The 57671-nt window shown below is 58.0% G+C and carries 48 protein-coding genes (2 of these 48 cut by a window edge); 34 read left to right on the forward strand and 14 right to left on the reverse strand.

The window, feature by feature from the left end; genetic code table 11:
* The 4 genes from SH410x_RS08330 to SH410x_RS08345 all read left to right on the forward strand — a co-directional run.
* Positions 1–271, forward strand: partial view of a DUF1365 domain-containing protein gene (locus SH410x_RS08330; protein WP_473676055.1) — the end only. It extends 506 nt beyond the left edge of the window; the window shows 271 of its 777 coding nt (coding positions 507–777); its start codon lies off the left edge, out of view; its stop codon occupies positions 269–271.
* Between the two features lie 122 nt (positions 272–393).
* Positions 394–1578 carry a class I SAM-dependent methyltransferase gene (locus SH410x_RS08335; RefSeq protein ID WP_473676056.1) on the forward strand — a complete coding sequence of 395 codons (1185 nt, stop codon included), beginning with the start codon at positions 394–396 and terminating at the stop codon, positions 1576–1578.
* Positions 1575–2639, forward strand: coding sequence for an SAM-dependent methyltransferase (locus SH410x_RS08340; RefSeq protein ID WP_473676057.1), 1065 nt, complete (start codon positions 1575–1577; stop codon positions 2637–2639). The genes SH410x_RS08335 and SH410x_RS08340 overlap by 4 nt, the downstream gene beginning before the upstream one ends.
* A 4-nt stretch (positions 2640–2643) precedes the next feature.
* A complete protein-coding gene (locus SH410x_RS08345) occupies positions 2644–3408 on the forward strand; it encodes a DUF1295 domain-containing protein (RefSeq protein ID WP_473676058.1) in 765 nt (254 codons plus the stop codon).
* Between the two features lie 36 nt (positions 3409–3444).
* Here SH410x_RS08345 and SH410x_RS08350 read toward each other — a convergent pair whose 3' ends face one another.
* Positions 3445–4176 carry an SDR family NAD(P)-dependent oxidoreductase gene (locus SH410x_RS08350; RefSeq protein ID WP_473676059.1) on the reverse strand — a complete coding sequence of 244 codons (732 nt, stop codon included), beginning with the start codon at positions 4174–4176 and terminating at the stop codon, positions 3445–3447.
* A gap of 82 nt (positions 4177–4258) precedes the next feature.
* Complete coding sequence (locus tag SH410x_RS08355) at positions 4259–5200, reverse strand: fasciclin domain-containing protein (RefSeq protein ID WP_473676060.1); 942 nt, start codon at positions 5198–5200, stop codon at positions 4259–4261.
* Positions 5201–5451: 251 nt separating this feature from the next.
* Between SH410x_RS08355 and def the strand changes: the two genes are divergently transcribed.
* The 5 genes from def (at position 5452) to SH410x_RS08380 (ending at position 10405) form a co-directional block, all read left to right on the forward strand.
* A complete protein-coding gene (def, locus tag SH410x_RS08360; protein ID WP_473677271.1) occupies positions 5452–6036 on the forward strand; it encodes a peptide deformylase in 585 nt (194 codons plus the stop codon).
* A complete protein-coding gene (locus SH410x_RS08365; RefSeq protein ID WP_473676061.1) occupies positions 6033–7070 on the forward strand; it encodes a methionyl-tRNA formyltransferase in 1038 nt (345 codons plus the stop codon). Before def ends, SH410x_RS08365 begins: the two co-directional genes overlap by 4 nt.
* Positions 7067–8356, forward strand: coding sequence for a glycoside hydrolase family 99 protein (locus SH410x_RS08370; protein WP_473676062.1), 1290 nt, complete (start codon positions 7067–7069; stop codon positions 8354–8356). Before SH410x_RS08365 ends, SH410x_RS08370 begins: the two co-directional genes overlap by 4 nt.
* Before the next feature lie 4 nt (positions 8357–8360).
* Complete coding sequence (locus SH410x_RS08375; protein WP_473676063.1) at positions 8361–9530, forward strand: glycosyltransferase; 1170 nt, start codon at positions 8361–8363, stop codon at positions 9528–9530.
* A gap of 176 nt (positions 9531–9706) precedes the next feature.
* Positions 9707–10405, forward strand: a complete 699-nt coding sequence (locus tag SH410x_RS08380) for a CAAX prenyl protease-related protein (RefSeq protein WP_473676064.1) — start codon at positions 9707–9709, stop codon at positions 10403–10405.
* Between the two features lie 511 nt (positions 10406–10916).
* Here the strand turns inward: SH410x_RS08380 and SH410x_RS08385 are convergent.
* Positions 10917–11252, reverse strand: a complete 336-nt coding sequence (locus SH410x_RS08385) for a hypothetical protein (RefSeq protein WP_473676065.1) — start codon at positions 11250–11252, stop codon at positions 10917–10919.
* 41 nt (positions 11253–11293) lie between these two features.
* Between SH410x_RS08385 and SH410x_RS08390 the strand changes: the two genes are divergently transcribed.
* Complete coding sequence (locus SH410x_RS08390; protein ID WP_473677272.1) at positions 11294–12412, forward strand: DUF3500 domain-containing protein; 1119 nt, start codon at positions 11294–11296, stop codon at positions 12410–12412.
* Between the two features lie 104 nt (positions 12413–12516).
* Here SH410x_RS08390 and SH410x_RS08395 read toward each other — a convergent pair whose 3' ends face one another.
* Positions 12517–13923: a hypothetical protein gene (locus SH410x_RS08395; RefSeq protein WP_473676066.1), complete on the reverse strand. Its 1407-nt coding sequence runs from the start codon at positions 13921–13923 to the stop codon at positions 12517–12519.
* A gap of 242 nt (positions 13924–14165) precedes the next feature.
* Here SH410x_RS08395 and SH410x_RS08400 point away from each other — a divergent pair, with 242 nt between their 5' ends.
* Positions 14166–14588 carry a hypothetical protein gene (locus SH410x_RS08400; protein WP_473676067.1) on the forward strand — a complete coding sequence of 141 codons (423 nt, stop codon included), beginning with the start codon at positions 14166–14168 and terminating at the stop codon, positions 14586–14588.
* Between the two features lie 67 nt (positions 14589–14655).
* A complete protein-coding gene (locus SH410x_RS08405; RefSeq protein ID WP_473676068.1) occupies positions 14656–15303 on the forward strand; it encodes a tetratricopeptide repeat protein in 648 nt (215 codons plus the stop codon).
* Here SH410x_RS08405 and SH410x_RS08410 read toward each other — a convergent pair.
* The gene (locus SH410x_RS08410) at positions 15238–16173 is read right to left on the reverse strand and encodes a hypothetical protein (RefSeq protein WP_473676069.1); all 936 of its coding nucleotides are present in this window, start codon (positions 16171–16173) and stop codon (positions 15238–15240) included. The genes SH410x_RS08405 and SH410x_RS08410 overlap by 66 nt on opposite strands.
* 200 nt (positions 16174–16373) lie before the next feature.
* Here SH410x_RS08410 and SH410x_RS08415 point away from each other — a divergent pair, with 200 nt between their 5' ends.
* The 6 genes from SH410x_RS08415 (at position 16374) to SH410x_RS08440 (ending at position 26023) form a co-directional block, all read left to right on the forward strand.
* The gene (locus SH410x_RS08415) at positions 16374–17099 is read left to right on the forward strand and encodes an RsmE family RNA methyltransferase (protein WP_473676070.1); all 726 of its coding nucleotides are present in this window, start codon (positions 16374–16376) and stop codon (positions 17097–17099) included.
* Between the two features lie 295 nt (positions 17100–17394).
* The gene (gene hemL, locus SH410x_RS08420; RefSeq protein ID WP_473676071.1) at positions 17395–18699 is read left to right on the forward strand and encodes a glutamate-1-semialdehyde 2,1-aminomutase; all 1305 of its coding nucleotides are present in this window, start codon (positions 17395–17397) and stop codon (positions 18697–18699) included.
* 2349 nt (positions 18700–21048) lie between these two features.
* A complete protein-coding gene (locus tag SH410x_RS08425; RefSeq protein ID WP_473676072.1) occupies positions 21049–22209 on the forward strand; it encodes a hypothetical protein in 1161 nt (386 codons plus the stop codon).
* A gap of 31 nt (positions 22210–22240) precedes the next feature.
* Positions 22241–23068: a DUF1573 domain-containing protein gene (locus tag SH410x_RS08430; RefSeq protein ID WP_473676073.1), complete on the forward strand. Its 828-nt coding sequence runs from the start codon at positions 22241–22243 to the stop codon at positions 23066–23068.
* Complete coding sequence (locus SH410x_RS08435) at positions 23058–25112, forward strand: glycosyltransferase family 39 protein (protein ID WP_473676074.1); 2055 nt, start codon at positions 23058–23060, stop codon at positions 25110–25112. Before SH410x_RS08430 ends, SH410x_RS08435 begins: the two co-directional genes overlap by 11 nt.
* A gap of 17 nt (positions 25113–25129) precedes the next feature.
* Positions 25130–26023 carry a DUF1559 family PulG-like putative transporter gene (locus SH410x_RS08440; RefSeq protein ID WP_473676075.1) on the forward strand — a complete coding sequence of 298 codons (894 nt, stop codon included), beginning with the start codon at positions 25130–25132 and terminating at the stop codon, positions 26021–26023.
* A gap of 28 nt (positions 26024–26051) precedes the next feature.
* On the opposite strand, the gene SH410x_RS08445 is transcribed toward SH410x_RS08440, so the two are convergent.
* From SH410x_RS08445 to SH410x_RS08460, 4 genes are all read right to left on the reverse strand, one after another.
* Complete coding sequence (locus SH410x_RS08445; RefSeq protein ID WP_473676076.1) at positions 26052–28688, reverse strand: excinuclease ABC subunit UvrA; 2637 nt, start codon at positions 28686–28688, stop codon at positions 26052–26054.
* Entirely contained in the window at positions 28685–30136 is a 1452-nt protein-coding gene (locus SH410x_RS08450; RefSeq protein WP_473676077.1) for a CPBP family intramembrane glutamic endopeptidase, read from the reverse strand. The genes SH410x_RS08445 and SH410x_RS08450 overlap by 4 nt, the downstream gene beginning before the upstream one ends.
* A 4-nt stretch (positions 30137–30140) precedes the next feature.
* A complete protein-coding gene (gene pgsA, locus SH410x_RS08455) occupies positions 30141–30725 on the reverse strand; it encodes a CDP-diacylglycerol--glycerol-3-phosphate 3-phosphatidyltransferase (RefSeq protein WP_473676078.1) in 585 nt (194 codons plus the stop codon).
* Between the two features lie 96 nt (positions 30726–30821).
* A complete protein-coding gene (locus tag SH410x_RS08460) occupies positions 30822–32972 on the reverse strand; it encodes a preprotein translocase subunit SecA (protein ID WP_473676079.1) in 2151 nt (716 codons plus the stop codon).
* A 307-nt stretch (positions 32973–33279) separates the two neighbouring features.
* Between SH410x_RS08460 and SH410x_RS08465 the strand changes: the two genes are divergently transcribed.
* The 6 genes from SH410x_RS08465 (at position 33280) to SH410x_RS08490 (ending at position 44304) form a co-directional block, all read left to right on the forward strand.
* Positions 33280–34812: a BBP7 family outer membrane beta-barrel protein gene (locus tag SH410x_RS08465; RefSeq protein ID WP_473676080.1), complete on the forward strand. Its 1533-nt coding sequence runs from the start codon at positions 33280–33282 to the stop codon at positions 34810–34812.
* A 254-nt stretch (positions 34813–35066) separates the two neighbouring features.
* Positions 35067–35498, forward strand: coding sequence for a hypothetical protein (locus tag SH410x_RS08470; protein WP_473676081.1), 432 nt, complete (start codon positions 35067–35069; stop codon positions 35496–35498).
* A 203-nt stretch (positions 35499–35701) separates the two neighbouring features.
* A complete protein-coding gene (locus tag SH410x_RS08475) occupies positions 35702–36682 on the forward strand; it encodes a collagen-binding domain-containing protein (RefSeq protein WP_473676082.1) in 981 nt (326 codons plus the stop codon).
* Positions 36683–36747: 65 nt separating this feature from the next.
* Positions 36748–36870 (forward strand): hypothetical protein, encoded by a 123-nt coding sequence (locus SH410x_RS08480; RefSeq protein ID WP_473676083.1) that lies wholly within the window; start codon positions 36748–36750, stop codon positions 36868–36870.
* Between the two features lie 11 nt (positions 36871–36881).
* Positions 36882–37664 carry a tRNA (5-methylaminomethyl-2-thiouridine)(34)-methyltransferase MnmC2 gene (gene mnmC2 / locus SH410x_RS08485; protein WP_473676084.1) on the forward strand — a complete coding sequence of 261 codons (783 nt, stop codon included), beginning with the start codon at positions 36882–36884 and terminating at the stop codon, positions 37662–37664.
* A 223-nt stretch (positions 37665–37887) separates the two neighbouring features.
* Complete coding sequence (locus tag SH410x_RS08490; protein WP_473676085.1) at positions 37888–44304, forward strand: PAS domain S-box protein; 6417 nt, start codon at positions 37888–37890, stop codon at positions 44302–44304.
* Between the two features lie 149 nt (positions 44305–44453).
* Here SH410x_RS08490 and SH410x_RS08495 read toward each other — a convergent pair whose 3' ends face one another.
* The 4 genes from SH410x_RS08495 to SH410x_RS08510 all read right to left on the reverse strand — a co-directional run bounded on the left by SH410x_RS08495 (position 44454) and on the right by SH410x_RS08510 (position 47142).
* The gene (locus tag SH410x_RS08495; RefSeq protein ID WP_473676086.1) at positions 44454–44927 is read right to left on the reverse strand and encodes a hypothetical protein; all 474 of its coding nucleotides are present in this window, start codon (positions 44925–44927) and stop codon (positions 44454–44456) included.
* Between the two features lie 80 nt (positions 44928–45007).
* Positions 45008–45502, reverse strand: a complete 495-nt coding sequence (locus SH410x_RS08500) for an MOSC domain-containing protein (RefSeq protein ID WP_473676087.1) — start codon at positions 45500–45502, stop codon at positions 45008–45010.
* Between the two features lie 188 nt (positions 45503–45690).
* Positions 45691–46350 carry a tetratricopeptide repeat protein gene (locus SH410x_RS08505; protein WP_473676088.1) on the reverse strand — a complete coding sequence of 220 codons (660 nt, stop codon included), beginning with the start codon at positions 46348–46350 and terminating at the stop codon, positions 45691–45693.
* A 60-nt stretch (positions 46351–46410) separates the two neighbouring features.
* The gene (locus SH410x_RS08510; RefSeq protein ID WP_473676089.1) at positions 46411–47142 is read right to left on the reverse strand and encodes an SDR family oxidoreductase; all 732 of its coding nucleotides are present in this window, start codon (positions 47140–47142) and stop codon (positions 46411–46413) included.
* 147 nt (positions 47143–47289) lie between these two features.
* Between SH410x_RS08510 and SH410x_RS08515 the strand changes: the two genes are divergently transcribed.
* The 10 genes from SH410x_RS08515 to SH410x_RS08560 all read left to right on the forward strand — a co-directional run bounded on the left by SH410x_RS08515 (position 47290) and on the right by SH410x_RS08560 (position 57356).
* Positions 47290–47871 carry a glutathione peroxidase gene (locus SH410x_RS08515; RefSeq protein WP_473676090.1) on the forward strand — a complete coding sequence of 194 codons (582 nt, stop codon included), beginning with the start codon at positions 47290–47292 and terminating at the stop codon, positions 47869–47871.
* A gap of 153 nt (positions 47872–48024) precedes the next feature.
* A complete protein-coding gene (locus tag SH410x_RS08520; protein ID WP_473676091.1) occupies positions 48025–48489 on the forward strand; it encodes an S-adenosylmethionine decarboxylase family protein in 465 nt (154 codons plus the stop codon).
* Positions 48486–50108, forward strand: a complete 1623-nt coding sequence (locus SH410x_RS08525) for a DUF4178 domain-containing protein (RefSeq protein ID WP_473676092.1) — start codon at positions 48486–48488, stop codon at positions 50106–50108. Before SH410x_RS08520 ends, SH410x_RS08525 begins: the two co-directional genes overlap by 4 nt.
* 1 nt (position 50109) lies before the next feature.
* Entirely contained in the window at positions 50110–50280 is a 171-nt protein-coding gene (locus SH410x_RS08530; RefSeq protein WP_473676093.1) for a hypothetical protein, read from the forward strand.
* 83 nt (positions 50281–50363) lie between these two features.
* On the forward strand, positions 50364–50657 hold the full coding sequence (locus SH410x_RS08535; protein WP_473676094.1) for a DUF350 domain-containing protein: 294 nt from the start codon (positions 50364–50366) through the stop codon (positions 50655–50657).
* Positions 50658–50662: 5 nt separating this feature from the next.
* Positions 50663–52261 carry a polyamine aminopropyltransferase gene (locus SH410x_RS08540; RefSeq protein ID WP_473676095.1) on the forward strand — a complete coding sequence of 533 codons (1599 nt, stop codon included), beginning with the start codon at positions 50663–50665 and terminating at the stop codon, positions 52259–52261.
* Positions 52262–52425: 164 nt separating this feature from the next.
* On the forward strand, positions 52426–53940 hold the full coding sequence (locus tag SH410x_RS08545; protein WP_473676096.1) for an MFS transporter: 1515 nt from the start codon (positions 52426–52428) through the stop codon (positions 53938–53940).
* Complete coding sequence (locus SH410x_RS08550; protein ID WP_473676097.1) at positions 53937–55070, forward strand: ABC transporter permease; 1134 nt, start codon at positions 53937–53939, stop codon at positions 55068–55070. The genes SH410x_RS08545 and SH410x_RS08550 overlap by 4 nt, the downstream gene beginning before the upstream one ends.
* A 176-nt stretch (positions 55071–55246) precedes the next feature.
* On the forward strand, positions 55247–56152 hold the full coding sequence (locus SH410x_RS08555) for a hypothetical protein (protein WP_473676098.1): 906 nt from the start codon (positions 55247–55249) through the stop codon (positions 56150–56152).
* Between the two features lie 124 nt (positions 56153–56276).
* Entirely contained in the window at positions 56277–57356 is a 1080-nt protein-coding gene (locus SH410x_RS08560; protein WP_473676099.1) for a mechanosensitive ion channel family protein, read from the forward strand.
* 60 nt (positions 57357–57416) lie between these two features.
* Here SH410x_RS08560 and SH410x_RS08565 read toward each other — a convergent pair whose 3' ends face one another.
* A protein-coding gene (locus SH410x_RS08565; protein ID WP_473676100.1) for an NAD(P)/FAD-dependent oxidoreductase crosses the window boundary here: on the reverse strand, positions 57417–57671 show its end. Its footprint extends 1002 nt past the window's final position; 255 of the gene's 1257 nt are visible here — the last part of the coding sequence; the start codon falls outside the window, past its right edge — the gene reads right to left on this strand; the stop codon is at positions 57417–57419.

Below are 57671 nucleotides of genomic sequence, written 5' to 3' on the forward strand. Positions count from 1 at the left end.
GTATCAATGGCGATTGAGTCAGCCGGGCTCAAGCCTCTCGATGCATCTGGAAGACCATGATCAGGACGGTTGTCTTTTTGACGCGACGCTGCTGCTCAAAAGGAAACCGCTCACTTCACCGCAACTGACCAAAACGCTGTTGCGGTTCCCACTGATGACCGGCCAAGTCGTCAGTGGTATCTACTGGCAAGCATTGCGGTTGTGGCTCAAGAAAGCCCCCTTCTACCCACACCCCAAACCACCTGAAGTCACGTTGAACTCCACTCCTTGAGAAGCGTTTCGAGAGCACACACGATGTCGAGCGGGACCCACACCCAATACGCAACAGCCAGCTGGCGACCTACCGTTTCCGAGTCCGCGGGTAACACTGCGCCGGCCAGGAACCTTACATGGATGCAGCGAGTCACCCGGCGCAAGCTGCTGGACTGGCTGGATTCACTCCAGGGCGGTCAGATTCAATTCACCGATGCTCAGTCGACCAAGGTCTTCGGCCCGTGGGATTCGCCGCTGAGCGTTTCCTGGCAGGTCAATGACCCGTCGTTCTACAGCCTGTTCGCATCCCAGGGCGCCATCGGGCTGGCGGAATCATACCTGCGTGGTCATTGGGAGGTGGACGACTTAACGACCTTCCTGCGGATTCTCTGCCGCAATCTCGATCGCACTTCTTCGATCACCACACGCTTGGCAGCGGTCGCGGGGCGTCTGGGTCACCTGGCATTTCGATTCGACGACAATTCACGTCATGGCAGCCGACGTCATATCGCCGCCCACTACGACCTCAGCAATGCGTTCTTCGAATTGTTCCTCGATCCCACGATGATGTACTCATCCGCTTGGTTTGAAGACGACGAGACGTCGCTCCATGACGCCTCGCTGGCTAAACTCGATCGCATCTGCGGCAAGCTCGATCTGCAGCCGAGCGACCGGGTGCTCGAAATCGGCACCGGATGGGGCGGGTTTTCCTTACATGCTGCCCAGCAATATGGTTGTCACGTCACGACGACAACGATCTCGCAGGCTCAATTCGAAATGACGAACGATCGCGTCGGCGAGGCTGGTCTGAGCAACCGCATCGATACACTCTCGAGTGACTACCGGGATCTCCACGGTCAGTTCGACAAACTCGTTTCGGTCGAAGTCATCGAAGCGATTGGCGAACGCCATCTGAACGATTTCTTTCGCCAGTGCAACAATCTGCTCAAGCCTGGCGGGCGATGTGTCATGCAGGCCATCGTGATGCCCGAGCAACGTTATGACGCCTATCGTCGTTCCGTGGACTTTATTCAGAAATACATTTTCCCGGGTGGATTCCTGCCCTCGATTGTCGCACTTCAAAATTCAGCCAGCAGCATGACATCGTTTCGATTGCAATCGATCGATGACATGTCGTTGCACTACGCACAAACACTCATGCACTGGCGTGATGGTTTCCTCGAACGACTCGACGAGGTTCGCACACTCGGGTTCGACGACCGCTTTATTCGAATGTGGGAGTACTACCTATGCTACTGCGAAGCCGCGTTTCGCGAAAACACCGCCAGAGTTGTCCAGATTGTATGGGACAAGCCCCCAGCATGAATGCATCGACATCTGTACTCTCTGCGTTGCCAACCTACCTGCTCACTCATCTTTCAGAGGCTGCCGAGCAAGGCCACGTTCCCGATTGGATCGTGCGCCGCGGCATCCGTAGATTGCTAAGCCGCCGGCTGCGCGACCTGGAGGAAACCGAGCCCGCCGACGCCATCGAGACGTTGCGAGCGGAGGTCGCGTCCCAGCCGATTGCGGTCTCCACCCACGAAGCGAACGATCAACATTACGAAGTCCCCGCGAGCTTCTTCGCATCCGTCTTGGGGCCGCAGCGGAAGTACAGTTGTTGCTATTGGGATCCGGATACCGCGACGCTCGGGGAGGCCGAGGAAAACGCGTTGCAGATCACTGCCTCGCATGCTGGCCTGGTCGATGGCATGGATATTCTCGAACTCGGTTGCGGATGGGGATCGCTATCGCTGTGGATGGCCGAAAAGTTCTCCGAGAGTCGTATCACGTCGATCTCAAATTCCAACTCGCAGCGCCGCTTCATCGAGTCGTGCGCTCGTGATCGGGGGATCAAAAATCTCAATGTTGTGACCGCCGATATCAATGCGTTTCAGTCGATCGAAACATTTGATCGGATTGTCTCCGTTGAGATGTTCGAACACATGCGAAACCACGACCGCTTGATGGAGAAGATTCACCATTGGCTGCGACCGCAGGGGCGGTTGTTTGCGCACCTGTTTTGTCACGCGACGACACCGTACTTGTTCGAAACCGAAGGGGCCCAGAACTGGATGGGGCGACATTTTTTTACCGGTGGCATGATGCCCAGCGAAGACTGGTTGCCACGCTGTGGTGGTTCGTTGCAGGTCGTTGAGCAATGGCAGTGGAATGGGGGCCACTATGCGAAAACGTCTCACGCATGGCTCGCGAATCTGGACGCCGCCGCTGAATCTCTCCGGCCGGTCTTGGCCAAGACCTATGGTCGCCCCGATGCAAGCCGCTGGCTGCATCGATGGCGGATCTTCTTCATGGCTTGTGAAGAACTTTTTGCCGCCCATGACGGGAATGAGTGGTACGTTTCGCACTATCTATTTGAAAAGTAATCCTATGCTGCTGAGCCTGACATACTGTGCCATCGCAATCGGCGTGCTCATGTTCACCATGTGGCTGGTCAGTCTCTTTCTCGGTGATGTCAGTATTATCGATATCGCTTGGGGACTCGGATTTGTGGTGGTTGGCTGGACGGCATATTGGTCACGGGGCGAGACCGGCGACAGCGTGCTCGTGCCGTGCCTGACGACCCTGTGGGGAGTCCGGTTGAGCGTGTACCTAGCCTGGCGGAACCATGACAAAGGCGAAGACCCTCGCTATCAGAAAATGCGTCAGCATTGGGGCAGCTCATTTCCCTGGGTCAGCCTACTGACCGTCTTTGGCGTCCAGGCCGTGGTTATGTGGATTGTCTCGCTGCCCCTGCAAACGCTCTACGACGGCAGTGACCACCACCCAGGCTGGCTGACCATCGCCGGCACGCTGGTGTTCGCCGCGGGCCTGTTCTTTGAGTCAATCGGCGATTGGCAATTAGCGAGATTCAAAGCCGATCCAGACAATCAAGGCAAAGTTCTCGACCGGGGGCTATGGCGATACACCCGCCACCCCAACTATTTCGGCGATTTCCTGGTTTGGTGGGGCCTGTTCCTGGCCGCCTACGGGACCAGTCACGTGGCGTGGATGGTGATCGGGCCGATCACGATGTCCATTTTCTTAATGCGAGTTTCAGGCGTGACTTTGCTAGAGAAATCTCTCCAAGAGAGTAAGCCCGACTACCGCGAATATGTGCGGCGCACTAACGCCTTTTTCCCCGGCCCGCGATGAGACGCCACGTTTCTCCGAGACATCCCTGCCCATCGTTCATCGTCGCGACGCAACGGATCCCAATCCGCCGTCGATGCCAATCACCTGGCCCGTGATCCATCCCGCGGTGGGCTCCAATAGCCAGCCGATGAGTTCGGCGACTTCCGTGGGCTCACCGAGTCGGCCGAGCGGATGCATCTTTTCCGACGCCCTCGCGATCGCTGGAGATTCCCACAGGCTGCGTGTCATGTCCGATTTCACCAGCCCGGGTGCGACGGCATTGACGCGAATGTTTCGGTTCGCATAGGTCGCGGCGAGTGATCGTGTCAGACCCTCGACGCCCGCTTTCGCTGCCGCGATCGCTTCGTGATTGGCTATCCCATAGCGAGCCGCGACGGAGGATACCAAGACGATCGCACCGCCTGCATCCCGCATCGCTTGGGCAGCCGCCCGGGCGAGAAAAAACGACGAGGACAGATTGGTCGTCAGTGTTTCAAGCCACTGATCATCGGTGATCAAGTGGGCCGGTTTCAAGAGGATCGATCCGATGCAGTTCGCGACGCCGTCCAGCCGCCCGTACTTCTCCACTGCCGCCCTCACGCAGCCCTCGATCGACGCGGAATTATCCGCGGTGACTCGGCAGACATCACATCCCGATCGCTCCTCCAGCGGCCTCGCTTTCTCCGGCTCACGGGCACCGATCATCACTTGATGGCCGTTACCAACGAGTCGCTCAACCAATGGAGAACCGACCGCGCCGGTACCGCCCAATACAACGTACGCACCCATCGACTTGCTCCTTGTGAAAACGAAAAAACGCCTGGACGGTGTTGTCCAGGCGTCGAATTTGAATAATTGGTGGCAACGAGATTTAGGGGAGCAACACTTGGTCGATGACATGGATCACGCCGTTGCTCGTCTTGATATCGGCGGCGGTGACGGTCGCTCCGTCGATCATCACTTTGCCATCTGCGGACTTGATCGCGAGTTCTTCGCCATTAACCGTCTTCGCGGACGACAATTTGGCTGCGTCGGCAGCGAGGACTTCACCGGGAACAACATGGTAGGTGAGGATGGCCACCAGTTGGTCCTTGTTTTCAGGCTTCAGCAGGTTGGCGATCGTGCCTTCGGGCAGTGCAGCGAACGCTTCGTTGGTGGGTGCAAAAACCGTGAACGGTCCCTCGCCTTGGAGTGTTTCAACGAGACCAGCAGCCTTCACGGCCGCCACCAATGTGGAGAAGTTTTTACTGCCCGCGGCGGTCGCAACGATGTCCTTGTCGGCCGGCAGCAGCACGCTATCGATCACATGGATCACCCCGTTGCTGGTGACGATGTCTGCTTTGATGACTTTCGATTGGTTGATCATGACGCCGCCGTCTCCAGCCTTGATCGCGATCTGTTGACCTTCCACCGTTTTCGCACTGCTCAACTTCGCGGCGTCCGCTGCCATGACTTTGCCGGCCACAACGTGGTAGGTCAGGATGCTCTGCAGCTTCTTGAGATTCTCAGGTTTGAGCAGCGATTCCACCGTCCCCGATGGCAGTTTGGCAAACGCGGCGTCGGTGGGGGCGAACACGGTGAACGGGCCGTCTCCCTTGAGCGTGTCAACCAGGCCGGCTGCCTTGACGGCGGCGACCAAGGTTTTGAATTGACCCGCGGCGACTGCGGTATCGACGATGTCACTCTGGGCTGCGGGTGCGGCGACAAGGGTGTTGGCCGCTCGATGGGCGGCGGCAGCGGCAAGCGGGCACTGATCGCCTGCTGAGAGGCTGGACGTGGAGAGCATGGCAACGAGGCAAACTAACTTTTTCATCTTAAGTTCTCTGTTGGGGAGGTTTCGAATCAACCGCGTCGACTCGGTGTCGCGGTCTCTGCATGGGTAGTAGCGATCCGGATCGAGTTGACCACTCCAATCGATACAATTTGTGCAGGTAACGGTATTTTTCCCCAAAGCGATCTCCCCAGCTTCTCACCCCACCTCTCGTCTAGGTTCTTATCAAATCCTCCTCCATGCTCCATAATCACCGTACTGATTGCCCCCCACCACTGATTACTGTCGACGCCATGGCCCTTTCGATCATCCACCACCCCCACCCCACACTGCAGCACCGCAGTCGCCCAATCGTGCGAGTCGACGCGAAACTTCGCGAAATGGCGGCTGAGATGCTCGATCTGATGTACGACAACGAAGGCGTCGGACTGGCTGCAAATCAAGTTGACTTGCCGATTCGGATGTTTGTCGCCAACCCGAGCGGCGAGCGGGGCGAAGGGGAAGAGTGGGTCGTCATCAATCCAGTGATTGATCGACCCAAGGGAAGTGAATCGGGACAAGAGGGCTGCCTCAGCGTGCCGGGCGTGTACGCGCAAGTCAAACGGCCCAAAACAGTCCGGCTGCAGGGCTACGACCTGCAGGGCAACGAGATCAACATGGAGCTGGATGGATTCTTGGCGCGTGTTGTCCAGCACGAAGTCGATCATCTCGACGGGGTGATGTTCTTTGATCGGATCGGCAACGAAGCGAAACGTGATATCGAACACGCACTCGCTGAATTTGAGACGACGTATGAGTCCCTCCGGAATACCGGCACCATCCCCGACGATGCCGAACTGGCTCGCCGATTGGCAGAACGTGAGAAAGCGTACACATGAGCATTGTCAAACGACGCATCGTCTTGATGGGCACGGGCCCGTTCGCCGTACCCGCCTTTGAAGCGATCCGGGCTGCGGGACATGAACTCCCACTCGTGATCACTCGCCCCCGGCCACCCGTCCGAAGTCGAGGGGGGCCGCCTCCTGCCCCCGTTCATGACTGGGCCGTTTCGCATGGGCTGCCTCTCGAATCACCCGGCGATATCAACGAGGACGAAGTCGTGCGGCGACTCGCTGCGCTCGAAGCCGATCTGATGGTGGTGTGCGACTATGGTCAAATACTCCGCCCCGCTGCACTCGCGACGACACGCTGGGGAGGCATCAATCTGCATGGCTCGCTGTTACCTGCCTACCGCGGCGCAGCTCCGGTGCAGCGTTCGGTACTCAGCGGCGATGCGGAAACGGGAGTGAGCGTGATCCACATGACCCCGCGACTCGATGGCGGTCCGATCCTCGCGACACGCCGGACACTGATCGGAGCGACTGAAACGTCCGGGCAGCTCGAAGTGCGTCTCTCAGAGGTCGGCGTCGAAGCCACTCTCGAGGCAATCCAATTACTCGATCACGAACTTGCCGATCATGCCCGTGGTGAGCCCATGCCACCGATGGGCGGCGTCCAGGATCCATCGCGGGTGTCCCAGGCACGACGCCTCAGCAAAGCGGAAGCCGAGATCGATTGGTCGCGCTCGGCACACCACATCGATTGTCTCATTCGCGGGATGCAACCTTGGCCAATCGCGTACACGTTTGCCGAGACCAAACCAGGCAAACCGCCCGTCCGACTGGCCATTTTGAGGGTCACCCCCCAAGCTGACGCCTCCGTTGGCGCGGGCGAGGCAGGTTGCCTGCTCGCCAGCGACACCAAAGATGAAATGGCGATCGGTTGTGGCGATGGAAAAGTGATCGTCGAGCGATTGCAGCCAGCGGGGAAAAAGGAAATGGACGCGGCGGAATTTATCCGAGGGCATCGTTTGCAGCCCGGCTTTCGCTTCGGAATGCCTTCGATCACCAACGATACCGGCAAACAATCATGAACCGACGACGAATGGCCGAGCGGTTTTCGATGGTTCCCGACGCTCCCGCAGCGAACCAAAGTGGCGTTCGCCCGGCCATTCGTGCCTGCCTGGTTCTGTTCCTGATCCTAGGCGCGATCAGCAGCATCTGTGGATCGGCACGTTGTGTACGCGCAGCCGACCGATCCCGTCCTATCGACGCGACCACCCTGCATCACAAAGTGCTCTGTGGGTACCAAGGCTGGTTCCGCTGCCCCGATGACCCGAGTGGCAGAGGATGGGTTCACTGGAGCGGCGACCGAAAACGACTCGCGCCGGAATCGCTGACGTTCGAAATGTGGCCGGACATGAGCGAGTATTCTGCGAGCGAAAAGTACCCCGCTGCGGGCTTCACCTACCCGGACGGTGGACAAGCCGAGCTGTTCAGCTCGGCAAACCGGCAAACGGTCGCTCGGCACTTCGATTGGATGCGCCAGTACGGGATCGACGGCGCTCTCGTCCAACGATTTGTATCCGAAACAAAGCATCCTGATTCGACGCGTGTGCTCCGTCATGCCGCGGCGGCAGCGGAGCAGAGTGGACGCGTCTTCGCGGTCGAGTACGACATGAGTGGCGTGGCCGAGGACCAGTTGCTCGCGCGGATCACGAGCGATTGGGAAATTCTCGTCGACGAGCTGAAGATCATCGAGAATCCTCGCTACCTGCATCACGATGGCCGTCCCGTGCTCGCGGTGTGGGGGTTTTTCCCCGAGCGATTTCGCAGCGAGACCGCCCACGCTCTGATCGATTTCTTCCAAGCCGATGGCCCCTATCAAGTCACCTTGATCGGCGGCTGCAATTGGCCGTGGCGAGATGTCACCGATCCCGAATGGGCTCGGGCACTCCGCCGCTTCGACGTCCTCAGCCCATGGAATGTGGGGCATGTGCGCCGCGACGGCGACGAAAAACACGCCGACACCGGACGCTGGGCGGGCGATCGCGCCGAAGCCGAGCGGAATGGGATGCAGTACATGCCCGTCGTTTTCCCCGGGTTCCGTTGGGATAACCTCAAACACAAACCTGCAGGTAGCACGGACATCCCGCGACTCGGCGGCGAGTTCTACTGGCGGCAGTTCGAAACTGCCGCTGACCTCAAGATCGAGATGGTGAAAGTGGCGATGTTCGATGAGGTGGATGAGGCGACGGCGATTTTTAAGGTCACCAACACGCCGCCGACGCAAGCTCATTTTCTCGGCCTCGAAGGTCTTCCCTCGGATACCTATCTTCGGTTGACGGGCAAAGGCAGCCGACTGATTCGAGGCGAGTGATCACATGAATCGTTCCTCCCAGGAAACGGCCGAACACATGGGCTCAGCATCGGGCCGAGCCACGGGGAATGAACCGTTGCCGCTCCGAATCGCGTGCGTGATCCATTCGCTCGATGGCGGAGGAGCCGAGCGAGTGATGGCAGGATTGTCGGGGCAACTCGCTGCGCGGCGGCACCGTGTTGACTTAATCACACTCGATGATGGAGCTCATCGTCGCCACCGGCTAAGCGACTCGGTGCGTTGGATTCCGCTCGACGTCATGTCAACGGCCAAGCGGAAAACGGGATCGTTGGAACGCGTTGCGAGATTGCGCCGCGAGATTCGGCAGGGCGACTACGACGTCCTGTTGTCGTTCTGCGACGCAACAAACGTACTCGTTCTATTCGCAACACGTGGCCTGCGTCGTCCTCTCCGCATCGTCGTCAGCGAACGGAGCGATCCGGCCCATCAATCACTTGGACGACTGCGTGAGTGGCTGCGTGACCGCTTGTATCCCCACGCCGATGCCGTGGTTTGTTTGAGCGACGACGTGGCCGCGACGATCAATCATCGCATGCGGGCCAACACCGTCGTCATTCCGTCGGCGGTTGAGCCTCCGCCGCCAGGGTACACGGAACTGCGCGCCGCAAGTCATGCCGCTTCGCCAGTTCGCCTGATCGCGATGGGGCGACTCGAGCCTGAGAAAGGTTTCGATCGATTGCTGGAATCACTCGCTGAGATCTCGCCTGGAGACGAGACACCAGCCTGGACACTGAAAATCTTAGGCGATGGGAGTGAATTCAATAAGCTCGAAACAATGGCACGCGATCGAGCGATCGAGCACCGTGTTGAATTTTGTGGCTGGGTCGATTCCGTGTGGCCGCATCTCGCCGAGTCCGACGTGTTTGTGCTGCCGAGTCGGTACGAGGGATTTCCGTCCGCGATGCTCGAAGCGATGGCCGGCGGACTCGCCGCCCTCGCCGTCGATGCCGGTGGCGGCGTCCGCGCAGCCATCGAGCACAACGAGAACGGCTGGCTGGTCGAGAACTCAACGACCGCCCTCACCGGCGGTCTACGCACCCTCCTCGCTGACCCCGCCTTGCGAGCACGCCTGGCGACCGCCGCCCCCAAGGTCATCAACGAGTTCGGTTGGGACGCCATGGTCGACCAATACGAACGCGTGCTGCGCCAATAGGTCGGACAGCGTTCTAGAGGACGGCAGTGGGGACAGAGCATCAACCATCGCCCGCGCAACCGCCTCATCGATCCGAGCGTCTCGGCTTGTCGATTCCGCTTGGACGGTCTAGTTTTCCCGGCATATTGGCGATCACTACCTCGCCTGAAAGCCCATCGAACCGAGAGATTCGCTCAATGTTGCCTTACATCGCCCCGATGCTCGCGTTTCTGCTGGTCGTTGAACTCAGCAACGCTGCGCCTGCGGATTTTGCCCTGTTGCTCTACGTGCTGCGCGTTGTTGTTCCGGTGGGAGTTCTGGCGTATTTTTGGTCCCGGGGTTGTTATCGTGAGCTACGACTGAAATTGGGCTGGATGAACCTGGCCGATTTGATGCTCGGAGTGGCGTTGGCCGCGATGTGGATTCTGCCGTACGTGTTGATCCCTGAGATCAAACCCAAGGGCGAGGGGATCGAATTCGATCCGGCGATGGCTGGGGTCGCCTGGGTCTCGTGGGTTCTGGCGTTGCGAATGGTCGGCTACGCGCTGGTCACCCCGGTGATGGAAGAGCTGTTCATGCGCAGCTTTTTAATGCGTTATGTGGATGTTTATGACGGGGACCAGGACTTTCGCGAGCTGCCGTTGGGACGGTTCTCGTGGCGCAGCTTCATCGTCGTGGTCGTCGTCTTCCTGAGCACGCACATGATGTGGGAGTGGTGGGTCATGCTACCGTGGGCCGTTCTGACTAACCTGTGGTTCTATTATCGAAAAGATCTGTTGGCGATCATCATCGTTCACGCCGCGACCAATGCATCCATTCTGCTGGCGGCGATTTTTGCCAGCGATCTGTTTTCGGACGGCGCCGATGGCAAGCTGTCGCTATGGTTCTTCGTTTAACGGCCGGTTGATCCGTGTGGATGACGGCCGCCGTGATGTTGTATGGACGGGCGCTGGGCCGTGGAACCGGGGGCCGTGGAACCGGGGGCCGTGGAACCGACGGGCCGTGGAATCGACGGGCGGTGGAACCGACGGGCGGTGGAATCGATTCGGAGCCCGTTTTCTCCGGAGCCCGTTTTCTCCGGAGCCGCATCGCCCCCGCCCACGGTTTGGGGATGGTCGATGTTGACGCCCTGGAATCGCTGGCGAGTCGTTGACCGTTGGCAATTGGAGATTTTTGGGATCATCCGACGGAAGCGTGCGCCGGAGGTTTGGGAAGCATGACTCAAGTGTCCCATGATTTATTGGTGGGATTGGATTGACAGCGTTATGCTGCTTGCCGGGAAATTCGACTGGGCCTGCCGGGAAAAACGGAGCGAAGCTCTGCAGAGGTGCGGGCTGGGCAAGGGATCTCCCGGTCGATGGTACGCCAATGGTGTCTTTGAAAACAGATTGGATGCTGGAGCGATACCTAAAAGAAACTTCCACTGTACTCCCACGCACCCTTCCGTCGGATGAGCCAGTTTTTTGCGGGATGCAACAGAAAGACGGTTGCGTTTGCCTCTATAATCTGACTGAGGTGCACGATCTCGCTAGCAAATTTCCCGAGCGTGCCGAGCAGATGCGTGAGCAACTGGTCGAACTGGATGTAAGGAACGAGCGGAAAATAAGTGGCCCAACGCTCCGCGGTCGGAATGGTCGACCGGGGAGTGTTCGACCACCATTTCAGACCGTAATTTCCCGCTCGTTCGTAAGCCGCCAACGAAGCCGCGATGGCGCGGATGATCACTACTAGAAAGAGATTCAATGCATAAGAAATTGGGATGGATCGCGGTTCCCGTGATCGCGATGTTCGGTGCCTGTGCCGTCGTTTACTCACAACGCCCAGGCGTGCGACCCGGGCGAACGCCTGGGATCGAAGAACCATTCGTTGGGATCACCACGTCCGAAGGTGTCCAACCGGAGCTCTTTTCGATCGAGTCGACGGGCGTGTCGACCGAACCTGTTCGCGATGCTGCGAAAGCGTTCTTGGCCGGACTGAGCGAAGATCAACGCAAGCGGACCGTTTTCGCGGTTGACGACTCGGAATGGCGGCAGTGGGACAACCGTCACAGAATGAAACGGCAGGGCGTTGGCTTTGATGAAATGTCCGATGAACAGCGAAAGCTAGCTTTCGACATGCTCGGTGAGAGCCTGAGTGCCAAGGGGCTCAAGAAAACCCAGGACATGATGAAGCTCAATGGTACGCTCGCTGAACTTGCCAACAATTTCGACGAATATGGCGAGTGGCTGTACTGGCTCACGATCATGGGCGAACCCTCCGAAACCAAACCTTGGGGCTGGCAGCTCGATGGGCACCACGTCGTCGTGAACTACTTCGTGTTGGGAGACCAAGTCGTCATGAGCCCGGTTTTCATGGGCGCGGAGCCGGTTGAAGCCAAGGCGGGGAAATTCAAAGGCACCGTTGTCATGCAAGACGAGCAAGACGAGGGGCTCGCGTTCATGCAGAGCTTGACCGACGAACAGCGGTCCCAAGCGATCCTGATGCAGGACAAGAACGGCAACAACAACTTGACCGAGGCCTACAAGGACAACGTTGTCCTTGATTACGCCGGTCTCGTTGGGTCAGAACTCAGCGACAGCCAGAAAAAGGGGCTGCTTCGTTTGATCGAAGAATACGTCGGCAATATGCGGCCGGAACACGCGACCATCCGGATGTCCGAGGTCAAAGAGCACCTCGACGAAACCTACTTTGCATGGATTGGCGGGACGACCGACAGCAGCGTCTACTACTATCGGATTCACAGCCCGGTTGTTTTGATCGAGTTCGACCATCAACGCCGGGTGGCGCCGTTTCGCACCGCCGAGCCAACACGCGACCACATCCACACTGTGATACGAACGCCCAACGGGAACGACTACGGGAAAGACCTGCTGCGACAGCACTACCATTCTCACCCCCATTGATCGAACCAATCACACCTCTTGCTGAGCAGGGCGGCAGGCCGCGAAAGATGTTTTCTCGGTAGGGAGTCACGCGAGGTAGGGCCGCCCCGCCCCAGGCACGCAGTTCACCGCCCAGATTCGTCGGGCGTGTGAAGGGCTTCAGCCAATGCTTGTTCAACGAGTGGTTCGCAGTCGGGACCAACCCACCGCCAGCCATGGTCAAATCCATCGGCCATGGCGCGCGCCGTGGGAATGTATCCGGTCCAACATTCGCCATAACCACTGACCATCACAAACGACTTCGGTTTCAAACGCTGTGCCATCAGTTGGTATCCAATAAAGGCTTCACCGGGTAGCACAACGAACTGCGCCGCTCCGAAATCGACACACGGTACATCGATTGGTTCGCCACGTTGGACGCGTTCCAAGGAACTCAGGCCCATTGCCGCTAAGATTCGCTGTTCAGTCTTCACCTGGGGATTCTGCAAAACGGCGGTCATCGCGGCCTGCGTGAATTCCGCGTCATCCTGGAACGGCAACGTCAGTTCTGCGTTGCGAAACGTCCACCCGGGCAGCTCGCTACGTTGGGTTTGTGTCGCTGCGGCGGATAGGCCACGATACAGTCGATCGGCTAAGATTCCCCGTGCCGCCAATGAACCGTCGTTGTATTTGCCGGCCGTGACATCACCACTGCAGCCCGTCAGATAGACCTGCAGCGTACCAGGGGTGTCGACTTGTCGGCGCCGCCGAGCCAAGCCAATGAAGTCGGCACTGACGGCACCCATCCCGTAAGAGCTCATGGGATGGGTGGCGTAGCAGGACAAGACGGCAATTTCCTGTTCACCATTCCAAAAGCTGATTGACTTCAGCCAGGGGTCGATTTCACCGGGGGCGCTGGTCGCTTGGTACGAATCTGGCTCCGTCCGGCTATAGCGATCGAAATGCACCGAGCCGTCAGGATGCTCGACGCGCCGATTGCTAGCGATTTTTTCGACTTGGGCTTGCCCCACTCCAATGTGTGTCACGGGCCGCGCCTGCTCGATCGCGACACGGATCGCGCGGGCCGTATCGGAGATGCAGGCTGCTTGAAATGAGACATCGAACAACTCGCCCTGCAGCCCAACTTCATCCAGCAGCTCTTGTGCTCGATTGTCGGTAACGGGCGCGTCATGCTGGTGCAGCGAACAGACCAAGACGCGCTCACGCGTGGTGGACGCTGCTTCGGCGAGCTGGTCTCGCCACAAATCGTACGCCGAATTTCGTACCTCGCACCAATCCAACGCCACCACGACGACCGGAGCCTCCTCGCCGAGCAACACCACCCCGACCGCCTGCAAGGGATCATCAATCTGTTGTGCCTTGATCGGCAATATCCCCATGCAGCGGTGCCCGGGCGGGATCGTAATGTCGACAGAAAAAGTGCTGATGCGAACCTGCGCATTCGCCATTTGCGTCCATGCCGAAGTGAGAACGAACCCCACTACCAGCAACTTCCATACATAAAAACTCGAATGGATACGGCGCAAACTCATGAGCGAAGACAACAGGGGGAGCGTTGATGGATACCGGTGGCGCGAACGCTGTCAATTCTACACGCTTGCCGATGTCCGGTGCGCTGCGAACGACGCCGTCTCAATCGCGGTGTTCGCGAATTTGGATATCAATTTCAACAGAGATGGCCTTGCCAGATCTGGAGCGGGATCGATAATACTAAGAAGTCGGTGCTGCGTTGGAACATTGGTTTAAAACGCGGCATCGCATTCTACGAGACACCATGACACGCAACCAATCCAACCGGCGATCTGCTTGTTTTGGGGGTTCCCCCAAGCATTGGGGTTTCGTCGCGCGACGACTGCTGACCAGCTTGGTTTTCATGGCCGCCCTGGTGCAGGTCGCGCCGCTTGGATTGACGGTCTCGCGATGTGTCGTGGACTCGATTCCTGACGTGTCGGCGAGTGAATCGCTGAGCGTCGACACGCATGCGGTCGCATACTGGGCAACCCAGCCGACCGCCGTGGCGAGAGTCACCGGCGAGAAATCAAACGAGTCCGATCCGCTCGGCGGAAGCTTGGCCACGTTCGTCAGTACCGTGGCAAATCCGAGTTTTCTGCCCCGTTGCAAAACGCACCGCGACCCCAGTGCCTCTCGTTGCGAGTCCGCGACGCTGGTGAATTTGAACGTGCGATTGCAGGTTTAGGAGCGTTCAACGCTGCCTCCTGTTTTCTACCAATGCATGTTTTCACCCAGTCATGAAAGTCCAGACGATGTCTGCGCGTACCCACACCGATCAACAAAAACAACCGTCCGAAAGTCGCCCTGCCGAGGGTCGGCGAGCAAGCCATTGCGTGACACCACTCAACCCCGCGATCCGGCGAGCGTGGGGGCTGATCAAGAAAGAGGATTACATCGGAGCGGCGAATTCACTCGCTTCGGCAGGCCGCAATCCGCAGGTTCGCAATGCTCAGGGGGTTTGCTTGATGCGAGCCGGCCGCATCGACAGTGCGGTCGATTTGTATCGTGCATTTGTGCTGACCCCCGGCACCCTGCTCGAACGCTCTGATGTCAGCAACGCTTACAAACGCAATTTTGCTACCGCATTGTTGATGAAAGGATTCCCTAGCGGCGCGTTGTCGGTGCTGAGAGGGACGCGTGAGCCAGACCACCCGATGGCAGTTCGAATCTACGCGGCGATCAAGCAGTGGGAAAAGTCGCTGTCTTGGTTTCAGCGGCTCGACTGGAAATTCAACGCCATCGAACCACGCAACTGTCATGTTCCACTTGATTTCGCGCCGGGGGAATTCGATTTCGAAATGGACGTGGTGGAGGCTGTTCCGGTCACCCGGGAATCATGCGACTCGACTACGGGCGGTGGTCGACGCGTCACCGAGTCGGCTGGACAGATCCTTCCGTGAGACCTGTCGGAGGCCCATGATGTAACCATGCAGCAGGGCGGTGTGGACGAGTCTGCCGAGCCGGCTGACGGAACCTGCCGCCGCCTCTGCGAGCCGTGTGGTTGCTGCCACGGTGAGGGCGGGACGCGTTCCGCCGGCATGATAAAGTGCGGCACTGACGCAGCGCACCAACTCGTGATCGCTCCATCTCGAAAGATGATGCGACGGAACCGCGTGGGTTGCGTTGGACACCAGTCGCACGTGATCGACGTCTTTGCGAATCACCATCACCACCGTCAGGTTCGACAGGCGATGAGCATGCGTTTGACACCAATTCGTCAGCGCGGCCGCCCGCTGATAGCGGACGCAAACTCGGCTGGCCGGTGCCACGTCAACCAGCCAAACAGTGCGAACGCTGCTGGACGAGTCGATCTTGGCGGCCGCGTCGCTGAGTCCATCGGTGAACTGCGCCAGCGATTGATCCCCCCACTGCGCCGTGGCGGTCTCAATCGCAGTGGTCCCCAAACCCGAGGTGGTCGTTATTTGACGCAGCAGGGTGGTTGTGCCGACACCTGGCGATGCCGTCAGCATGCCGAGGCAGGTGGGACGGCGAACGAGGTTTTGCATCCAATGCCATGCGGCGACATGGTGGTCGCCGCGGAAATAAAAATCGTTGGGATGCGGCCGTTGACCAAGCGGTTCCGAGACGGCGAAGGGCGAGGCAAGCAAACCCCAGTAGTGCAGGACTGCCGGGGCGAGCGATGCGGTGCATTCAGGCGGATAATTGCTGAATTCATCGTTGAGCAATTCACCTGACGTCGATGAGTTGCGATGCGCTGGTGCGGCGGATCGATGGCGGCGGGGATCACTTGAACTCTGCTTGGTTCTCAATGCCGGGGGCCTCAATTATGCGTCAGGTGATGAGATCTCAGCAACTTTGACCCAATGGGTGCCGCACGGTTAAACTCGTGCCTGTGGGACTCAAATCGGCCTCTGCCGCAGCCCCACTGCGACCCAAACCCTGCCGACGTTACAGTCTTCCCGATTGGAGCGACCGGCTCCCACTTTGCTCTCGAAACGACAAGCCACCGATGACGCGACGATATTACGTCCCCGATCTAGTCATGCAGTCCCCCCTCGTCCGGATGCCCGACGACGAGGCTGCACACGCGGTGAAGGTGATGCGGCTGCGTGTCGGTGACGCGGTGGAACTGTTTGATGGCCGTGGAAATCAATCGACCGCCGTGGTGACGGCCGTTGATCGCCGGGTTTGCGAATGTCTCAGCGAACCACCCCAAATAGTCGATCAGGAAGCGACTCGACAGCTCGAACTCGCGATTGCCCTGCCCAAACCCGAGCGTTGCAAGGAAATGATCGAGCGTTTGACGGAACTCGGTGTCACGCGAATAACGCCCCTGACGTTTGCACGAACGCAGCGACCACCGTCGCCCTCCTTGATCGGGAAACTGGATCGAATCGTGATCGAAGCGTGCAAGCAATCAGGCCGAAATCAATTCATGACGATCTCACCGGTTGTGTCATTTGAAGCGTGGATCGGTCAAGCCCGGTTATCGCACGCGGCGACGCACGACGAACCCATTGGGCTGGTGGCGATGCCGGGAGGCGGACCGCTGAGCGAGATGCCAGTGGGGGCGTCCGAGAGCGTGAGCTGCGTGATCGGTCCCGAAGGGGGGCTAACCGACGATGAGCTCAACGTCGGTGTGGCTGCGGGGTTGCGGGCCGTCGATTTAGGCAAGCGAATCCTGCGCATCGAAACCGCCGCGTGCGTGATCGCGGCCCGATTGCTCGACGACTGAGCACCTGTTGATCAGCTTTTCGACTCAAGATTCCGTTTGGGCGTTCGCGGACTGTTGTGTTCATGAGCTGAGTCGCGTCAGCGGCCGGGTGCCGTGCGTTACTCGATACCTGGCGGTATTCGGCTCACCATTGCCGGCGAAAATTCGATTCAATCAACAGGCCGTAAATTGTGGGGAATCGAAAACGGATCAAGGGACGCTTAAATCGTGCGGCGTCTGGAAGCCAACGCGGTAGAGGTCTAAACTTCAGCCACAGGAATGCACTCTTTCGACAACTCCAACAGCTAGATTTGACATGTCCGCGTCGTCGACGTCCCCCACCGCGCCCGCCCGCAGCCAAGCCGCCTTTGCACGAGCCCTACGTTTGATGCCCGGCGGCGTGAATTCACCGGCTCGCGCGTTTGGTGCTGTGGGCGGCACGCCGCTGTTCATCGAACGTGCCGAAGGTCCATACCTGTTCGATATCGACGGCAATCGTTACGTCGACTACATCGGTTCTTGGGGGCCGATGATTCTCGGTCACGCTCAAGCCGAAGTGATCGAGGCGATTACTCGCGCGGCCCAGCGTGGCACGAGCTACGGGGCCCCCTCCGAGGCTGAATCACAACTGGCGGAGCAGATTATCGAGGCGGTTCCAAGCATTGAGAAAGTCCGCCTCGTTAATAGCGGCACCGAGGCCACGATGAGCGCGCTGCGTGTCGCCCGTGGTGCGACGGGACGAAACAAGGTGATCAAGTTTGCGGGAAACTATCACGGGCACGTCGACGCATTGTTGGTTGCCGCTGGTAGTGCCGCGGCAACCCTCGGTGCCCCCGACTCGCCGGGCGTCACCCCCGGCGCCGTGGGCGATACCCTCGTGCTGTCCTACAATGATGTCACTCAGCTAGAAAATGCCTTTTCGGCTGAGGGTGATCAAATCGCGGCCGTGATTCTCGAGCCCGTCGTGGGCAACATGGGCTGCGTGGTTCCGACGATGGAATTCCTCCAAGCACTGCGTGACTTAACGACGCGTCATGGATCGATTTTGATTTTTGACGAGGTGATGACCGGGTTCCGTGTCGCACCGGGCGGCGCCCAAGAACTCTTTGGGATCACGCCGGACATGACGACACTCGGTAAAATTGTCGGCGGTGGCATGCCGTTGGGCGCCTACGGTGGCCGCACCGACATCATGGACAATGTGTTACCAGCGGGGAAGGTTTATCAAGCCGGTACGCTTAGCGGCAACCCCGTCGCCGTCGCCGCGGGCTCCGCGACGCTGAAGATTCTCAAGGAGAATCCTCCCTACGGGCAACTCGAGCGAATGGGTGCCAAGCTCGCCGAGGGGCTCGACGCAGCCGCCACGGCCGCTGGCATTCCGCACACCGTAACCCGCGTGGGCAGCATGATGACGCTGTTTTTCAATCCCGACACCGTGACCTGCTGGGACGACGCGGATCGCTGCGACCGCGAAGCGTTTGGTCGCTACTTCTGGGGCATGATCCAAAAAGGTATCTACATGCCCTGCAGCCAATTCGAAGCCTTGTTCTTCAGTCGTCTGCATGACGAAGCGATCATCGACGAAACCATCGACGCGGCGAAAGAGGTGCTGGCGGGTTAGGAACGAGCGGTAAATAGGTGGCCGAACGCTCCGCAGTGGGAATGGTCGACCGCGGAGCGTTCGACCGCCATTTCAGGCCGTAATTTTCCGCTCGTTCACTAACGCCCACCGAGCCCGAAATCAAGTCCATCGCTGGGTGTCCGATCACACGCGCGGAAATCCGCCACCGCCCGAGTCGTTTCAATTGGTTAATTTGCCGAGTCAAAGCCCGGGTGCCAATCGTCACTGGCCAGCCCCGATGGCACGGAACGGATCCCGAACCACGATATCGTTCATGTGAGCGAGTGTCGGCGAACCTGACAATGTGCTCTGTCCCTATCGAACTCCAGCGTAGGGCCGGTTCCACCGGCCACATGCGTTGGTTTTCCGACTCCTGGGCCGGACCATGTCGCCGAGGTGCATGATCGCTCTTCGGTGGGATGCTCGTAGGGCCGGTTCCACCGGCCACATGCGTTGGTTTTCCGACTCCTTGGCCGGACCATGTCGCCGAGATGCGAGATCGTTCTTCGGCGGGATGCCCGTAGGGCCGGTTCCACCGGCCACATGCGTTGGTTTTCCGATGCCTTGGTCGGACCATGTCGTCGAGGTGCGAGATCGCTCTTCGGTGGAATGCTCGTAGGGCCGGTTCCACCGGCCACATGCGTTGGTTTTCCCATTCCTTGGCCGGACGATGTCGTCGAGGTGCGTGATCGCTCTTCGGTGGAATGCCCGTAGGGCCGGTTCCACCGGCCACATGCGTTGGTTTTCCCATTCCTTGGCCGGACGATGTCGTCGAGGTGCGTGATCGCTCTTCGGTGGAATGCTCGTAGGGCCGGTTCCACCGGCCACATGCGTTGGTTTTCCCATTCCTGGGTCGGACGATGTCGCCGAGGTGCAAGATCGTTCTTCGGTGGAATGCCCGTAGGGCCGGTTCCACCGGCCACATGCGTTGGTTTTCCGACTCCTTGGCCGGACCATGTCGTCGAGGTGCGTGATCGCTCTTCGGTGGGATGCCCGTAGGGCCGGTTCCACCGGCCACATGCGTTGGTTTTCCCATTCCTTGGCCGGACGATGTCGTCGAGGTGCGTGATCGCTCTTCGGTGGAATGCCCGTAGGGCCGGTTCCACCGGCCACATGCGTTGGTTTTCCGATTCCTTGGCCGGACCATGTCGTCGAGGTGCGAGATCGCTCTTCGGTGGGATGCCCGTAGGGCCGGTTCCACCGGCCACATGCATTGGTTTTCCGACTCCTTGGCCGGAGACCATGTCGCCGAGACGCGAGATCGTTCTTCGGTGGGATGCCCGTAGGGCCGGTTCCACCGGCCACATGCGTTGGTTTTCCGATTCCTTGGCCGGACCATGTCGTCGAGGTGCGAGATCGTTCTTCGGTGGGATGCCCGTAGGGCCGGTTCCACCGGCCACATGCGTTGGTTTTCCGGTTCCTTGGCCGGACCATGTCGTCGAGGTGCGTGATCGTTCTTCGGTGGGATGCCCGTAGGGCCGGTTCCACCGGCCACATGCGTTGGTTTTCCGACTCCTTGGCCGGAGACCATGTCGCCGAGATGCGAGATCGTTCTTCGGTGGGATGCCCGTAGGGCCGGTTCCACCGGCCACATGCGTTGGTTTTCCGGTTCCTTGGCCGGACCATGTCGTCGAGGTGCGTGATCGCTCTTCGGTGGGATGCCCCAGCGGACGGCCGGTAGAACCGGCCCTACGTGATTTGGCGGAACACTCTCGATCTCCGTCGCTGTCGATGACATTGAGAATGACTGCGAACTCGAAATATTACCCCCGTCACATTTTCCGGACGCGGCGTAGGGCCGGTTCCACCGGCCACATGCGTTGGTTTTCCGATTCCTTGGCCGGACCATGTCGTCGAGGTGCGTGATCGCTCTTCGGTGGGATGCCCCAGCGGACGGCCGGTAGAACCGGCCCTACGTGATTTGGCGGAACACTCTCGATCTCCGTCGCTGTCGATGACATTGAGAATGACTGCGAACTCGAAATATTACCCCCGTCACATTTTCCGGACCCCACATTTTCCGGACCCAGCCGAGGTCGGGAACTAAGACTTTCAAAAAAACAAAATCATAAAAACGCTTGACATCAAACCAGGGGGGGGGCTACTGTGACTCCCTTGCGGGTGGCGCAGCCGCTCCGAAGATCAATCACGCTTACGACATTGTTACCGTGGCAGATCATGTGACATATTGCTTGCTGCGGGAAGTTAGAGCCGTCAATCAGCTAAAAGTGCTGACGACCTCGCCGCTGCATTCGGTTTTGGTAGCGGAGTTGAAAGGATGGGCTTAAGTAGGTGATGTCACGTAGTTTTGAATAAAGCTAATTGAATTCTTCTGGAGTAGTGCATCAAATGGGTTTACGAAAAACGTTTATTTACTATATAGCAGCCATCACCATACTTGCATTGTACGGGCCTGCGTCGATTGTTGCGATCGCAGCGCAGGAAATCAGCTTTGAGGATACTAGTTTTGAGGATGGGAGGAAGCTGTCGATCGAGGAGAAAGAGGAACGATATGCGGCGATGACAAGCCTGGATTGGTTTGTTGGAAAACGCTATCGGTACCGGATTCACTGCACTCCTCATGCCGGCAGTGGGCCGCCTCCTAATCTATTTGGCCCCCGCCCTCAACTGCTCATTGACGCGGAGCGGGAATTGATCATCGGAGACGCCTATTCGCCCAGTCAAGTCCTGCCGACCAGGTTAACACTGTTCATCGAGAACCCCGGGATTCCGATCTATGATTCAGAAACAATCACATTAAACTGGTATGCGTACAACGGCCGCGAATATAGGACCTGGGAAAATAATCTATTTGACGAGTTCAGTGCAACCAGCTCACATTCAGGGCAGATCGCCTCCAATACTGGTGGCTATCTACTGGCGATTGATCCATTTCGAAGGAACTTGACTGGCGCAAGCAGTCAGAAGACCGGGCCTCAAGCTGCCCGCAAGGCGTCACCGGCCTGGCCACTTGAGCAAGTCGATTCTCGTGAAATTGAGCTTTCACCTTTTGGCCGCTGTATTGAAAGTCGCGTAGTCTACACAGATTTGAATGGGGAAGAAATCCACAGTCGGAACATTACCACAAATGGCCCTGAGTATTTAATTCTCTATGGCGATGGGAACGGCGAGGAGCAAGGCTCTACCACTGAGATTGCAACCATTGATGGCGTTCGGTATCCCAAAAAGGGCAGGCAGAAAGATGTTTATTCGTGGTGGGAATTTGAGCTGATTTCGGTCGAAGATTTCGAGTCGCCGCGTCGCGCGGCGGATTGGTTCCCATCCTGGCCGCGGGGCACCGTTGTCTCAGACGTTCCTCGTGACCGGCTTACTCGCATCCCCTTTTCTCCCGAAGAACGGAATTCACTTAATGCCTACCTCTTCACAAGTCAAAAGCTAGGCTTGCCAGCGATTGGGTGGTCGCCTTGGATGTGGCTGAATTCATTTCTATTGGTGTCGCTTGCCGGTTTAATTGGGTACAAAGTTCACAAAAGCATGCGAGCGACATGATGGTGCGTTACGTTCATTGGCGAGCCTGATTATGCTTCTCGTCTCCGTTGGAACTGCTAAACCAGAAGACGCATCGGCAACGCAGGATGCATTTTGCGGTCCCATCGCCGCCCGGGCGTGTGTTGAGCATTTGGGGTTCCGATGGCGGGAGTCACCCGAGGTTTTATACTTACAGGGACAGCCGATTTGCAGGTTCAGGGATATACAAGATGCGATTGAATCACTTGAATTACATGTGGAGGTTTCACTAGGATCGATCATCATCGGTTCAGGCGAAAAGCATCGGATTCGGTTGATGAATCAAAGCACGCAGATGCTCAGAATTGACGACGTTATTGCCCGTTGTGGATGTGTTCTTATCGAGCCTCGTCAACTTGTTTTGCAACCAAACGAAACCAAGTTTATCGGGGTCCAAATCACCGCCGCCAATCTAGGCAGAAACACGCATGAGTTGACCGTCATGTCTAACAAACGAATGCTTGATACAGCAACGTTGGCGTTCGATGGCGTGAACGGTCCGAGGTTGCTACCTCGCACCTCCGTCGTTGGTGTGCTTTCGGTCAATAAGAAGAATCAATTGGAACACCAACTGACGCTGGGAAATGTGGATGCAGACCAGTTGGTTGTCACGGGTGCGGACCTGCTGGAGACGGACGCGCCAATTCAGATCTTGTTGAGCCCATCGACGAAGGCAGAGAGCGATAGCCAATTGACCATTCGCATCGTTTTAAAAGAAGATGCAGCATATCGCGGACTGTTTTTTTCAAATATTCGTTTAAACATCAATAATGAGAGCAGGGGACGTTCGGTTCCATTGACTCCGATGCTAGCGCAGATTGGAGTCGAGATTGTCGATTGAAAAGGGGACGGAAACTGCAATCGAACTCAGCGACCGAGATCAGCACTTTCGCGACCTCAGCTCATCCTTCAGAGGCGCGGATACGTCAACAGCAACAGCTATCGACGCACGTCTGGCGAGTGATCACGGTAGTGGTGAGCGGCGACATTGGCCGTTGGCGCTGTTGCTACTGTTGTTGGCGGGGCAATGGAGTTGTTTAGTTTGGCATGCCTACCGCTCGGCGCCCGTGCATGACGAATACGGTCATTTTTACGCTGGACTCGCCTATTGGAAATACGGGGATGTTCGACAGTTCAACGTCAACCCGCCTCTGATACGTGCGTTAGGGACACTCCCGGCCGCTCAATCGGCGCTGATAAGGATACCAGGAACAATAAGTGACGGGTTTACCGTAGTGGATCTTGTTAAAGATCCTGTTCTGGATGGATCTTTAACAAGATCCACTACGCCAGTTATTGATCGCGCGTTACTAAACGAAGTGAAACAAGGGGATTTTGAACCTCCAGCACGCCCCGAGTTCTTGGACGGACGTCGGTTATTTCTCGCGCGTCCCAGCGAGTTTCAGTCGACCCTGTTCAGAGGACGATTGATCGTTAGCGTCTTTGCACTGTTAGGGACGGTGGTTTGTTTCTTATGGGGACGAGAGCTTAGTAATGATTTGGGCGGTCTGTGCAGCGCGATATTGTGGGGTTTCCAGCCTCAGGTTCTCGGCCATGGTTCATTGATTACAAACGATGTCCCCGTCGCAGTGATGATGCTGACCTCGGCGTACTTATTTAAGAGATGGATGGAGCGTCGGACAGTGCCCCGTGCGATCGTTTTCGGTCTCGCCTTCGGAATCGCGTTGCTTTGCAAGTTCACGTCTTTACTGCTGGTTCCGCTGTTCGTGATGTTTATCCTCCTGGCGACTGGCAAGCTGCAATGGAAGGCGACCCTCATCCAGGCCGGGCTGTGCGTGATCGTTTGCTGGTTGATCATCTGCATCCCATATCGGTTCGCGGGTGTCACGCAATCACTCGGAGACTTTGAGTTCATTTCGACCACTCTCAGCCAGGGCAGCGAGCCGACAAGGTCGTTGACCGGAAATCGATTTCGTGGAACTGTCCTGGGGAAAATCCCAGGAATGGTTCCGGCCGAATACCTGCAGGGCCTCGATCGCCAAGAGTATGACTTCAATCGGCGGCTGACCTCTTATGCGCGGGGCATGAACCAGACGGGAAGTTGGTGGTGGTTTTATCTTTATTCGATGGTGGTCAAGTTACCGATGGGGACTTGGCTTGCCCTTGCCGTTGGGCTTGGCGCCACAGTCCTGCGGTTTGGCGACTGCAGTCTTTCGACTGGCATCGTCGCAATGTCGGCCATTTTGATCCTGTTTGTCATTTCCGTAAAAGAGGGGATTGGCCAACAGGTTCGCTACGTCATCCCCGCCTATCCGTTCCTGTTCGTATTGGTGGCGACCGTTTTCAGTGCTGCAAGCCGAGAGCCGCACCGCTGGTTTGGTTGGCCAAATGCTTTGCGTGGATTGGTCGTTGTTGGCTGCATGAGTTCATTTGCCGCAACGCTGCTCGCAGCTCCCGACTGGCTACCGTTTTTCAATCAGGCGGCGGGAGGATCGCTAGCGGGCTACCGCCACTTGTATAACGATGCGACGGACTGGGGACAGTCACGCTATGATCTCGCAGATTGGTTGAGGTCTCATCCGGATAAAAGACCCGCGTTCCTCGTTTCGGATACCATTGCGGGGGACCACACGGCGAGAAGAGAGAAGGATGAAAATTCGACGGTGACTTTGGGCTCGTCGACGATACCAGCAGGCGATTGTTGGCTAATTGTCAGCCAAACATCGCTAAGTAGACGGAGTGATGAGAAATGGCTGTGGGATCAAACGCCAGTTGATTCGATCCACGCGGCCTATTTGGTGTATAAGGTCGAAGGTCGCCAGTGGCGAGAGCAACTCAACGCGGTACCCGAGTTTTGGCGAGTTCCAGACGAGAGCGCCCAACGTGATGGCTTTCACGATTTGGAAAGAATTGGACAACTCTAATGCAAGGTTATGCAAACATGTGTTCGCGTCATCAGGGAGTAACGCTGATCGAACTATTGATTTCCTTGTCGATAGTAGGTCTGTTGTTATCGCTGACATTGTCCTCTGTTCAAAGTAGTCGGGAGGTCGCTCGGCGGATGGAGTGCCTGAATCGCGTGCGACAGCATTCGCTGGCAGTTCAAAACTTTCACACTTCATTTGATGTGATTCCGCCCAATGGAGGAGCGAGTGCTGGCAACGATTTGTCCCGACTCGGTGGGCCTGCGGTGAAGCCATCGACATTCGAGACGGGTTCAATGGCTCCGCTTTTGTGGGGCGTTGGTGATCCCAAACGAGTCGGTCGTATGCAGCCTGGCCCCTGGACCTACAGCATCCTTCCCCAACTCGAGTTGGGGAGCCTGTTCGACGGAAGCCGGCCGGTGCCCAATATTCCCATCTATAATTGCCCATCCCGAACAGGACGGACGCCAACATCCACGGCGAGCGACGCCCATGGCGAGTATGAGTCAGGAGGGCTGATCATTGCCAAAACCGATTACGCAGGGAACGAGCGTTTAATGACGAACCTTCCCCAATGGAAACGATTTCGAGACATTGAAGACGGTCTGAGCAATACGATTTTAGTTGGAGAAAAGGCATACGATCCTTACGTGCAGACGCCATCGTCATGGCTTTGGGATGAGCCGGTATGGATTGGTGGGAGTAATGGGACGGTGCGTCACGGGTTGCTTATTGTGCCGGACAATGCCGGCATTCCGTATCGGAATAACTGGGGCTCGGCACATGTGTCGGGCGCCAACTTCACGATGGCTGATGGCAGTGCCAGATTCATTTCAACATCGATCGATGTCCTTGTGCTCCAAACGATGTTGACACCCGCCGGACGTGACACAGTCAACGATGGGAACTAGGCTGTTATGTCCCTCTGAGCTGCTTCTTTCATCTACTGGCAGACTGTTTCTTTCGCAAAAACTGCCCTGTGAGTGAATCCGTGCAGGCGGAAACGTCCGTGGGGGTGCCTTCGGCAATGATACGGCCGCCGCCCTCACCGCCGCGCGGGCCCAGATCGACGAGCCAATCGCAGGCGGCGAGGAGATCGGTGTGGTGCTCGATCACGAGTACCGTGTTGCCCGCGTCAACGAGTCGATTCAGGACCACGAGCAGTCGCTGCACATCACTGAAGTGCAATCCGGTCGTTGGCTCGTCGAGCAAATACAAGGTGCTGCCGGTGCCCGGCCGCGCCAATTCTGTAGCGAGTTTGATCCGCTGCGCTTCGCCGCCACTGAGCGTCGTACTCGATTGCCCCAGCGTGACGTATCCCAAGCCGACGTCCGATAGTGATGAGAGCAACGTATGGACCTTCGGCACGTTTTCAAAAAACTCCCCTGCCGCTTCGATGGTCATGTTCAACACATCAGCGATGGTGGCGCCCTTGAATCGCACCTGTAAGGTTTGTCGATTGAATCGCTTGCCACCACAACGCGAGCACTCGATCAACAGATCGCTGAGGAAATTCATCTCGATTCGCTCAAACCCGTTGCCCTTGCAGACATCGCAACGACCGGCAGGGGAGTTGAAGCTGAACCGGGACGCTGAAAATCCCAGCGTTTTGGCTGACCGTGTGGCGGCGAACACGTTGCGAATCGGATCGAGCACGCCCGCGTAGGTGGCCGGGCATGATCGCGATGTGCGGCCAATCGGTGATTGATCAATCGGGATGAGTTTATCGATCTTGTCCGCACCGACCAAACGCGAATGTTTGCCAGGCGGTTTGGCAACCAGTCCAAGCTTGGCTGCCAGGGCGGGATACAGCGTGTCAACGATCAGTGAACTTTTGCCGCTACCGGACACTCCGCTGATCCCGATGAGCCTGCCCAAGGGGAGCTTCAGTGTCACGTTTTGAAGATTGTGCAGACTTGCTCCATGCAGCGTCAACCATTGCTTCGCAGCCGGTCTGCTCCGCACTGTAGCCAGACCACTTGGCAGGTCCGAGCAGACGGCGCCCTCTTCGGACGAAGGGGGGTGTCCGTCGACAATGGATGCATTGCCTGATAGGTACCTGCCGGTGGGGCTTGATGGATCGTTGGCGACTTCCTGAGGGGTTCCCTGGCTGACCAGGTAGCCGCCATGCACGCCCGCGCCCGGCCCAATATCGATGAGGTGATCGGCGGCCCACATCGTGTCTTCATCATGCTCGACAATCACGACCGTATTGCCCTGGTCCTTGAGCTCACCGATCGCGCCGAGTAGACGGTGGTGATCGGCTGGATGAAGCCCGATGGAGGGCTCGTCGAGCACGTAGCAGACACTGACCAGACCGCTGCCGATACACGTTGCCAAGCGAATTCGTTGCAGCTCGCCACCACTGAGGGTTGCCGCGGACCGATCCAACGTGAGGTAGTCCACGCCGACGCGGCGTAAGAATTCAATTCGTCGGATGACTTCGGCTTGGATCGGTGCGGCCACGCGGCGCTGCAGTTCCGAAAGCGTGTTGGTGATCGACTGGATCCAACCCTGAGTCTGTGGCAATGGCATCGCCACGACGTTGGGCAGGGACGCATCAGCGATCGTGACCGCGAGTGCTTCGGCGCGTAATCGCCCGCCGTGGCATGTCGGGCATACGCTCGTCGATTCAGGATCGGTCTTTTTTCCCGTCTTTCTCTTGGTGGGTTTGCGATTGCTCGACGCTTGATTGCTTGGTCTGGAATCGGAAACCACGCCCAAACCGTCGCAGGTCGGGCAGGCTCCGTAGGGACTGTTGAAACTAAACGTGCGTGGTTCGAGTTCTTCAAAACTCGCACCACATTCCACGCACGCCATGGTGGTGCTGAACAGTTTCGTTTCCGGTACTCCGTCGGGCGGTTCAGCCAGGATGGCACACATCCCTGCGGACAACCGGATCGCCAGGCGAGTCGATTCGTCGAGCCGCGCCTCGATGCCCTCCTTCATCACAATCCGGTCGACGACTGCTTCGATCGTGTGGTTTTTACGAACGGCCAGCGGCGGCACGTCCTCGAGCAGATAGACTTCACCGTCGACGCGTGCTCGAACCAAACCGTGAGCGGCAATCTTTTCGAGCACGTCGGCGTGAGCACCTTTGCGCCCGCGAACCATGGGACTCATCAATGTCAGCTTGGTTCGGGGCGGGTAAGCGGCCAGTGACTCGATGATTGCATCGGGCGTCTGAGTGCTGATAGAGCTGCCGCAGTGCGTGCAGTGCGGCATCCCAATTCGTGCGTAGAGCAGTCGCAAGTAGTCGTAGATTTCGGTAACGGTCGCGACCGTACTGCGTGCGGACTGCGTGCCGCTCTTTTGGTCGATTGACAGCGTCGGGGCGAGTCCCTCGATCAGGTCGACATCGGGGCGTGGGATCGCATCGAGATACTGCCTGGCATAGGTCGATAGCGTATCGATGTACTGCCGTTGTCCTTCGGCGAAAAGCGTGTCGAAGGCGAGCGAACTCTTGCCGCTGCCAGAGACCCCGGTAATCACCGTGAGCTGATTACGGGGGATGTCTACGTTCAGGTTTTTGAGATTGTGAACGCGGGCGCCGCGAATCCGAATGGGTGGGCTCAACGGAGAAACTGCAGCAGGGTGACGCACATGGTAAATCCATTGAGAGTGAAGTGCACCACAATCGGCGGCACCAGCGAGCCGGTTTGACGATAGAGATATCCCAGCCCCAGCGAGAGGAAGAACAACGGGATCGGCGCGAGTCCTTGTCCCCAGTGCATGACCGCGAACACGAGACTTGTCACGACGATGGGCCACACCGCCGTCGGCGTCCAGTTGCTGGAGGTGTCGATGTCTTGGTCGATCTGCCGGGATGAAAGGTTGTTTCGAGGCACGACAGGATCCTTCTCGACCTCACGCGGCGACGCGTAAGGATCCTCGAGCACTGCCTCGGCGTGTTGAGGGTTGGATGTTTCGATCGAATCCACTGGGACGTTCGCCGCGAAGATCGCCGGTCTCTCGGCACTTCGATCCCAATAGCGACGCGCATCGACGGCCATGTCGGCGAGTCGTTGCAGACCACCCTGTAACAGCCCGCGGAACCAAAACTCCTCGACCACCGGAGTGATGATCGCGGTGGTGAAAAACAGGGCGGCGAAGACTCCGAAATCCGGGGCAGAATCCGGGCCATCTGGTTTGAGGGCATCGAGCACCGGGTGCGAGTATTTCTGCAGGACCGACACCAAACCCATCAACAACATCGTCGGCGGCAGAATCAACCACGCCGCTCGGAAACCCAGCGTGATGTCCCCGCGTTGCGGCAAACACCCGATACGGGGACGCTCGCGGGGCACCGATGCGGACATCTCGCTATCTGAAAACGGCAATTGTGGACGAAAAAGTTGGGCAAAGAGCAGCGTCATGATTGTCGCCGTCAGCATGGCGGCCGAGCTGAGCAAGAGCTGGGGGACCGAAATGGCGGGCGTGGATGCCGGCGTACCAGCCACTCCCGCTTTCCCCGCCTGCTCAGCAACAGCGTCCGGAGCGACCGTGTTCTCGGAAACTGTATCCCCAGCAACCGTGTTCTCGGTACCCGTATCCCCAGCAACCGTATCCTCGGCGAGCAGGTCCTCGGCGAGCAGGTCTGCCGTGATCGTGTCGGTGACCATGGGATCCATCACGACGACATCTTCCGTCGCAACACTCTTGTCACCGATGTTCTCGTCACCAACGTTCTGCGTGGATGCGGCAGGTTTGGTAATCCAGCCCGCGCCGATCGCCCATCCGTTGAACAGCAGGCTGGCGACAATCAGGACACCCATGAAGAAGATAAATAAGGCAGGGTTCCAGTACGGGCGAGCCCGCTGTCGGGCGGGTACCAGGGCATCACTGCCGAGCAGTCGAGTCCCGCGGCGCAGCAACGCGATCCACTTGATCAACGACGTGACGAACGCAGCCAATACGAGCAACGTGACGAAAAACAGTAACAATTCGATCGTGCTGAGCTGGACGGCGTCGGTCGCGCCAGCGGCATCGACGCTGGGCGTGGGCACGGCAGTTTGAGCTTGCATCAACTTATTCTCGATCAACCGGCGGTTGCGGATCGGACTGCATCAACCGTGCGGCGATCAGGGTGTATTCTGCACCTGAATAAAGGGTGATGAAGATCGCCCCCCACAGCAGCACGAGTGTGGTGATGGACAACCAGCTCGGTAGGGGGTCGACAACAAAGGTCAGCATGACCGCGACGGCGGCGGCCGACTGCACAACCATCTTCCATTTGCCCAACCAACGGGCGGAGAAGTCGCCACCGGCGCCCTCGATGATTCCACGCAGGCTCGTCACCAGCAATTCGCGGCCGACAACAATCGTGGCCATCCAAGACTTCACGGGGCTATCGGGGACCTCGACCAAGGCGATGAAAGTGCCGCAGATGATGATTTTGTCTACAAACGGATCAAAAATGCGTCCCAGTTTAGTGACTTGTCCGTATTTCCGAGCCCAATAGCCATCCATCCAATCGGTCGAAACAGCGATCAGGAACACGCAGAGTGAGGCCCAGAATTCTCCGAGGGGAATTAAGACCATGACGGCGATCGCCAACGCGAATCGCACCGTCGTCAGTGCATTGGGCACATTGTAGATCGAAGGACTCGCCATGGAGGAGATCGCTCAGCGGGGGGGATTGCAAAGTGAGTGCTTAACTTATCCCACAAAGCAGCTCCCGCCAAGCGATGCACGATCCGCCGTCGCTGATTAGTCTGGCGTATCGAGGTACGGATCCTGGCCGATCTCACGCTGCATTTTCTTGCGATCCTTTTCGTGATGCATCATCACCATGCGGTCGCGAAAATGTCTTCGCTCGACTTTACGTTGGGCGCGGGTGAAGGTCGCTGCCATCCCGTCGGCGCTGCCGGTATTGGCGATGCCCCGAGATTTCAGTTTTTCCGATTTCGCGACGCCCAAGCCGCCCTTGAGGATATCGTCGTCGAGCGAGAGGTATTGACGGTAGGAACCCCGGTCGCCCTGGCGACCGCACCGTCCGATCAACTGACGGTCGATCCGAGCGGCGTCGTGCAGTTCGGTACAGATCACGTGCATGCCGCCCCGCTCTTCGACCTCGTCGGCGAGTTTGATATCCGTTCCCCGCCCCGCCATGTTCGTCGCCACCGTCACACGGCCGAGTCCACCGGCAGCGGCAACAATATCGGCTTCCCGCTCGACGTTATTCGCGTTGAGGATCTCGTGCTCGATCTTCAACTCGGTGAGCAGTTTCGAGAGCAGCACACTCTTGTCAATCGACCGAGTTCCGATCAAAACCGGTCTCCCCGTCGCGTGCACATCGGCGACCTCTTTGGCGATCGCTTCGAACTTGGAATCGAGCGTACCGAATACTCGCGGCGGCAGTTGTTTGCGTTGGGGGGGACGGTTGGTGGGCACACGTATGACCGGCGTGCGGTAAATACGCCGCATCTCACTCGCGCTCGTTGCCGCCGTCCCCGTCATGCCCGCGAGGTGCGGGTATCGCAGGAACAGGTCCTGGACCGTGATCCGAGCGGCTTGCCCGGTCGGCACACTGATATCGATGCCCTCTTTGGATTCGATGGCTTGGTGGATGCCGTCCCGCCATTTACGTCCCTCGGCGAGTCGTCCGGTGAACTCATCAACAATCACGATCTCATCAATGTTCGGATCCTTCTCGCTCGGCCGGATCACGTATTGCCGGTTCAGCAAGAACTCACGGTGCACCTTGACCGAGCGCTCGATGTATTCATAGAGATCGACCAGCCCCATCGTGCGCACCAAATCGTTCTTGGGCAAGGCGCGCACGCGGCTGCGACCGCGCGCGGTTAATTCATATTTCTTGGTCTCGTTGTCGATCTCAAAATGCTCGTCTTGCTCGAAACTCGCCGCATGCTCGGATGCCCAGCGGTAGGTTTCGACAATTTGATCGCGAACGCTGTCTTCGATGCTACCGATGATCAGTGGCGTACGAGCCTCGTCGATCAGAATACTGTCCGCTTCATCGACCAAGCAGAAGTGCATCCCCCGCATCACGACTTGGTCTCCCGAATCCGAAAACCCACCGTCACCACCGCCGAGCATTTCGGTTTGGATGCGGTTCTGCGCACGCAGCAGCAATCGGTCACGGAGAAAGTCAAAGCCAAACTCTTTCGCCGTTCCATAGGTGATCGCGGCGCCGTAGCTCTTGCGCCGATCGCCTTGGTCGTCGGCCGTTTGGATGATCCCCACGCTCACGCCGAGTAACTCGAACAACGGCATCATCCACTCCGCATCTCGTTTGGCGAGGTAATCGTTCACCGTGGCAAGGTGGGCGCCTTTGCCGAGGAGAGAATGCAGGTAGAGGGGTAACGTCGCGGTGAGCGTTTTGCCTTCGCCGGTCTGCATCTCAGCGACATGGCCTTCGAACAATCCGATCCCGCCGACGATCTGCACGTCGTAGTGTCGCATGGAGAGCGCCCGTCGCCCCGCCTCGCGACACAACGCGTAGCCTTCGGGCAATAGCGTGCTGAGCTTCTCACCGGCCATTGCACGATACCTCAACGCGAGGGAGCGTTTGCGGATACTGGCGTCGGATTCTTCCAATAGGATCGGTTCGAAAGCATTCACTCGAGCCAGTTGCCGCCGCCAACGCACCATTCGCGGGCGCAGATTGCGGGCGGAGAAATAGGATGTCGCCCGGGCGCTCGGGTCACCCGACCGGCGTTCATTGGCGACGTCCGGGGCGGTTGCTGCCAACACCGCGTCATCGGGACTCGGCGGATTGGGCGCCAACGGGTCCGGGATCGCGTCCCCTGCGGACGGTACAGCGTTGGCCTCGCCCGGTGGCGCTACCGGAGCTTGATTCTCGGAGGATTCGGAGCGGGAAACAGTGGAATCGGACATGGAATCGGGGACAGTGGAAAAACAGCGTCGAAATTTGGCAGAATTCGCGGCAATCGAGCGAGCAGTGTGTCCGTTTTACGCACAAACCGCCCGCTTCGGCGAGGCACAATCGCCCTGAAAGGTCATTTTACCCGGATTCTTGGCGGGATAGGCAAGATGATCTGCCCGGCAGGTTCAAACCAGGTAATTTGCGGTTTTTTTTCCTGCCGTTCCGTTCACTCTGAATAGTCCGGTGGAAATGGTCGATTCCATTATGCAGATCAATCCCGTGTTCCCGGACTACACGAGAATCCTAATGAAGAAAAATATGAAAACTAACTGGAAGATGTTGACGTTGGCAGCGCTGCTGTCCGCTGGTACGACCGCCGCGACTGCGGCTGACAATGGCCCCGCCGCTTATGCGGCTGGCAATGATTCCAACGGCGAGTTGGGCGATGATGCCTACTTCGCTGATACTTCCGAATACTTCGGTGGCCTGTACGAAGACGCAGCGGGTGGGGACACCTCCGCCACTGTCGACCAAAGCGACTATCTCGCCGATGCCGAAGCCGAGCCGATGGCCGTTGAGCCAGTGGCATACGTCGGTGACTCGCAGGCGGCCTATGAGCAAGAGGCCTACCCGCAAGGCGAATATCAACACGATTTCGGAACCGGCGTCGTGATGGACTCCGACTCCTACGCTTACCCCTCGGGTAACTACGGTTGCAGCGATGGCTCGTGCGACCCTTCCTTCGCGACAAGCTGTCGGCCGACGCGAAGCATCGCCTGTGAAACAGGGAACTGGCTATCGGTCGAAGCCCTGCTGTGGTTTCCGCAAGTTCGCTCCTCAGTCCCCTTGGTCAGCACGTCGGACACAGGCACACTGCCTGAACTCGACCAAGGTGCCCAGGTCGTCTTTGGCGGCAATAACGCGTTCGGCGGGACTCTCCAAGCGGGTTTTCGAGTCGATGGCGGGGTCATGCTCAACGACGATTTTGGCGTCGGCGGCCGATTCTGGATGCTTGGTCAAACCAGCGACAGCTATGGTCGCAATGGTGATGGCACGAACGGATCGATCGGCATCCCCTTCTATGACACCGATTTGAGCACCGATGCGGAAAATGCTATTCGGATCGCCTATGCCGACGGCATCAACGCTGGCGATGCCGACTTCTCAGGTAGCGTCTCAGCACGCTCTTCGTTTTCGGTCTACGCGGCAGAAGCCTATGGACGTTTGCGTCTGCTCGGTGGCAAAGGCTATCGCAGTGATTTGATTGGCGGTTACTCACACTTCAACATCGAAGACGATTTGTCACTCAATGCGACCACCACGCAGCTCGAAGTTGGGCCTGGCCAAGGCGATCGCTACAGCTTTAGCGACAGCTACACCGCCACCAACGAATTCAATGGCGGTCAGATCGGATTCTTGACCTCGGTCGGTCGTGGTTGCTGGACGCTTTCAGCCCTCACGAAGGTGCACTTGGGCAACATGAACCAAACGTTTACGAACGTGGGATCACGCACCTTGCCGAGCCCAGCGGGCGTGCAGCAAGGCGGCATCTTCAGCCCCACCAACCAAACGACCATCACACGCAATAGCTTTGCGTTTGCTCCCGAAGCCAACGTGAAACTCGGTTACCAACTTCGCAAGAACATTCGGTTCACGGTTGGCTACTCGTTCCTGATGTGGAATGACGTTCTGATGGCTGGCGACAACCTCAACCGGGACATCAACTCCGGCTACTTGGTCGGCAACGCAAACGGCGTGGTTCAGTCGCCTCAGCGTCCTGCCTTCCAAGGGCTGAAGACCGATTCCTTGTTCGTCCACGGCATCGATCTGGGCTGCATCGTCCAGTTCTAAAGCGAGCCGAATCTCAACCCGAGTGATCAGGTTTTGCCGGGTGAAATCCGGCTCAAAAAAGTCCGGAACACCGAGACGGTTTTCGCTCGGCTCTCGACGATAGAATGCAATAACAATCGTTACTTACAAAAGCGTGGTGGGCCGGATGGCCGACCACGCTTTTTTTCATTGGCAGTTGCTGTGGCCGCCGCAAATTTGTTAGCAACGCAGCGATGGCCCTTCCCAATCTACCGAGTACTCGCAGGAGGTCGACGATGAACGTCCCGACACGCCAACGCAGGAATCCGCCGACGTCCACGATCCCCTCGCTCAGAGGTGTGGTGCTCGCCTGGAGCGTCGTGCTCACGGCGGCCTTCTTCACCCCCAACGCAAGCGCTCAGATCACGGTGTCCCGTAGCCTGTCGGGCGGCGGATCACCCGTCGCGACGCTCGAAGAACAACTCATCAATCGTCTGCACGCCACCACCGATGTGCAAGCGGACTATCTTCGTCACATCGTGAAACTCGTCGACCAAGACAAACTCGAACCCCGCTTGGTCGTCGCGATCGAGCGATATGCGCTACGCCGCAACCCACGATACCCGTTTCCCTATTTCGAACGGGCTCTCCGCTATGAGGCCGCCAAGCGTGGCGTCGCGTTAACAGCCCTTCGTCACTATCAGTCGACCGCCGACGGGCGGTTTTAAGCACGCCAGATCGCAACGGAATCGGCAACAGAAATTCAACCCGAACGTGGCCTCGCCCGAACGGGGCCGTCCCGTGGGTGGATGCCGTCCGTTTCTCGCAAACCGGTGCGGTGCGAATGCGGAGCGGATCAATGCTAGACATCGAATACGGCACGAATTAATCTATAGTTTTGGCCGTTTCTTTTCCATCATGATGTCTGACGATGATGATCAAATTCGTTCAACTCTCCGCCCTCACCGCCATGTTCGTGCTCTGCTCGGGCCCGCTGCACGCCGCGATCATCAATGAATTTACTGCGGTCTCGCTAGGTGACTACACGGCTGCGTCAGAAGTGGAAGGTTCGGTCTTTGTCGGCGGGAATGTCAACGGACTGATTACCGTAGGTACGAATTCCCCGTTCATCATGGCTGGCGACGTGGCTCTTGCTGTTGTCGGGGACATCAATAATGGTGCGAATAACAACAGTCTTGGTGACATTGTGGTTAACAGTTCCAGCACGGTCACCGGCGGCATTAATCAAAGCGGCCCCATTCGTCCGGTGGTTGTGGACCCCAGTCTCGGAGCCCAACTCATTGCTGCGACGGGCGAATTGATGTCGACTTCGTCCTACCTCCAAGGCCTGACGGCGAACAGTGCCGCCTGGTTTAGCAACGGCGACGGAGGTGCCCAGCCTGGGCCAGTGCTCTTCGACGTTTTTTCCATTTCAACCGCTGCGAATGGCGTCGCGGTGTTTGACCTGCCTTCAGGCGCGTCGACGACTAACGTTCAAAGCATTTCGTTCGGTAGCACGAATGGCGTTAATTTGGACGACCTGAGTATGATTGTCATTAATGTCCCAGGGGCAAACATTGATTTCGACGTGAATGTTACTGGCAGCGCGATTACCTCAGAGGCGTTTAAAGAAAAGGCGATTTGGAACTACTATGAGGCCACAGAAGTCAACCTCAGCAGATCGGCGCCCGGTGCGACACTCGCCCCCCTCGCCACGGTCACCATTGGCGCGTCGACTGAGGGTGCCGTCTTTGCAGGCAGCATCAATCAGACAAATGGCGAGATTCACGGCCCAAACTTTGCCCCCATTATCGACCCAACCGCGGTGCCCGAGCCTTCGTCCACTTTCCTCTTGGGAGTGGCGGTCTCCGTCGCCTGCGCGGCGAGATTCCGTCGCCGACTCGCGGGCTAGGAGGCTCAGGAACGAGGAATGTCGTAGGACGCTCCGCGGCCCATCGTTTTGATGCTGAATCGGTTGTGGATCATCCCGTCGTCATTGAGCCCGCGGTCGAGAACCTGATGTCGAGTGTGGGCGTAACGTTTCACGTGTGTTTTCTGTTGTTCAATGGTCCCTGGGATATCCAACAGCGTGCGGATTGATGGTTAAGCCGATGCGTCCCCGCGTTCGAACGGTTGCGGACGCGTACCTGATTGAAATCACCGATGACGGCAGCCGCACGTTGGTTCGCCGAGACGGTGACCTGGCGTTCCACAGCGGCTGCGGGGCGGCTACCGAATGCGATCACGTCTACCTGCACAACGGCGGCTTTCACGGGCCCACCGTCGATTGGCCGCAGTCCGTGCTCGAAGTTGGGCTCGGTACGGGACTGGCGATGCTGCGAACGATCGACGCCGTCATCGCGGCGGACCGTCCGCTACATTACGTTGCCCTGGAGAACACCGCCGTCCCGGTGGAGGTTTTGCGGCAACTCGACTTAGGCCGCGGTCTCGCGGAACCGTCCTTGGCGGACCGGTTTTTGCGTCACATGGAATCGACCGGGCCCGATCTAGAAGAATATTCAGCCTCGTCCGGACCGCAGAGCACCACATGGCGCGTCGACACCGATCGTCACGTCCAGGTCATCTTGACGGACGCCAAGGCTTGGCTGGCTGCGGCGAAGGACACGTTTGACACCGTTTATTTTGACCCCTTCGACCCGCAGTCCAATTCTGAATTGTGGACAGATGACGTGTTCGGCGACGTTGCTCGCTGTCTGCGACCGGGTGGCCGGCTCGTGTCGTACTGCGTCAAAGGCGAGATTCGCCGACGCTTGGCGGTCGCTGGGTTCGCGGTCACACGGGTTCCGGGGCCGATCGGTGGCAAACACGTCGTGTTGATCGCAGTGAAGCAAGGGCCGCGGGAAGCAGCGGCAGGATATTCGGCGGTGTGTTGAGTCGCTAGAATTGCTGAGGCCACAGGCCACTCAAAGACGCGAGGCTGATTCCGATTGTCAGGGCCAAAATCAGCCGCATGCTGTGTGAGAGAGGTGGGGGAGGTGTTGGCCCCGAACTCGCATTGCCTCAAACTCGCATTGCAGAGGGGTTCTGGCTCCGTTGAATACGCCACTTATTGAGTTGTCGTTTCTCAGCAACTAATCAGTCTTACTTGAGCGATCCATGACGCAGGGCCGACCTAATTCGCTTACCCAAAACGGGGGAGCGTTCATCACTGTTGGCGCGGGCGATTCAGCTGGCGGGTTGGATGCATTGACGGAACTGCTCGCTCAGCTGGGTAGACGCGAACACATGGCGTGTGTTGTCCTGCGACATCCTGATTCCTCGGGTCCGGTATTGTTGACGCAGCGATTGGTTGCCGCGACTGAGATGCAGGTGGTCGAGGTCACCGGTCGCAGTGAGCTGAAGGCGGGGTGCCTCTACATCGCCCCCCCAACACAGTTTCTGGAAATCGAGAACGGTGCGGTTCGTCCGATCATCCCCGACGTCGGTGAGTCTCCACGGTCGGCGGTCGATCATTTTCTGCTGTCGCTGGCCAATGATTCGGGCGAGCACGACGGCTTGCTGATCGTCGTTGTTCACGATTTCGGTGAACCCTTGGAGCGTCAGGGCGCGGCCTCGATGCCAGATGCCCGCGATGCCCGCGATGCCCGCGATGCCCGCGACGGAGGCACCGACTCGATCATCGCTCACCTGGAACGCGAACTCGCAACCACGCGTCGCGATTTGGAGCGTACGCGGCACGGCATGGAGGCGGCCAACGAGGAGCTTCAATCTGCCAATGCAGCCTTGGAGAGATCGAAAAAAGAAATTGACATCGCGCACGCTCGAATCGCTCAAGCCGAGTCCGATCAACAGAACCTCTTGCACAGTACCAAGGTTGCCACACTGTTCCTTGATCAGGACTTGCGGATCCGAACATTCACGCCCGGTGTGAGGGCACTCTACAACCTGCAGACAACCGATATCGGACGCCCGCTGAAACACTTCACGGACGCGTCGGAGGAGATGCCACCGTTTCCCGATGATCGGTTACGTATCGGTGACGGGCCCGTCGAAGACGAAGTCGAAGCCCACGATGGTCGCTGGTACCAGCGTCGCATCCAGCCGTATCTGAACGATCGAGAACGCAGCGACGGTTGGGTGGTCACGTTCTACGAGATTACCGAACAGAAGAAACTTCGCATGCGTTTGGAAGCGGCGCACGCGGTGACCAAACTGTTGGCGGACGCAGATTCTTTTGAAGCGGTGATTCCGCAGGTCCTCAAGGCACTTCGTGTCTCGCTCGCAGCAGAAGTTTGTTTACTTTGGCGAATCGACGATGGTGGGGAGTTTTTGACCTGTGTCGAGACCGACGCGGTCGATCTTTCGCATCAACGGTTCATCGATCAAAGCCGTCAAACACGGCTCCCGATCGGTGAGGGATTGCCGGGCCGTGTTTGGAAGCATCGGGAACCGGTCTGGTTTGGTGATATTCAAGACACCGGCGTTCTCGTCCGGGCCACTGCCGCTGCCCAATCCGGATTGATCAGTGGAGTGGGGACGCCCATTGTCGTCGGCAATAAATTCAAGGGCGTGATCGAAATCTTCACGTCGCGTCGACTGACGCATGAGCCTGAGTTGATTCACTTGCTCGGATCCGTTGGCAGCGAGATTGGTCAATTCATCCGGCAGCGTCGATTGGACGCGAGATTTCGTGATGAAGAAGCCCGCAAGACTGCGATCCTGCAATCCGCACTCGACTGCATTATCACGATGGATACCGTTGGCCGGATTGTCGATTTCAATCCTGCTGCGGAACAAACCTTCGGTTACACGGCAGCCGATGTGATCGGCAAGTCACTGCCCGATTTGATCATTCCGGACCAGGACCGTGACACCCATCGCAATGGACTGGCTCGATTTCTGAGCACCGGAACATCCGACATGCTCGGCCAACGCACCGAATTGACCGCCCAACGCTCCGATGGCAGTTTGTTTCCAGTCGAGTTAGCGATTAGCGTCTCTCACGGTCGTGACAGCACGCCGTTCTTGACGGGCTATCTGCGTGACATCACCGAGCGGAAGCAGACGGAAGCCAATCTGTTGCAGCGTGCTGAATTGACGGCGCTGCACGCTTCGTTGGCGGTGAGGTTGGCGGGCGTCGCGCCATTGGACGAGATCTTGGATACCTGCTGTCAGTGTATCGTCAGTGGTCTGGACGCCGCGTCCGCACGGATTTGGCTGCTCAATGAACAGGACCAAGTGTTACAGGTCGCCGCCCACGCTGGCATTCCCATGCCCTTCGATGGTCAGCACGATCGCATCCCACTGGGCGAGTCGAAGATCGGTCAGATTGCAGCCACACGGCAACCATTTCTAACCAACGATGTGTCGCTCGATTCAATCATCGGTGATCCATCGTGGGCCACCCAAGCAAGCGTCGTAGGATTCGCCGGCTATCCATTCGTTGTGGAAAATCGGGTGGTGGGAGTGGTTGCACTGTTTGCCAAGCATTCGATCACAGCGGAGGTTTTTGAGCAATTGCTGCCGATGGCTGACGCGATGGCCCAGTGCATCGCCCGCAAGGAATCGGAGCAAAGACTGCTCGATCGCGAGCAACGATTAAATCTGGCCCTCGACGCGGGTCGCCTGGGAACGTGGCACTGGAACGTGAACGCCGACAGCGTGGCATGGTCGAACCAACTCTATGAGATCTTTGGCTATGCGAAGGATCAGTTCCCCAATACGCGGGCTGGCTTTCTAGAAATCATCCACCCCGATGATCGGCAACGCGTCGCAGCGAGACTGGAGGCAACGTTTACGGGAAACTGTCAGTTCTACGAAATGGATTTCAGGATCATCCGTGGGGATGACCAAAGAACGCTTTGGACATCGGGACGTGGGGTCATTCGGCGCGATGAACTCAAACGACCGCTGAGCATCACGGCCGTGGCAAGCGATATCACCGAACGCAAACAATGGGAGTTGGAGCTTGCTGACCGGGAATCGCATCTGCGCAGTGTGATCGACAACACTCTCTTTATGATCGGCGTGCTGGACGTTGACGGCACGCTGCTCGAAGCGAATTCCGCGGCGATCAACTCGGCTGCGCTCGATCGTGGTGAAGTCATCGGCCAAAAGTTCTGGGACTGTTTTTGGTGGAACTTCGATCAGGAATCGGTCACGAGATTGCAGACCGCAGTACAACGCGCCGCCTTAGGTGAATTTGTTCGCTACGACGTGGTTGCGCGCATGGCAGGTGATTCGCGAATCACCATTGATTTCATGATCAGCCCCGTGCGATCAAGCGACGGTACGATTACCCATCTGATCCCATCGGCAGTCGATATCAGTGAGCGCAAAGCGGCCGAGGCGTTAGTCATCGAACGAGAACAGTTCCTGACACTGGCGCTCGATGCGGGCAAGATGGGGACGTTCAAATGGAATGTCACCTCGGGATGTGTTGTCTGGTCTGAGATGGTATACGCGATGGTCGGCGTTCGCCAAGACGAGTTCGATGGTAACGTCTCCACTTTCAGACAGCTGGTTCATCCGGACGACCGCGAGGCGGTCAGACGGCATACCGAAGAACGCTTGGCCAGTGATGCTGACGACCATTTTGTCGAGTTTCGTTTGATCCGGCCGAGCGACGGTCGCACGATCTGGGTGGAGGAACGCGGCGTGATTGACCGGGCACCGAACCTCCGCCCATTGCATGTGACGGGGTTGGTGCAAGATATCACCGAACGTAAAGTGAAAGCGTTGAATTTTGCGTTCCTTTCCGATCTGCAAACTCAGCTTGTGCCACTGGCATCGGTTGACGATTTGATGAATACGTCGACGCGTTTGACGGCAACCTATCTCAAGTTGGATCGATGTCTGATCGTGGAGTTCGATGCCAACGGTGAAGTCGCTGACATCCTATGCGACTATCATGCAGGCGTTGGGCCGAGCATGGTGGGAGAACACTCGGTAGGCGATTTCCATAACGAGGCCGAGCGTGCGGCGCTGATCGCGGGGCACCAGGTATTTACGAACGATACGCAGGCTCGGGAGCGAGCAGATCGGCTCGTCGCGAGTTATCGGGATTTCAACATTGGTGCGTTTTGTAATTCCGCCTACCTGACCGATCGCGGCACCAAATTCGTCGTTTCTGCGCTGCATGCTCAGTCGCACGAATGGGACGCCGAAGAACGCAGGCTGTTGCAAGAGGTTGCCGATCGCGTCGGCATTCGGATCGAACGGGCGAGGTCGGAAGAGGAATTGGCAAATCGCGAGGCGCACCTGCGCCGAGTGATCAACAACCAATTGGGGTTGGTCGGCGTGATCGACCGCAACGGCATCCTCTTGGAAGTCGATGACCGATCGCTGATGATCGCTCACACACGGCGTGAAGTTGTCATCGGAGAGCACTTTGCTGACGCACCGTGGTGGAGTTACGACCCCGCCGTTGTCGCGAAGATTCACGCGGCAATGCAGCAAGCAATGTCCGGCGAAGTCGTTCGTTTCGACGTGTCACTATTCGCTCACGGTGACGAGGGGGTGATGATCGACTTCATGATCGCACCGGCCTTCGATCTGGACGGAAATGTGGAGTATTTGATTCCTTCGGGGGTGGACATCACCGAGCGATATGCCGCAGCGTCCGAGTTAGCGCAAGCAAAGCGATTGCTTGAATTGAGCATGACGGTTAGTCGCGTCGGGTCATGGAGTTTTGAATTGAAATCGGATGTGTTTACAGCAGATGAGAGCCTGACGCGGATGTTTGGTTTGACTGTTGACGCACCGAATACGTACGAGGACTTTCTGTCGCGGATTGCCGAGAGGGATCGCGATCGAGTCGGCAACGCGGTCGCAAAGTTACTGGCCGAGGGTGGTTCGTTTAACGAGGACTACACGGTCGAATTGCCCGGTGGCTCGACGCGATTCTTCCAAAGCCGAGGCTCGGTCGTGATTCTCAACGATGGGACGAAGACATGCTCGGGTATCGTTGTCGACATCACCCAATTGCGCGAGATGCAAATGGCGTTGGCTCAAAGCGAAGAACGCTTTCGCAATATGGCCAACACGGCGCCAGCGATGATCTGGGTTACCGACGAGAAGCACCACTGTAATTTCCTCTCGCAGAGATGGTACGAATTCACGGGCCAGACCGAAGGCGAGGGATTGGGGTTTGGATGGACGGAGTCGATTCACCCCGACGACCGGGAAGCGGCCAGGCAATCATTTCTGGCAGCGGTGGAACAAAGGGATCCTTACGAACTTGATTTTCGCCTCCGCACTGCCGATGGCCAATATCGGTGGGTCATCGACGGCGGACGGCCCCGATTTGATGCCGCTGGAAAGTTCCTGGGCTATGTGGGGTCGGTAATCGATGTGCACGACCGGCATGAGTCGCAGGCAGAACTCAAGGACGCGCGAGCGATCGCTGAAGCCGCGAACGAATCCAAAAGTGCGTTTCTGGCGAACATGTCGCACGAAATTCGGACGCCGATGACTGCCATTCTGGGCTACGCCGAACTATTGAGAGACCTGGTCGACCACGACGAAGCCAACCAGCATCTCCAAACGATCCGCCGAAACGGTGACTACCTGCTCGAAATCATCAACGACATTCTGGATCTCTCCAAAATCGAAGCGGGCAAATTGGACGTGGACTGCGAACGCTTCGAACCGCTGCGCTTGGTCGAGGACGTGCGTAGCATTATGGAGGTCCGCGCGACTGAGGGCGGCCTGTCGCTCGAAGTCGAGTACGACGGCAAGCTACCCAAGGTGATCCAGTCTGACGAAAAACGGCTCAAACAGATTCTGATCAACCTGATTGGCAACGCGATCAAATTCACTCGCAAAGGCTGGGTGAAGATTCACGTTCGGTTTGATCTCCCGACACAGCAGTTGCAATTCGATGTCATCGACACGGGCATCGGTATTTCCGACGAACAAATGGTGCGATTGTTTCAGCCGTTTTCGCAGGGTGATGCCAGCGTCTCGCGTAACTTTGGAGGCACCGGTTTGGGACTCGTGATCAGCCAACGACTCGCCGAAACGTTAGGTGGCAGTGTATCGGCCAGCAGCACCGCGGGAGTTGGCAGCACGTTCACCGTCAGCATCGCGACGGGCAATACAGTGGAGTCGGATTTAGTCCTCTACGACGTCCCGAGTTCGGATGTCCCCTCTGAAAAAGAGACCATGGGGTCAGCCCCATCGACTCTTTCCTGTCACGTGCTGATCGTGGATGATCGTCGCGAAATTCGTTTCTTGAGTAAACGAATCCTCACAGGAGCCGGTGCCACCGTGGCCGAATGCGATGATGGAATGCTTGCCGTGGAATATATCACTGCAGGCCTCGCCGACGGAGAGCTCCCCGAGCTGATTCTACTCGACATGCAAATGCCGATTCTCGACGGTTACGCGACTGCCAAGCGGTTGCGGACGCTCGGCTATACCGGACCCATCATCGCGCTGACGGCCGACGCGATGCAAGGCGATATGAACAAATGCCTCGAGGCGGGCTGCAACGACTACCTGTCCAAGCCGATCGATGCGCGACGGATGCTTGGCCTCGTGCGTGAGATGACGCAATCGCAAGAACGGTAGGTCGATCAGGGGATCCGCTGCGTGAGGGTACCGTTGGGCAGGCACTCGACCCGCCGGCACACGACCCGCCGGCACGCAACCCGCCGGCACTCGACACGCAGGCACGCAACCCGCAGGCCCGGTGATCGATAGGAATTCGTTCGGAGGACCTAACTTCGCCAGCGACGAGGTAGGACCGATTCCATCGCGGTGGGTTGCCGGCGGGACTTGAAGTACGCGGTCGTCACCAAGGCCCCTAAAGCTAAACCCGCCATGAAAATCACCCCACCTGCGGTGCCGCGGTGCTCGTCGACCTCGTACCGAACCCGCTCGATTGCCGATTGCACGGGCGGCCCCACCTGTCCACCTACCTGTTCGCCGAGATGACTTGCCTTTTGCAAAATCGAAGGCGACGGTGCGTACTCGCGGACCACGGATTGAATCTCATCGGTGGACGCTTTGGTGTACTCGGCCAAAAAGTCCTCGATCTCGAACACGTCGCAGGGAATCGACTCGATGTCACGCTCGTCCACGTGTGGCCATCGCTGTACGATGGCAGACTTCACCTGGACCCAAGGTTGCTCGTCCCACAGCGACTGACTTGGTTGATTTTCGGCCACTGTGGTATTGGTGTTCGGGCTCATGGCTGTGTTCCTGGGGTAAAACTCTGATGAAACGCATCCGCCAAATCGGGCAGAAGAACTCGCTTCATCAAGCCAACGGATTAAGCAATTGTTGTACCAAATTGGCGAGGTTGACTGGCGACTTTGAGCGTCCCCGTGGTAACGACCGTGGCCCGCAAGCCACCGCGGAAGTTCTCGGCCATGAAATCTTTCACGCCGGGAGCGATGGCTCGATTCATCCACTCGCAGGGCTGGCACTCTTGGCTTCCCTCGAACTGGACGCCTTGCAACTGGAAACGCTTCCCAAGTAGTGAGGCCAAATCCGCTCCGGCGACAATGAGGTTGCGACGAAACAACGATGCCGCCAGCGTCGGGAGATTGAATTCGTAGCGAATTGCGTCAACAACGGCTTGGTCCATGAAACTCACTTGATTCTTGCGATCGAGCTTGCCCTGGTGGTAGCGATCACCCACGAGTCCCTTCCTCGCCTCGCAAACGACCTCCGCTGGACTGAGGGTGCCGTGCTGCCGATTCGGTTCTCCCTTAGCGACCCAGTAATCGTGACCGGGTGAGATAATGATTTCAATGAGTTGCATGTTCAATCGTATTCCCTTTTCCGGCGGCGATTCAGCAGACCTTCATTCCAAAGAGGCGAGCGGTGGTCGCCTCCGCCTTGTTCCCGAGCATCGCCCGTGGCCGAGCATCGCCCGTGGCCGAGCATCGCCCGTGGCCGAGCATCGCCCGTGGCCGAGCATCGCCCGTGGCCGAGCGCTGGGTGAGGTTCTCAGGCGGCGGCTTCCTGATCGTGAGTTTGCTCAGGCTCGGATGGCTCAGGCTCGGATGGCGTGGGTTCGTCGACGTTGGCCTCTGATTCGTCACGGGGAGACTCGTCGTCCTCGTCACGGGCTTCGATGTCACGCTGCAGTCTAGCTTGCTCGGCGGCGAATTCGAGTCCCCAGTCATCAGCGACTTCCAGCTTGCGAACTTCGGCGAGCAGGAGCCCCGACGCATGCAAGCGTTCGGTGTGGCGGTAGATCGCCGAAAGCAGCAGCAGGGCGGGGGGGTCGCGTGGCTCAATCGCCAGCGTTTCGTTAAGCAGTTTCTCGGCCTCAGTATAATCCGCCCGCAAAAAAGCGATCTGGGCTTCGGGAAATGGATCGGGCTGGTCGCTGGCTTGCCGCGGCGTCAGCAACAGTGGCAGTTCACGGATCGAGCGGATCGTCAGCACCAACCATGCTGCAGCGACCACCCAACAGGCGAGCATCACCAGACCGCCCGAAAGCCAATCGGAATAGATGAATTTCGCCACCAGCAGAGCATTCACGATCACCGCGAAAGCGATCGCCGCGGGCAACGCCGAGATACGACCCCGCCACCATAGCTCCGCCATGCCCGGCCACAGGCAGGTGAGATAGTGTTTCGGCTGGATCGAGATCTCTTCCATCGTGCAAGAGATAACGTCTCACGCCACTGCGAAGCAAGAGAAACTGGGCGACTTCGGCGGCTACACCCACTCCTGGGTGGTGGGTTTGATGACAATTTCGGGCACGCAGGCGCGTGGGGGCAAGCGGCAGATCGACAGCACGACTTCGGCGATATCTTCAGGTTGAAGAATCGACTCGCGGTGCTCATCGGAAACGGGCACGGGACGTTTGTCCAAAATCGGCGTGTTCACTTCGCCGGGATACACGTTGGTGATCCGCACGCCCTCGTGGCGGACTTCGTTGGCGACGGCGGTGCCCATCGCCGTCATCGCGAATTTACTCGCACAATAAACGACTCCGCCCAGCGAAATGGCTCGCTTTCCGGCGATCGAAGAGATGTTGATGATCAATCCGTCGCGGCGATCCCGCATCGCAGGCAGGACTTCATACATGCAGCGATAGGCGCCCGTGGCATTGATCCTCAGCACGCGGTCCCACTCATCCGGATCCATTTCGGCCATCGTCCGTTTCGCGATATTGATGCCCGCGCTATTGATGAGGATATCGACGGGGCCAACGTTGTCGCGGATCTCAGCAAAAAACGCCTCGATACTGGCGTTTTCAGCCACGTCGATGACATGCGTGCGAATCGGCAGTGGTGAATCGATTGAGCTTGCGACTTCCTGCAGCGGTTCACTGCGGCGTCCGCCCACGGTCACGTTGGCGCCTGCGGACGCCAATCCGCGTGCGAGCCCCGCTCCAATCCCAGTTCCACCACCGGTAATGGCGACAATTTTCCCATTCAAAGTCATCTGGTTACTTTCTCTTATGGCAGCGACCTACATCGCGGCAGTCGCACGCTGCGGGCAAAAATAAAGGCTGTTCTTTCGATATCGGCTAGCTTACTATCATATCGTGAATTCTCGTTCTCTCCCTCCCAACTCGCTGGAAATCGAACCATGACTCGACTTTTTTTACTCTCTCTGGCCCTCGGATGCTTCATGACCGCTCCTGTTTCCGCTGCTGACGCGACCCCGGACGGGCACCACTGCTCGCTGGATTTCGAGGCCAAGACGATCGATGGCAAAACGGTTGATTTAGAGGATTACGAAGGCCAGGTCGTGCTGATCGTCAACGTAGCGAGCGAGTGTGGCTACACGAAACAGTACGCCGGACTGGAGGACTTGTACAAGAAGTACAAGGATCAAGGCCTCGTGATCTTGGGATTCCCCTGCAATGAGTTCGGAGGCCAAGAACCAGGCACGGACGCGGACATCAAACAGTTCTGCACTGCCAAATTCGGGGTCACGTTCCCAATGATGAGCAAGATCGAGGTCAACACGCCCCAAGCCAGCGACCTGTACAAGCACCTGACCAGCCAGACGGCACCACCGGCCGGCACGGGACCAATCAAGTGGAATTTTGAAAAGTTCCTGATCGGCCGAGACGGACAACTCGTCAATCGCTATCGCTCGGCGACCAAGCCATCGGACAAGGAATTGACGAGCGAGATCGAAAAGCAACTCGCTGCGAAAAACTGATCTGAGGGGCAAATGCTGATCCGAGGGCCGGGCCCCAACCGTTCTGGCCGTTGCTCCCAATGGCCGCGCACTGGCACGTGACTTTTTTTGCGGCCTCGCATGGGGTACAACGGATAGGTCCGTCCGCGATTTTGAGCGCGCGAAACTTCTTCGGTGAATTCAACCTTGAGCATGAACCATCCCACGCCGAGCGCAGACGAGCGTCCCGTCATCGGCGTGGGGACTCAGTGGGTGATCGACGCGAGCGGCTGTGAACCTGAAAAGTTGCAGTCGTTAGAAGTCATCGCAACATTCTGCCAGCGAGTGATCGACTCGCTCGACTTGCACGTGATTGGCACCCCGGCGTCGCATCGATTTGCGGCGCCGCATGGAGTGACGATGCTGTTTCTACTCAGTGAATCGCACCTGGCGGTCCACACGTATCCTGAGCATGGTTTAGCCACGTTCAATTTCGTGTGTTGTCGCGAGCATGCCGAGTGGCCATGGAAATCCGAACTGCGGACCGCGTTGGGCGCGGCCGAGGTGTTTATCCGCGTGCTCCGCCGCGGGGCCTGGTCGCCGCCCGACCAGCCACAAGGCTCCCGAATCGGGGCAGAGAACGCCGAGGTGGTGAGATGATCGGCGCCAGAACGCTCAAGAAAAAAGGGACGAACTGCCCCAATTGTGGCGGGCCGGTCGAGTTTCGCTCCGGCGGCACCATGGTTGCCGTTTGCGAGTTCTGTCACAGTGCGATCGCGCGCGGTGATCGTGATGTCGAACTGATCGGCAAGGTCTCCGATCTCGTCGAAACGGACAGCGTTGTCCGTCTCGGATCGACGGGCAAGTACCGTGGCAAACCGTTCGAGTGCATCGGGCGAGTCCAGTACCAACACGCCGCCGGTGGTTACTGGGACGAGTGGTATCTGCGACTACCCGGCGACCGAATCGCATGGCTGGCAGACGCGCAGGGGCAATTGCAACTGACGTTTCCCCGTCGGATTGATCGACGAATCCACATCCCCGATTTTGAATCGATCAGCCTTGGCGATGCCATCGGTCTGGGCGATACCGATCTGGTCGTCATGGAGAAGGGGACGGCGAAGGCGTTGACGGCCCAGGGCGAGATCCCTTGGGAGTTCCGTCCCGGCGACGACCACGTGTATGTCGATCTGCGGGGGCAGGAAAACTGGTTTGCCACCATTGAGTATGACGACGCGAAGGATCCAGCGGGCAAGCGAAGTTTGGCCGTCGGCAAGACGGTCTCGCTAGCGGATCTGCATCTCGATGCGCCCGCCGTCGAACCGCTCGGGGCGGAATCCGTGCAGCGAGTCAAGTCGCTGCAATTGAACTGCCCGCAGTGTGGCGGCCCGCTCGACCTGCGGACTCCAGATGAAACGATGCGAGTTGGCTGTCCGAACTGTGGGGCGCTCCTGGACGTCAACGAGGGCAAACTGCGGATTCTGAAAACGCTCGATGATCGGCTCGTCAAGCCATCGATCCCGCTGGGCAGTGTCGGCCGTTTCCGATGCCCCGAGAAAGTGAGCGATCACGAGTTCACGCTGATCGGGTGCATGGATCGTTATGCGATGTATCAGGGAACCGCGTATCCGTGGCGTGAGTACTTGCTTCATAACCCCGAAATCGGGTTTCGCTGGCTCGTTGAGAATGATCGTCACTGGTCGTACGTGGAACCGGTGACGGACGGCAATTTCAATCGCAACAACGATTCACTTCGCTACGAGGAACGCACGTACCGCATCTTCGATCGGGGACGCGCGTATGTTCGTTCGTGCATGGGCGAGTTCTATTGGAAAGTGAACCAGGGCGATGTGGTCGCGACGAGTGACTACATCAGCCCGCCGTACATGCTTTCGTTGGAAGCGTCCAAATCGGGCAGCACCGAAGAACTCAATATTTCGCACGGCGTGTATTTGACGGTGGACGAGGTCAAAGCTGCCTTTGGCCTGGAAAACTTGATCCGGCCATGGGGCGTTGGTCCCATCCAACCCTCGCCCCCGATCCACATGGGCGTGTGGTTGTCGTGGGTTGCCTTCATGGTCTTCATTACCTTGACGCACGTGCTCGGCGGCGCATTGTTTTCGAAACCGGGGCAGGCTAGCCCTGATCCATGGATGTGGTTTTACGCCATGATTTTTGTGTCGGCCTTGCCGGTGGGGATCATGGCGTACAAATATCACTTCGAAACCAAACGCTGGAAAGACAGCGACTACAGCCCCTATCCCACCGTGGAGTCGTGAAATGAAACTGCTTCAGTTCTACCTGGTCATTGGGATCGCGGTCTGTTTGTGGTTCGGAGTCGCGACGGCGTACGGATGGCGTGCACCCAACACTGGATTTCTCAGCGGCGGCTCGGGCGGTGGCGTCTACGGAGGTCGTGGCTTCGGTGGCTCCTGGGGCGGCGGCAAATGAACGTGGCAGATTAAAGAACCGTCACGAACCCCAAGCCGATGCCACTTTCGATCATCAACACCCTTTTCATTAAATAGAATGACATGACATTTTTCGCACAAGCCGCTCCGGAGGCCTCAGAGGGCGTCCAGCACGTCGTCGTTTCGCCTGCTAACGACATCGGTCTGAATCTGTTGCTCGAACATCTTATCGCTGCCAGTGTGTTTTCGCTGATGGGCGTCATCGTGTTCATCGGATGTTTGATTCTCACCGAAAAGCTAACGCCATTTTCGATCATTCATGAGATTGGTGAAGAGCACAACCTAGCGGTCTCGATTGTCGTCGCGGCCATTGTGCTGGGCATGTCGATGATCATCTCCGCCGCCATCCAGGGTTAAACAACTTGATCGATCGCGCCCCGCTCGGCTTGCTCTATGTCAACGTACTGATCATTGCCACGTGCGGTCTGGTTTACGAACTCGTAGCCGGAACGCTGGCGAGCTACCTGCTGGGCGATTCGGTAACACAGTTCTCACTGATCATTGGTGTCTATCTTTCGGCACTCGGGGTGGGGGCGTGGCTATCGCAGTACCTCGAAGAACGGTTGGCACGAACCTTTATTGAGATTGAACTGGCCCTTGCTCTGATCGGCGGTTTTTCGACACCGTTGCTGTACTTGGCATTTCCCTTGGTCGATGGGTTTCGCGCATTGCTTTTCGGCAGTGTGATGTTGATCGGGATCCTGGTCGGACTTGAGTTGCCGCTGCTGATGCGGATTTTGAAGGAGCATCTTGATTTCAGTGAACTCATTTCGCGTGTGCTCGCCTTTGACTATCTCGGTGCGTTGTTTGCGTCGGTGTTGTTCCCCGTTTTCCTCGTTCCACGCTTAGGGCTGACGCGCACGGCGATCTTGTTTGGTTTGCTCAATGCCGCCGTCGGTTTATGGGGCACTTATCTACTGCGTCCCCTACTGCCCTCTCGTGGGCTGGACGGACTACGCGGCCGCGCGGTATTGGTGATTGGTCTGTTGATCATTGGATTCGTCAAAGCGGATTCGCTGACGACCCTCGCCGAGGAAAACACGCTGGGCGGCCGGATTGTCTATGCGGATACGTCGCCGTACCAACGCATCGCGGTGACCCAAGATGCACGTGGATTCCAGCTGTATCTCAACGGGCACCTGCAGTTCAATAGTGTCGATGAGTACCGTTACCACGAGGCTCTCGTGCATCCATTGATGAGCGTCTGCGGTGACGCTCGGCGGATCTTGGTGCTCGGTGGGGGCGATGGACTGGCAGTACGCGAACTGCTGCGTTATCCGCACATTGAGTCCATCACACTGGTGGATCTCGATCCGGCAATGACGCAGTTGGCAACACAATTTGAGCCTTTGGCAACGCTGAATGAGCACTCGTTATCGAATCCCAAGGTAACCGTGATCAATCAAGATGCGTTCATGTGGGCGAAGGGGCTCCCCGCGACGAGTGAAATCGGTGAGGGAGACGACGATCCCCGATTCGACGCCGTCGTGATCGACTTCCCGGACCCGAGTAACTATTCGGTCGGCAAACTCTACACCACCTTTTTTTATCGCGAACTCAGGCGACATTTGACGCCCGACGCTGGCGTGGCGATCCAGTGTACGTCACCGTTGGTGGCGCCGAAATCATATGGATGCATCCTGCATACGCTACGGCAGTCGGGATTCGATGTCGCACCGTACCATGCCAGCGTACCAACATTCGGCGTGTGGGGGTTTGCACTGGCGCGACCGGTGATGGCGAGCTCCGACGGTGCCGAGCAGATCTCCGAGGAGCGCGAATGGGCGTTGCCCCCCACCTTGAACGCGAATCTCACGGGGCTGCGATTTCTCAATGATGCGGCGCTGCGAGGACTTTTTGATTTGCCCGTCGATCAGCAGCTCGTAGAGGTTGCCACGAACACGCTCAACGATCAAATTCTCGTCCGCCTCTACGACCAGGAATGGGGCGATCGGGGTTGAGTCGCGGTGTCTCGTCGAGACGCGGTGACTCAGCCTGCTATTTCACGACCCCAAGAGCGGCTATACTTCCGCAAACCCATGTTTAGGCACTCTTTCGCTGCCACAGGCTTGCGACCCACATTCTCCCGCCTACCCCTGCTCACCTTCCCGACCTGCTGGACGTTATGGAAAATCGAAAAAAACTACTTTTGGCCGGAATTCTTTGCCTCATTGCCGCCGGTATCGGCTTCGGCGTTCGGGGTGGACTCCTCGAAGTTTGGTCGGGCCAGTACGGTTTTACGATGACTGAGCTGGGCCAAATCACCGGTGGTGGCTTGGTCGGATTTGGATGTGTGATTCTGTTTGCAGGTTTTTTGATCGACACGATCGGCTACAAACGATTGATGCAGATCGCATTGATGTGTCACCTCATTTCCGCGGTGATGTTGTTCTTCGCCACACCGGTGTTCAACGCCAGCGGCAAGGAAGCGGTGTACGCGTTGTTGTACTGGTCGATGTTCATTTTTGCGATTGGCAACGGGATCTGCGAGGGCGTCATCAATCCGCTCACGGCGACTCTGTTTCCCGAGCAGAAGACGCACTACCTCAATATCCTGCACTCGGGTTGGCCAGCCGGCTTGGTGATCGGCGGGCTGATCGTATTCGCCAAGCCCTATGTGGCCTGGGAAATCCTGATGGCAGCGTTCTTGGTCCCTGTGGTGATCTACGGTTTGATCATCACCTTTGAACCGTTTCCGAAAACCGCGGCCGAGCAGGGTGCAGTGTCTTATGGGAGCATGATCAAACGTTTGATCACGCCCTTCTTCCTGATCTTGTTGTTTACACATGCCTGCGTTGGTTACGTGGAGCTCGGTACCGACAGCTGGATTAACAAGATCACCGCCAGTATTCTCAGCAGTGCCAAGCTCGGTACGGCGTTGTTTATCTACACCTCGCTGTTGATGACAGTGCTGCGATTTTTTGCGGGACCGATCGTTCACCGCATTTCGTCGCTGGGACTGCTGCTGTGCAGTTCCCTGATCGGTGCAACGGGTCTCTATTTGATCAGTATCGGTACGAACGTTTACTTCATGTTCTTCGCCGCGACGGTATACGCAGTGGGCAAAACCTTTCTGTGGCCAACGATGCTGGGTGTGCTCGGTGAGCGTTATCCACAGAGTGCCACGATTGGGATGGCACTGATGGGCGGTATCGGCATGCTTTCGGCCGGTGCCCTCGGTGGTCCTGGGATTGGGTACAAGCAGGATTATTATGCGTCGCAACAATTGCAGGAAGTTGCACCGGAGTCCTACGCTCGTGTGAAGGCGCCCAACGAAAACCAGTTCCTGTTCTTCCCCTCGATTACCGGCATTGACGGGTCTGCCTCGGCGATGCTGTCGGATCAGGGCGAGACGATTGAGAACGAGCGCGAAATTGCGGGTGAGGCCTGGACGACAGACAAGTTCGAGGAACCACGCAAGCAGTATGAATGGTGGCAAACGAATAAGTCCTTCGCCGAGGTGGATGCCGGACCCGTTGCTGCGGCGAACCTCTACGGCAGTCGGATGGCGCTTCGTGTGACCACCCTGGTGCCGTTGACGATGGCTGGGTGCTACCTGATTCTGATCGTGTTCTTCAAGAAGCCCGAACATGTTGAGGAAGAAGTTGTCGAAGAAAACGAAGCCATTGGTGCAGTGTGACGTTCTTCGGTTTCGTCTTCAAAGGATTACTGCGACGTCCCTTTCGCGCATTTCTGACGCTGATGGCGTTGGCCACGGCGATCGGTTCGGTGATGGCGTTCGTCGGCGTCGCGGATGGGTTTACTGAATCCTTCCGTAACGTTTATGCGTCCCATCACGTGGATCTGGTGGTCTCACGGCAGGGATCGGCCGATCGGCTGAGCAGTTCCTTGTCGGACGACTTCCCTGATCGCATCGCCCGCGTGCAGGGCGTCGACCAGGCCGCCGGCGTGCTGTTGGAAACGCTCTCGATCGAAGATCAGCAGATTTACGGCATCCCCGCGATGGGGATTCGCACCGATAGTTGGCTGTTCAATGACTATGGTTTGACGGCGCCAGCAAGAACAGCCGACGGCGGCGATACTGACACGCTCTATCTCGGCGAAAATCTCGCCCAGCGGATGAACGCCGAGGTGGGTAGCGAAGTGATGTTGTTTGACGAACCCTTTCGCGTAGGCGGCACGTTTCAGAGTGGCAGCATCTGGGAAAACGGCTCGCTAATCCTGCCGCTGACAGCGCTGCAGCGTCTGACGGGGCGCGAGGGGCAACTGACGTACATTAACGTCATGCTCGACGCGAGCGTGGACCGTGGCGACACGAAGCCTGTGATTGCGGGCATCGAGGCGATCGACCCCAAATTGTTGGCGCTGGCTACGGATGAATTTGTCGAGACCGATCAGCGGATGCGGTTGGCTGGATCGATGGCGTGGATGACGTCAGCGATTGCCTTGCTCGTCGGCGCGATCGGCACACTCAACACCATGATGACGAGTGTGCTCGAACGGACCGGCGAGATCGGTATCCTGCGGGCGATCGGTTGGCCAACGCGCCGCGTGGCACTGATGATATTTCTGGAGTCTGTGATTTTAGCGTTGGTCGCGACGGTCCTGGGCGGCATCGGGGCGGCGGCGCTGTTATCGCTCCTGGCGGCTTCGGAGGCCGCCGGTGGGTTGCTGCAGCCCTCGATTGCATGGTCGGTGTGGATACGTGGTGCGATGATCGGACTGGGGATTGGCGTCGTCGGGGCATTGTTGCCAGCCTACCGGGCGACCCGACTGCATCCCACCGAGGCGCTGCGACATCAAGGTTGAGCCGCGCGGCATCGGCTAACCTACCGCGGCCGGCTGCGTAGGAATGATTGGGGATTCCATTGAACGTGCGGTCGTTGATCGAGTGGGGCTACGACAAAGTTTCGTATCCCCACACTGAGCTTTATTGTTAAACTGGACTCGTCACCGATCCAACTCAGAACCGCAAAAGCCCCGTCATGTCGACATCCCCTGATCCTGCTCCACGGCAATCCGGAAATCATCATCCGCCACACGACGTGGTGGACATGCGCCCGTCCCGATTCGATTTGACGTCCGGTTTTTTCCTGACGCTCATCCTATTTTTAGGCGTGATTGTCTCGATGATGTTTTTGCTGTGGACGCTCAATCGTTGGGCATCGCAGACAGAGATCCGTCATTCGCCGCCGGTGCGGACGACCTTTGTCGATGCTGGGGGGCGGGGCAGTGACAGCGATTTTGACGTTCCGACGGGGAGGGAGGTGCAGGAATTGACGGATCCTTTGATTCAGGAATCATTGATTTCGGTCGCCAATGCCGCTGGCCAGACCGCCGAGGCACTGCAACAGCTCAAGGATCTACCGCGGCGAGAATCGGGTGCCGGCGATTTCGGCCCCCTCGTCTCCGGAGGCATTCCAGATGGGGAGGAAGATCTGATTCCGCGGTCGGAGCGATGGCAGTTAAATTTTGCGGCAGACGATCGAGCGGGCTATGCGTTCCAGCTCGATCATTTTGGAATTGAGTTGGGCGTGGTTGGCGGTGGGATTCAAGGTATCGACATCGTCGATCAGCTGTCCACGCATCCGCGCAGCGACCGGCGTCTCGATTCGAAAGCGGAGAAACGGCTGTATTTCATGTGGACCACCGCGAGTCGGTTGCGTGATTTCGAGCATGAGATGCTCAATCAAGTCGGGATTGAACTGGATGATCGAATTGTGATCCGATTCATCCCCCCTGAACTTGAAAACACATTGGCGTACGCCGAATTGGAATTTGCGAGGGCCGCAGGGCATGAATCGGTGACGGAGATTGCCAAAACCGTGTTTCAGAGCGTGCCGGTCGAGGGCGGAGTTGAGTTTCAGGTGATCGATCAGCGTTATCGCTGAGGGGCGAATCATCCGGGTCGGCTCGTCTTGATTCCAACACCGGGCACTTGGTAAACGGAGGAAGTTTCACAGCACACCCGCATCATGCTGTGACGGACGTTCTCCCTGCTTGCATTGCCCCCGCATGAATCCAACTCAGTCTTTCGCTTCAGACACCGCCTCCACGGTCATGGAATCCGGCTCCACCCTCGCCGCCAGCGAACTTAACAGCACGGCCGGAGAGGCTCCGTCGAAGACGGGAATCGCCGAAGCCACCTCCGAATTGATCTCGCACATGGCGGGCGGCGATTTCACGGGGGTGGGACAGTACGCAACCACGCACTTAGCGCCATCGCTGTTGTCGGCGGCTATCGGATTGTTCGTCATCTTCATCGGCTACATGGTTGCAAAATACCTGATGCGGGTGGTCAGCCAGCCGGTATGTCGCCGGGTCGATGAGACGTTGGGCAAGTTTGTTGGCAAGATGGTCTTCTACCTCATCATGCTGGGCGTGGTCGGTGCGGTACTGAGCGTTCTCGGTGCGCCCTTGGGCGGACTCGCCGCCATGCTCGCGGCCGCTGGTTTTGCGATCGGCTTGGCATTCCAAGGGACGCTGAGCAACTTCGCATCCGGCGTGCTGATGCTGGTCTTTCGGCCCTTCAAAGTCGGTGATTTTGTCACGGCGGCATCGGTTTCGGGCAAGGTGAACGAAATCGACTTGTTCACGACCACGTTGGATACGCCGGACAATCGCCGTATTATCGTTCCCAACAGCTCCATTGCTGGCGGCACGATTGAGAACATGACGCATCACAAGCATCGCCGTGTCGAGGTTTTGGTCGGCGTTGATTACGGCGCTGACCTACAGATCACGCGGGCGGCGCTGCAGCGTGCGATCGATAATCTGGCCGAGCACACGATTCAGGGCGAGGGTCGCGGCGGTTCCGTGGTACTGGCGGGGCTCGGTGATAGCGCCGTGCAGTGGAAGGTGCGGCTGTGGGTGGCCGCCAAGGAATACTGGCCCCTGAACGAATCGCTGATCGCGGAAGTCAAAACGCAGCTCGATGCGGCAGGCGTCTCCATTCCATTCCCTCAGATGGACGTGCACGTCAAGTCCGGCAATGAGTCTTCCCTGACCGGGTCGGGGGACCCTCTGAGTATTGGCGCATCCGCAGCGACGAGAATTCGTCCAACACGCCGGGCGGCCGATCGCATGGCTGGCTAACGATTCGCGACCCCGCCCGACTTAGCACCCGCACGCTCTACGAACGCGATAGATGACTCGCTAACGACTCGGGGAGCTGTGCGATAAAGAGACGGAGAATGGCGAGAGGTCCATGAAGCTCGGTTGATGTTCGATCATGTCGGCCATGGCCACGGCCGTGGCTGGCGAAAAGTGGATCCCGCTGCGATAGTGTCCCGCTGCGACGTAGACATTCCTGCGACGGGGGACGTGCCCGAGCATCGGAAATCCGTCAAAGGTCATCGGCCGCAGGCCGGCCCAACGCTGCACCTCGGGTGCGTCGGCGAGTTCGGGGCA

This window comes from Rhodopirellula sp. SH410, assembly GCF_055811895.1.

What these genes read in the sequence shown, in the direction of transcription:
- SH410x_RS08335 (WP_473676056.1), top strand. Translation starts at nt 394, where the DNA reads ATGCAGCGAGTCACCCGGCGCAAGCTGCTGGACTGGCTGGATTCACTC.
- SH410x_RS08340 (WP_473676057.1), top strand. Translation starts at nt 1,575, where the DNA reads ATGAATGCATCGACATCTGTACTCTCTGCGTTGCCAACCTACCTGCTC.
- SH410x_RS08345 (WP_473676058.1), top strand. Translation starts at nt 2,644, where the DNA reads ATGCTGCTGAGCCTGACATACTGTGCCATCGCAATCGGCGTGCTCATG.
- SH410x_RS08350 (WP_473676059.1), bottom strand. Translation starts at nt 4,176, where the DNA reads ATGGGTGCGTACGTTGTATTGGGCGGTACCGGCGCGGTCGGTTCTCCA.
- SH410x_RS08355 (WP_473676060.1), bottom strand. Translation starts at nt 5,200, where the DNA reads ATGAAAAAGTTAGTTTGCCTCGTTGCCATGCTCTCCACGTCCAGCCTC.
- def (WP_473677271.1), top strand. Translation starts at nt 5,452, where the DNA reads ATGGCCCTTTCGATCATCCACCACCCCCACCCCACACTGCAGCACCGC.
- SH410x_RS08365 (WP_473676061.1), top strand. Translation starts at nt 6,033, where the DNA reads ATGAGCATTGTCAAACGACGCATCGTCTTGATGGGCACGGGCCCGTTC.
- SH410x_RS08370 (WP_473676062.1), top strand. Translation starts at nt 7,067, where the DNA reads ATGAACCGACGACGAATGGCCGAGCGGTTTTCGATGGTTCCCGACGCT.
- SH410x_RS08375 (WP_473676063.1), top strand. Translation starts at nt 8,361, where the DNA reads ATGAATCGTTCCTCCCAGGAAACGGCCGAACACATGGGCTCAGCATCG.
- SH410x_RS08380 (WP_473676064.1), top strand. Translation starts at nt 9,707, where the DNA reads ATGTTGCCTTACATCGCCCCGATGCTCGCGTTTCTGCTGGTCGTTGAA.
- SH410x_RS08390 (WP_473677272.1), top strand. Translation starts at nt 11,294, where the DNA reads ATGTTCGGTGCCTGTGCCGTCGTTTACTCACAACGCCCAGGCGTGCGA.
- SH410x_RS08395 (WP_473676066.1), bottom strand. Translation starts at nt 13,923, where the DNA reads ATGAGTTTGCGCCGTATCCATTCGAGTTTTTATGTATGGAAGTTGCTG.
- SH410x_RS08400 (WP_473676067.1), top strand. Translation starts at nt 14,166, where the DNA reads ATGACACGCAACCAATCCAACCGGCGATCTGCTTGTTTTGGGGGTTCC.
- SH410x_RS08405 (WP_473676068.1), top strand. Translation starts at nt 14,656, where the DNA reads ATGTCTGCGCGTACCCACACCGATCAACAAAAACAACCGTCCGAAAGT.
- SH410x_RS08415 (WP_473676070.1), top strand. Translation starts at nt 16,374, where the DNA reads ATGACGCGACGATATTACGTCCCCGATCTAGTCATGCAGTCCCCCCTC.
- hemL (WP_473676071.1), top strand. Translation starts at nt 17,395, where the DNA reads ATGTCCGCGTCGTCGACGTCCCCCACCGCGCCCGCCCGCAGCCAAGCC.
- SH410x_RS08425 (WP_473676072.1), top strand. Translation starts at nt 21,049, where the DNA reads ATGGGTTTACGAAAAACGTTTATTTACTATATAGCAGCCATCACCATA.
- SH410x_RS08430 (WP_473676073.1), top strand. Translation starts at nt 22,241, where the DNA reads ATGCTTCTCGTCTCCGTTGGAACTGCTAAACCAGAAGACGCATCGGCA.
- SH410x_RS08440 (WP_473676075.1), top strand. Translation starts at nt 25,130, where the DNA reads ATGTGTTCGCGTCATCAGGGAGTAACGCTGATCGAACTATTGATTTCC.
- SH410x_RS08450 (WP_473676077.1), bottom strand. Translation starts at nt 30,136, where the DNA reads ATGCAAGCTCAAACTGCCGTGCCCACGCCCAGCGTCGATGCCGCTGGC.
- pgsA (WP_473676078.1), bottom strand. Translation starts at nt 30,725, where the DNA reads ATGGCGAGTCCTTCGATCTACAATGTGCCCAATGCACTGACGACGGTG.
- SH410x_RS08460 (WP_473676079.1), bottom strand. Translation starts at nt 32,972, where the DNA reads ATGTCCGATTCCACTGTTTCCCGCTCCGAATCCTCCGAGAATCAAGCT.
- SH410x_RS08465 (WP_473676080.1), top strand. Translation starts at nt 33,280, where the DNA reads ATGAAAACTAACTGGAAGATGTTGACGTTGGCAGCGCTGCTGTCCGCT.
- SH410x_RS08470 (WP_473676081.1), top strand. Translation starts at nt 35,067, where the DNA reads ATGAACGTCCCGACACGCCAACGCAGGAATCCGCCGACGTCCACGATC.
- SH410x_RS08475 (WP_473676082.1), top strand. Translation starts at nt 35,702, where the DNA reads ATGATGATCAAATTCGTTCAACTCTCCGCCCTCACCGCCATGTTCGTG.
- mnmC2 (WP_473676084.1), top strand. Translation starts at nt 36,882, where the DNA reads ATGCGTCCCCGCGTTCGAACGGTTGCGGACGCGTACCTGATTGAAATC.
- SH410x_RS08490 (WP_473676085.1), top strand. Translation starts at nt 37,888, where the DNA reads ATGACGCAGGGCCGACCTAATTCGCTTACCCAAAACGGGGGAGCGTTC.
- SH410x_RS08495 (WP_473676086.1), bottom strand. Translation starts at nt 44,927, where the DNA reads ATGAGCCCGAACACCAATACCACAGTGGCCGAAAATCAACCAAGTCAG.
- SH410x_RS08500 (WP_473676087.1), bottom strand. Translation starts at nt 45,502, where the DNA reads ATGCAACTCATTGAAATCATTATCTCACCCGGTCACGATTACTGGGTC.
- SH410x_RS08505 (WP_473676088.1), bottom strand. Translation starts at nt 46,350, where the DNA reads ATGGAAGAGATCTCGATCCAGCCGAAACACTATCTCACCTGCCTGTGG.
- SH410x_RS08510 (WP_473676089.1), bottom strand. Translation starts at nt 47,142, where the DNA reads ATGACTTTGAATGGGAAAATTGTCGCCATTACCGGTGGTGGAACTGGG.
- SH410x_RS08515 (WP_473676090.1), top strand. Translation starts at nt 47,290, where the DNA reads ATGACTCGACTTTTTTTACTCTCTCTGGCCCTCGGATGCTTCATGACC.
- SH410x_RS08525 (WP_473676092.1), top strand. Translation starts at nt 48,486, where the DNA reads ATGATCGGCGCCAGAACGCTCAAGAAAAAAGGGACGAACTGCCCCAAT.
- SH410x_RS08530 (WP_473676093.1), top strand. Translation starts at nt 50,110, where the DNA reads ATGAAACTGCTTCAGTTCTACCTGGTCATTGGGATCGCGGTCTGTTTG.
- SH410x_RS08535 (WP_473676094.1), top strand. Translation starts at nt 50,364, where the DNA reads ATGACATTTTTCGCACAAGCCGCTCCGGAGGCCTCAGAGGGCGTCCAG.
- SH410x_RS08545 (WP_473676096.1), top strand. Translation starts at nt 52,426, where the DNA reads ATGGAAAATCGAAAAAAACTACTTTTGGCCGGAATTCTTTGCCTCATT.
- SH410x_RS08555 (WP_473676098.1), top strand. Translation starts at nt 55,247, where the DNA reads ATGTCGACATCCCCTGATCCTGCTCCACGGCAATCCGGAAATCATCAT.
- SH410x_RS08560 (WP_473676099.1), top strand. Translation starts at nt 56,277, where the DNA reads ATGAATCCAACTCAGTCTTTCGCTTCAGACACCGCCTCCACGGTCATG.